Annotated in this window: 50 protein-coding genes and 1 pseudogene; 15 read left to right on the top strand and 36 right to left on the bottom strand. The window is 71.6% G+C overall.

The annotated features are described in order from the left end of the window. Together ACFYQ6_RS33890 and ACFYQ6_RS33885 are read right to left on the bottom strand one after the other, a co-directional pair. Window positions 1-407: carboxyl transferase domain-containing protein (locus tag ACFYQ6_RS33890; protein ID WP_388766683.1), on the bottom strand; the 407-nt coding region annotated here is incomplete at its 3' end. Window positions 408-433: 26 nt separating this feature from the next. After that, window positions 434-1,483, bottom strand: coding sequence for a polyprenyl synthetase family protein (locus ACFYQ6_RS33885; RefSeq protein WP_361578741.1), 1,050 nt, complete (start codon window positions 1,481-1,483; stop codon window positions 434-436). Between the two features lie 360 nt (window positions 1,484-1,843). Here ACFYQ6_RS33885 and ACFYQ6_RS33880 point away from each other — a divergent pair, with 360 nt between their 5' ends. Next, entirely contained in the window at window positions 1,844-2,077 is a 234-nt protein-coding gene (locus ACFYQ6_RS33880) for a hypothetical protein (protein WP_361578744.1), read from the top strand. A 17-nt stretch (window positions 2,078-2,094) separates the two neighbouring features. Here the strand turns inward: ACFYQ6_RS33880 and ACFYQ6_RS33875 are convergent, their stop codons facing one another. From ACFYQ6_RS33875 to ACFYQ6_RS33860, 4 genes are all read right to left on the bottom strand, one after another. Further along, the gene (locus ACFYQ6_RS33875; RefSeq protein ID WP_361578747.1) at window positions 2,095-4,041 is read right to left on the bottom strand and encodes a BTAD domain-containing putative transcriptional regulator; all 1,947 of its coding nucleotides are present in this window, start codon (window positions 4,039-4,041) and stop codon (window positions 2,095-2,097) included. Between the two features lie 62 nt (window positions 4,042-4,103). Beyond that, a complete protein-coding gene (locus ACFYQ6_RS33870) occupies window positions 4,104-4,844 on the bottom strand; it encodes an IclR family transcriptional regulator (RefSeq protein ID WP_361578750.1) in 741 nt (246 codons plus the stop codon). Between the two features lie 457 nt (window positions 4,845-5,301). Then, window positions 5,302-6,201, bottom strand: a complete 900-nt coding sequence (locus ACFYQ6_RS33865; RefSeq protein WP_361578753.1) for a LuxR family transcriptional regulator — start codon at window positions 6,199-6,201, stop codon at window positions 5,302-5,304. A gap of 55 nt (window positions 6,202-6,256) precedes the next feature. Then, window positions 6,257-6,994 (bottom strand): hypothetical protein, encoded by a 738-nt coding sequence (locus ACFYQ6_RS33860; RefSeq protein WP_356744922.1) that lies wholly within the window; start codon window positions 6,992-6,994, stop codon window positions 6,257-6,259. A gap of 1,372 nt (window positions 6,995-8,366) precedes the next feature. Here ACFYQ6_RS33860 and ACFYQ6_RS33855 point away from each other — a divergent pair. Next, window positions 8,367-10,322: a serine/threonine-protein kinase gene (locus ACFYQ6_RS33855; RefSeq protein ID WP_388766679.1), complete on the top strand. Its 1,956-nt coding sequence runs from the start codon at window positions 8,367-8,369 to the stop codon at window positions 10,320-10,322. A 5-nt stretch (window positions 10,323-10,327) separates the two neighbouring features. Here ACFYQ6_RS33855 and ACFYQ6_RS33850 read toward each other — a convergent pair whose 3' ends face one another. Beyond that, window positions 10,328-11,785, bottom strand: a complete 1,458-nt coding sequence (locus tag ACFYQ6_RS33850) for a helix-turn-helix domain-containing protein (RefSeq protein ID WP_361579198.1) — start codon at window positions 11,783-11,785, stop codon at window positions 10,328-10,330. A gap of 369 nt (window positions 11,786-12,154) precedes the next feature. Between ACFYQ6_RS33850 and ACFYQ6_RS33845 the strand changes: the two are divergent. Beyond that, window positions 12,155-12,362: pseudogene (locus ACFYQ6_RS33845) on the top strand (DNA polymerase III subunit beta); the annotation flags it as partial. A gap of 205 nt (window positions 12,363-12,567) precedes the next feature. Here ACFYQ6_RS33845 and ACFYQ6_RS33840 read toward each other — a convergent pair. Together ACFYQ6_RS33840 and ACFYQ6_RS33835 are read right to left on the bottom strand one after the other, a co-directional pair. After that, window positions 12,568-13,056 (bottom strand): hypothetical protein, encoded by a 489-nt coding sequence (locus ACFYQ6_RS33840; protein ID WP_361578762.1) that lies wholly within the window; start codon window positions 13,054-13,056, stop codon window positions 12,568-12,570. A gap of 94 nt (window positions 13,057-13,150) precedes the next feature. Beyond that, a complete protein-coding gene (locus tag ACFYQ6_RS33835) occupies window positions 13,151-14,044 on the bottom strand; it encodes a glycoside hydrolase family 19 protein (RefSeq protein WP_361578765.1) in 894 nt (297 codons plus the stop codon). A 265-nt stretch (window positions 14,045-14,309) separates the two neighbouring features. On the opposite strand from ACFYQ6_RS33835, the gene ACFYQ6_RS33830 reads away from it, so the two are divergent. Continuing rightward, window positions 14,310-15,839 carry a substrate-binding domain-containing protein gene (locus ACFYQ6_RS33830; protein WP_388766676.1) on the top strand — a complete coding sequence of 510 codons (1,530 nt, stop codon included), beginning with the start codon at window positions 14,310-14,312 and terminating at the stop codon, window positions 15,837-15,839. Between the two features lie 184 nt (window positions 15,840-16,023). On the opposite strand, the gene ACFYQ6_RS33825 is transcribed toward ACFYQ6_RS33830, so the two are convergent. Then, the gene (locus ACFYQ6_RS33825) at window positions 16,024-17,307 is read right to left on the bottom strand and encodes an adenylosuccinate synthase (RefSeq protein ID WP_361578771.1); all 1,284 of its coding nucleotides are present in this window, start codon (window positions 17,305-17,307) and stop codon (window positions 16,024-16,026) included. 186 nt (window positions 17,308-17,493) lie between these two features. On the opposite strand from ACFYQ6_RS33825, the gene ACFYQ6_RS33820 reads away from it, so the two are divergent. Next, the gene (locus tag ACFYQ6_RS33820; protein ID WP_361578774.1) at window positions 17,494-18,330 is read left to right on the top strand and encodes a diacylglycerol kinase; all 837 of its coding nucleotides are present in this window, start codon (window positions 17,494-17,496) and stop codon (window positions 18,328-18,330) included. A gap of 59 nt (window positions 18,331-18,389) precedes the next feature. On the opposite strand, the gene ACFYQ6_RS33815 is transcribed toward ACFYQ6_RS33820, so the two are convergent. Next, window positions 18,390-18,902 (bottom strand): GbsR/MarR family transcriptional regulator, encoded by a 513-nt coding sequence (locus ACFYQ6_RS33815; RefSeq protein ID WP_388766685.1) that lies wholly within the window; start codon window positions 18,900-18,902, stop codon window positions 18,390-18,392. Window positions 18,903-18,994: 92 nt separating this feature from the next. Here ACFYQ6_RS33815 and ACFYQ6_RS33810 point away from each other — a divergent pair, with 92 nt between their 5' ends. Genes ACFYQ6_RS33810 through ACFYQ6_RS33795 form a run of 4 tightly spaced genes read left to right on the top strand, consistent with a single transcriptional unit; the run spans window position 18,995 to window position 22,024 of the window. Continuing rightward, a complete protein-coding gene (locus ACFYQ6_RS33810; RefSeq protein ID WP_361578777.1) occupies window positions 18,995-19,948 on the top strand; it encodes an ABC transporter ATP-binding protein in 954 nt (317 codons plus the stop codon). Then, complete coding sequence (locus tag ACFYQ6_RS33805) at window positions 19,945-21,603, top strand: ABC transporter permease (RefSeq protein ID WP_388766673.1); 1,659 nt, start codon at window positions 19,945-19,947, stop codon at window positions 21,601-21,603. The genes ACFYQ6_RS33810 and ACFYQ6_RS33805 overlap by 4 nt, the downstream gene beginning before the upstream one ends. Before the next feature lie 50 nt (window positions 21,604-21,653). After that, the gene (locus tag ACFYQ6_RS33800) at window positions 21,654-21,827 is read left to right on the top strand and encodes a hypothetical protein (protein ID WP_388766671.1); all 174 of its coding nucleotides are present in this window, start codon (window positions 21,654-21,656) and stop codon (window positions 21,825-21,827) included. After that, a complete protein-coding gene (locus ACFYQ6_RS33795) occupies window positions 21,788-22,024 on the top strand; it encodes a hypothetical protein (protein WP_388766670.1) in 237 nt (78 codons plus the stop codon). The genes ACFYQ6_RS33800 and ACFYQ6_RS33795 overlap by 40 nt, the downstream gene beginning before the upstream one ends. Here ACFYQ6_RS33795 and ACFYQ6_RS33790 read toward each other — a convergent pair. The 16 genes from ACFYQ6_RS33790 to ACFYQ6_RS33715 form a co-directional block, all read right to left on the bottom strand. Then, complete coding sequence (locus ACFYQ6_RS33790; RefSeq protein WP_361578786.1) at window positions 22,007-23,212, bottom strand: cytochrome P450; 1,206 nt, start codon at window positions 23,210-23,212, stop codon at window positions 22,007-22,009. The genes ACFYQ6_RS33795 and ACFYQ6_RS33790 overlap by 18 nt on opposite strands. A gap of 26 nt (window positions 23,213-23,238) precedes the next feature. Further along, window positions 23,239-23,904, bottom strand: coding sequence for a response regulator transcription factor (locus ACFYQ6_RS33785; RefSeq protein ID WP_361578789.1), 666 nt, complete (start codon window positions 23,902-23,904; stop codon window positions 23,239-23,241). After that, window positions 23,901-25,226: a histidine kinase gene (locus tag ACFYQ6_RS33780; RefSeq protein WP_388766667.1), complete on the bottom strand. Its 1,326-nt coding sequence runs from the start codon at window positions 25,224-25,226 to the stop codon at window positions 23,901-23,903. The genes ACFYQ6_RS33785 and ACFYQ6_RS33780 overlap by 4 nt, the downstream gene beginning before the upstream one ends. Before the next feature lie 68 nt (window positions 25,227-25,294). Further along, entirely contained in the window at window positions 25,295-26,170 is an 876-nt protein-coding gene (locus ACFYQ6_RS33775; RefSeq protein WP_361578795.1) for an alpha/beta hydrolase, read from the bottom strand. A 115-nt stretch (window positions 26,171-26,285) separates the two neighbouring features. Further along, entirely contained in the window at window positions 26,286-27,482 is a 1,197-nt protein-coding gene (kynU, locus tag ACFYQ6_RS33770) for a kynureninase (RefSeq protein ID WP_361578798.1), read from the bottom strand. Beyond that, window positions 27,475-28,323, bottom strand: a complete 849-nt coding sequence (locus tag ACFYQ6_RS33765) for a tryptophan 2,3-dioxygenase family protein (protein WP_356744954.1) — start codon at window positions 28,321-28,323, stop codon at window positions 27,475-27,477. Before ACFYQ6_RS33765 ends, kynU begins: the two co-directional genes overlap by 8 nt. 155 nt (window positions 28,324-28,478) lie before the next feature. After that, window positions 28,479-28,892, bottom strand: a complete 414-nt coding sequence (locus tag ACFYQ6_RS33760; RefSeq protein WP_361578802.1) for a DUF3151 domain-containing protein — start codon at window positions 28,890-28,892, stop codon at window positions 28,479-28,481. Window positions 28,893-28,895: 3 nt separating this feature from the next. Beyond that, window positions 28,896-30,386, bottom strand: coding sequence for an MFS transporter (locus ACFYQ6_RS33755; RefSeq protein ID WP_361578805.1), 1,491 nt, complete (start codon window positions 30,384-30,386; stop codon window positions 28,896-28,898). Window positions 30,387-30,422: 36 nt separating this feature from the next. Further along, complete coding sequence (locus tag ACFYQ6_RS33750; RefSeq protein ID WP_388766662.1) at window positions 30,423-31,625, bottom strand: MalY/PatB family protein; 1,203 nt, start codon at window positions 31,623-31,625, stop codon at window positions 30,423-30,425. A 131-nt stretch (window positions 31,626-31,756) separates the two neighbouring features. After that, window positions 31,757-32,788: a class II fructose-bisphosphate aldolase gene (gene fbaA / locus ACFYQ6_RS33745; RefSeq protein ID WP_361578811.1), complete on the bottom strand. Its 1,032-nt coding sequence runs from the start codon at window positions 32,786-32,788 to the stop codon at window positions 31,757-31,759. Window positions 32,789-32,954: 166 nt separating this feature from the next. Next, window positions 32,955-33,494 (bottom strand): orotate phosphoribosyltransferase, encoded by a 540-nt coding sequence (gene pyrE / locus ACFYQ6_RS33740; RefSeq protein ID WP_361578814.1) that lies wholly within the window; start codon window positions 33,492-33,494, stop codon window positions 32,955-32,957. Window positions 33,495-33,524: 30 nt separating this feature from the next. Further along, window positions 33,525-34,319 (bottom strand): aldose 1-epimerase, encoded by a 795-nt coding sequence (locus ACFYQ6_RS33735; RefSeq protein WP_361578817.1) that lies wholly within the window; start codon window positions 34,317-34,319, stop codon window positions 33,525-33,527. Between the two features lie 29 nt (window positions 34,320-34,348). After that, window positions 34,349-35,404, bottom strand: a complete 1,056-nt coding sequence (locus tag ACFYQ6_RS33730; RefSeq protein WP_388766658.1) for a carbon monoxide dehydrogenase — start codon at window positions 35,402-35,404, stop codon at window positions 34,349-34,351. 93 nt (window positions 35,405-35,497) lie between these two features. Further along, complete coding sequence (locus ACFYQ6_RS33725) at window positions 35,498-37,096, bottom strand: polyamine aminopropyltransferase (protein WP_388766656.1); 1,599 nt, start codon at window positions 37,094-37,096, stop codon at window positions 35,498-35,500. 98 nt (window positions 37,097-37,194) lie between these two features. Beyond that, on the bottom strand, window positions 37,195-37,716 hold the full coding sequence (locus ACFYQ6_RS33720; RefSeq protein ID WP_388766654.1) for a DUF2617 family protein: 522 nt from the start codon (window positions 37,714-37,716) through the stop codon (window positions 37,195-37,197). Window positions 37,717-38,026: 310 nt separating this feature from the next. Beyond that, a complete protein-coding gene (locus tag ACFYQ6_RS33715) occupies window positions 38,027-38,266 on the bottom strand; it encodes a hypothetical protein (protein ID WP_361578829.1) in 240 nt (79 codons plus the stop codon). 126 nt (window positions 38,267-38,392) lie between these two features. On the opposite strand from ACFYQ6_RS33715, the gene ACFYQ6_RS33710 reads away from it, so the two are divergent. Continuing rightward, on the top strand, window positions 38,393-39,571 hold the full coding sequence (locus tag ACFYQ6_RS33710; protein WP_388766652.1) for a pyridoxal phosphate-dependent aminotransferase: 1,179 nt from the start codon (window positions 38,393-38,395) through the stop codon (window positions 39,569-39,571). Window positions 39,572-39,853: 282 nt separating this feature from the next. On the opposite strand, the gene ACFYQ6_RS33705 is transcribed toward ACFYQ6_RS33710, so the two are convergent. From ACFYQ6_RS33705 to clpB, 3 genes are all read right to left on the bottom strand, one after another. After that, the gene (locus ACFYQ6_RS33705; protein WP_356744976.1) at window positions 39,854-40,399 is read right to left on the bottom strand and encodes a YbjN domain-containing protein; all 546 of its coding nucleotides are present in this window, start codon (window positions 40,397-40,399) and stop codon (window positions 39,854-39,856) included. Between the two features lie 82 nt (window positions 40,400-40,481). Further along, a complete protein-coding gene (locus ACFYQ6_RS33700) occupies window positions 40,482-41,750 on the bottom strand; it encodes an MFS transporter (protein ID WP_388766650.1) in 1,269 nt (422 codons plus the stop codon). A gap of 342 nt (window positions 41,751-42,092) precedes the next feature. After that, entirely contained in the window at window positions 42,093-44,693 is a 2,601-nt protein-coding gene (gene clpB / locus ACFYQ6_RS33695) for an ATP-dependent chaperone ClpB (protein WP_361578839.1), read from the bottom strand. 138 nt (window positions 44,694-44,831) lie between these two features. Between clpB and ACFYQ6_RS33690 the strand changes: the two genes are divergently transcribed. Further along, entirely contained in the window at window positions 44,832-45,233 is a 402-nt protein-coding gene (locus ACFYQ6_RS33690) for a TIGR03618 family F420-dependent PPOX class oxidoreductase (RefSeq protein ID WP_361578842.1), read from the top strand. A gap of 133 nt (window positions 45,234-45,366) precedes the next feature. On the opposite strand, the gene ACFYQ6_RS33685 is transcribed toward ACFYQ6_RS33690, so the two are convergent. Together ACFYQ6_RS33685 and ACFYQ6_RS33680 are read right to left on the bottom strand one after the other, a co-directional pair. Then, window positions 45,367-45,687 carry a hypothetical protein gene (locus ACFYQ6_RS33685; protein WP_014155382.1) on the bottom strand — a complete coding sequence of 107 codons (321 nt, stop codon included), beginning with the start codon at window positions 45,685-45,687 and terminating at the stop codon, window positions 45,367-45,369. Continuing rightward, entirely contained in the window at window positions 45,684-45,911 is a 228-nt protein-coding gene (locus ACFYQ6_RS33680) for a 5'-nucleotidase (protein WP_361578845.1), read from the bottom strand. Before ACFYQ6_RS33680 ends, ACFYQ6_RS33685 begins: the two co-directional genes overlap by 4 nt. Before the next feature lie 287 nt (window positions 45,912-46,198). On the opposite strand from ACFYQ6_RS33680, the gene ACFYQ6_RS33675 reads away from it, so the two are divergent. After that, on the top strand, window positions 46,199-47,044 hold the full coding sequence (locus tag ACFYQ6_RS33675; protein WP_356745190.1) for a helix-turn-helix transcriptional regulator: 846 nt from the start codon (window positions 46,199-46,201) through the stop codon (window positions 47,042-47,044). A 159-nt stretch (window positions 47,045-47,203) separates the two neighbouring features. Next, a complete protein-coding gene (locus ACFYQ6_RS33670) occupies window positions 47,204-48,211 on the top strand; it encodes a LuxR C-terminal-related transcriptional regulator (RefSeq protein WP_388766647.1) in 1,008 nt (335 codons plus the stop codon). A gap of 28 nt (window positions 48,212-48,239) precedes the next feature. On the opposite strand, the gene ACFYQ6_RS33665 is transcribed toward ACFYQ6_RS33670, so the two are convergent. From ACFYQ6_RS33665 to dnaK, 4 genes are all read right to left on the bottom strand, one after another. Continuing rightward, complete coding sequence (locus tag ACFYQ6_RS33665; RefSeq protein ID WP_361578851.1) at window positions 48,240-48,686, bottom strand: heat shock protein transcriptional repressor HspR; 447 nt, start codon at window positions 48,684-48,686, stop codon at window positions 48,240-48,242. 1 nt (window position 48,687) lies between these two features. Then, window positions 48,688-49,878: a molecular chaperone DnaJ gene (dnaJ, locus tag ACFYQ6_RS33660; RefSeq protein ID WP_388766645.1), complete on the bottom strand. Its 1,191-nt coding sequence runs from the start codon at window positions 49,876-49,878 to the stop codon at window positions 48,688-48,690. Window positions 49,879-49,971: 93 nt separating this feature from the next. Next, window positions 49,972-50,622 carry a nucleotide exchange factor GrpE gene (gene grpE, locus ACFYQ6_RS33655; protein WP_361578857.1) on the bottom strand — a complete coding sequence of 217 codons (651 nt, stop codon included), beginning with the start codon at window positions 50,620-50,622 and terminating at the stop codon, window positions 49,972-49,974. Continuing rightward, complete coding sequence (dnaK, locus tag ACFYQ6_RS33650) at window positions 50,619-52,475, bottom strand: molecular chaperone DnaK (RefSeq protein WP_145812962.1); 1,857 nt, start codon at window positions 52,473-52,475, stop codon at window positions 50,619-50,621. Before dnaK ends, grpE begins: the two co-directional genes overlap by 4 nt. A gap of 306 nt (window positions 52,476-52,781) precedes the next feature. On the opposite strand from dnaK, the gene ACFYQ6_RS33645 reads away from it, so the two are divergent. Both ACFYQ6_RS33645 and ACFYQ6_RS33640 read left to right on the top strand, forming a co-directional pair. After that, window positions 52,782-53,447, top strand: a complete 666-nt coding sequence (locus ACFYQ6_RS33645; protein ID WP_388766642.1) for a sugar transferase — start codon at window positions 52,782-52,784, stop codon at window positions 53,445-53,447. 92 nt (window positions 53,448-53,539) lie between these two features. Then, complete coding sequence (locus ACFYQ6_RS33640) at window positions 53,540-55,807, top strand: (Fe-S)-binding protein (RefSeq protein WP_361578864.1); 2,268 nt, start codon at window positions 53,540-53,542, stop codon at window positions 55,805-55,807. Window positions 55,808-55,998: the final 191 nt, after the last annotated feature.

Below are 55,998 nucleotides of genomic sequence, written 5' to 3'. Positions count from 1 at the left end.
TCCTGGATACGCGCACCCGCGCCGTCGTTCAGCGACACCAGCGGCGCACCCGCCGAGATGGCCATGTCCATGATCTTGTGGATCTTCGTGGCATGGGCCTCACCCAGCGCCCCGCCGAAGATCCGGAAGTCGTGCGCGTAGACGAAGACCGTCCGGCCCTCCACCGTGCCCCACCCGGTGATCACACCATCGGTGTACGGCTTCTTCGCCTCCAGACCGAACCCGGTCGCCCGGTGCCGGCGCAGCTGCTCGACCTCCTTGAACGAACCCGGATCCAGCAGCAGCCCGATACGCTCCCGCGCCGTCAGCTTGCCCTTCGCATGCTGCGCCTCGGTCGCCCGGTCACTCGGCCCGCGCAGTGCTTCGGCGCGGATGACCGCCAGTTCGTCCGTCGCTTCCCGTGCCATGTCCAACCCCTTGTCGTGTCCGCTCGTCACGTCAGTGCCCCCGCGCACACCGCGGGGGTCACACGCGTGACGACGTAGTCGCACAGGGCGTGCAGCGCCCGGTGCGCCGGCCCCGGTGGCAGTGCGTCCAGGGCGGTCCGGGCCAGGCGGAGCCGCCGGCGCAGATGCGCCTCGGCGGCTGCCGGGGCGGGCGACGCCGCGAAGAGCTCCAGCGCGCGGCGCCGGTCGTCCGGGTCGGCCAGCGGTCCGGCCGCCAGCAGCTCCCGCAACTCGGCGCCCGCGGGCCGCCGGTCGGCGAGGGCCAGCAGCACCGGCAGGCTGGGGACCCCGGCGGCCAGGTCCTTGCCCTGTTCCTTGCCGGTGGACGAGGCGGGCGCGAGGAGGTCGAGGAGGTCGTCCGATATCTGGAAGGCGATGCCCAGCTGGCGGCCGTACGCGTCGAGGGCGCGTCCGTACGAGGCCGGGGCGCCCGCCCGGAGGGCGCCGGCCCCCAGCGCCATGGCGAGCAGCGCCGCGGTCTTGCCCGAGGTGACCTGGAAGAAGTGGGCCACGGGATCCTCGCCCTCGGCGGGCCCCGTCATCTCGCGCAGCTGCCCCACCACGAGCTCGCTCGCCACGTCCGCCTGGAACCGCACCATGTCCGGGCCCAGTTCGGCGGCGAGCCGGGCGGCGCGGGCCAGCAGCCAGTTGCCGCCCGCCACGGCGAGCCGGGCGCCCCAGAGGGCGTTGGCGCTGGGCACTCCGTGCCTCAGCTCCGCCCCGTCCATCACGTCGTCGTGGTAGAGCGAGGAGATGTGGACGAGTTCGGCGATCACGGCCGCCTCGACGACGCCCTCCCGCCACGACTCCCCGAACTCCGCGCCGAGCAGCACCAGAAGCGGGCGGAGCCTCTTGCCGCCCGCCGTCGCGATGTGGCCCGTGAGCTCGGCCACCCGTGGGTCCCCGGATTCCGCCGCGCAGTCCAGGAGGCGCTTCTCGACGGCGATCAGGGATTCCGCCGTCCGCTCGCGGAAAGACGGGTCGTGCGCAGCCATGTGGGCAAGCAGTTCGGAACCGGGCAGGGCCGTGGCAGTCATGTCCTCGTCCTTTTCTCAGCGGGCTCGCGACGTCGTGCGAGGGCACGCCGGGCACGACACGCTCCGACCCGACGGTCCGGTCCCACGACGGAACCGGACCCCCGGCGTCCCGGCAGTACGAAGGGGGGGAATCGCCTGCCGGACAGGCGGGCTCCGCAAGAGGGGCGAGCACGGCGCCTGACCCGTCCATGGAACTGCGAGCCCGTCGCGCCCGGCAAGAGCCGCTTCAGGAAGCTGCCAGCCCGCAGGGCACACGGCATCCGGTGTGCATGCAAAAGGGCCGGAGTATAGAAGAGGCATAGGTATGTGCCCAACTCTGGAGGGACCGCCCGGCAGGGGTGGTTCGAGGAGGAGGGACACATGAGCATGGGCGCCGCACCGGATCCGGCCGAGCTGCCGGAGACCCCGACGGGGACCGGGGGGCAGTGGCCGGAGGAAGCCGCGGACGGCGTACCCGGCGAGGACGGTCCGCACGAGAGCGGATACCTGGACGAGGACTCGGTCGCGGACGACCAAGGACTGCGCTGGGCCGCGTTGCTGGCGGCGTTCATCAACGACGTACAGCCCCCGCCGGCGACGCCGCCGGCCGACTGACCCGCCGCGTCCGCCGGTCAGGCACCCTCCGTGACGCACTCCGCCTCACGGACCACCAGCCTGACCAGCGGCGTGCACCGGTAGCGCTCCTGTGCCGTGAACGCGGCGGACGGGCCGCCCGGCGGGAGCGGAAGGGCTCCGCCCGGAGCCCTGTCCGCCGCGCCCCCGGCCGCCGCGCTCCCATGGGCAGTGCCCACCATCTCCAGCAGCCCGCCCTCCACCAGCGCGTCCAGAGCTCCCCGGGCCCGGTCCTCCGAGCAGTTGAGCCGTTGCGCCGCCCCGGCCGGCGAGAAGACCCCTGGTTCCGTCCGGGCCAGCGTGCGCAGGACCGGACGCAGCGGCGGCTCCAGCCGCATGACGCCCGCTCTGAGCACGCTCCACAGCTCGTGTCCCCCCTCACCCCACTCGTCCGGCCGCACCTCTCCCCTCTCCAGCCGGTCCACCAGCCTGCCCACCGGCCACAGCGGGCGGGTCACCAGCCGGGTCGCGCAGAACCGCAGGGCCAGCGGCAGCCCTTCGCACAGCGCCAGCAGCCGTGCGGTGGCCTCGGGTTCGGCGTCCAGACGCGCCTGGCCGACACGGGAGGAGAGCAGCTCCCACGCCTCCGTCTCGTCGAGACGGCCGACCGGCACCACCCTCACGCCCTCCATCGAGGCGAACTGCCGGCCGCCGCTGATCAGCACCCGGCACCCCGGGCCGCTCGCCAGCAGCGGGCTCACCTGCCGCTCGTCCAGGGCATTGTCGAGCACCACGAGGATCCGGCGGCGGGACAGCGCGCTGCGGTACAGCTGCACCCGCTCGTCCAGCGTCGGGGGCAGGTCCTCGCTCCGTACGTGCGTCAGCGCGCGCAGGAAGCTGCCGAGCACGTCCCTCGGGTCCTTGGCGCGCCCGCCCTCGTCGCGCAGATCGATGTAGAGCTGCCCGTGCCGGAACTCGTCCCGGCAGGCGTGCCCGGCGCGCACGGCCAGCGCCGAGGTGCCCACCCCGGCCGCACCGGTCAGGACGGCTCCGCGGTACGGGCCCTCCTGCCCCCTCAACACCGCCAGCACGACGGGGAGTTCGGCACGGCGCCCGACGAATCCCGCCGCGTCCACCGGAAGCATCGCGGGGACGATGCCCTCCCACGGACTGTGCGCGGCGCGCCCGGGCACTCCGGCCGGGGCGTCAGGCCCCGGCGCGGGGGGGCCCGCGCGCCGCCCGGTCAGGATCAGGGGTTCGGCTGCGACCGGCCCGGGGAGCTGCTCCAGCAGCACCGCGCGGTGCAGCGCGCGCAGCGCTGCTCCCGGGGCCACCCCCAGCTCCGCCTGGAGGACCCGGCGGCCCTGTTCGTACACCCGCAGCGCGTCCATCTGCCGGTCACAGCGGTACAGGGCTGTCATCAAGTGGCCGCGGAACGACTCCCGGGCGGGATTCTCCGCCACCAGCCTGGTGAGTTCCGGCAGGGCGGCGTCGTGCCTGCCGAGAGCCAGGACCGCCTGCATCCGCTGGTCGATCGCCCGGAGCCGCGCCTCCTCCAGCAGGGGGAGTTCGGTCCGGGCGAGGAACTCCGTGACGTCCGCCAGCGCGGGTCCTCTCCACAGCCGCAGTGCCGCTTCGAGGCCGGCGGCGGCCTCCGCGTAGCGGCGCTGCACCAGGTACTGCCGCCCCTGCTCGGCGAGTTGCTGGAAGGTCTTCCAGTCGAGCCGGGCCGATCCCAGGACCAGGCCGTAGCCACGGTGCCGGCGCACGAGCCGTACTCCGGGCTCGCAGCTGCGCCGCAGCCGGGATATGTAGGTGTAGAGCTGTGCGGACTTGGTGGCGGGCGGCTCCGGCCCCCAGAGCAGTTCGCCGAGCCACAGGTCGGAGACGAACCGTCCCGGGGAGATGAGGAGGGCCGCGAGTACGGTGCGCTGCTTGGCGGCGGTGAGCGGGACCCGGGCCCCCCGGTCCCAGATCTCCGTGGGGCCGAGGATCCTGAACTCCATCGGCGCGCCCGGCTCCTGCCGTCCCGGCGGCCCGGGCCGCCACCCGCCCTGGTGCGGGGGAGTCATCCGGCAGACGCTTCGCCCAGTCGCAGCGCCGCGTCGATCACGGCACCGCCGAACTCACGCGAGGGCTCCCTGGTCAGCACCGAGGCCGGGCCCGAGAGGGAGAGCGCCGCGACCACCCGGCCCCCCGGCCCCCGCACGGGAGCGGCCAGTGTCACCACGTCCGTGTCCCAGGTGCCGAAGCTCTGGGCCCAGCCGCGCCTGCGTACCTGGGTCAGCGCGGCCGCGGTGAAACGGGCGCGGGTGACGCCCGCGTAGAGCACCTCGGGTTCCTCCCAGGCGAGCAGCACCTGCGCCACCGCTCCGGATCGCAGGGTGAAGGCGGTACCCACCGGCACCGCGTCCTTCCCCGCCGTGGTGGTCTCCGCACCGGCCACGCACAGCTGCACGTCCTCCCGGCGCCGGTACAGCCGGGCGCCGGCCCCGGTCCGGTCGCGCAGGTCCGCCAGGACGGACCCGGCCAGGGCCAGCATGCGGTCACCGTGCACGACCACCGCCATCTCCCCGAGCCTGGGCCCGAGCTGGAACCGGCCCTTCGCGTCACGGGTCACCAGCCGGAGCCTCTCCATCGCCTGGGCCAGGCGGTGGGCGGTGGGCCGTGTCAGCCCGGTGACCACGACGATCCTGGACAACGATGCGGGGCCCTCCTCCAGCACGCTCAGCAGCAGGGAGGCCTTGTTCAGCACGCCGACCCCGCTGTCGTGAGGGAGAGGGAGGTCCGTGCAGGACAAGGTGGTCATCGAACACCCTCCAGTGACTCGGCCCGCGCACCGGCCGGTTCGGCGGCCCGCACGATCAGGTGGAAGTGGCCGCCGGCGGAGGCCGGTCCGGCGGGGCCTGCTTGAGGCGGCGTTCCCGGCCGCGCTCCGGGCGAGGCCGCCTGGTGCGGCGGCTCCGGCCACGCGCCGGGAAGGGCCGTGCGAGGCGGCGTGGCCGGCGGCTCTCCGGGACGGGCCGCGTGGGACGGCGACCGCGGCGGCCTTCCGCTGACGGCCCCCGGGCTGTGGCGGCGGAACCGTCCGCCGCCCGTGCCGGCCTTCATTCTGTTCGCACCTCGCGTCGGCGGTACTTCATGGCGGTACTGCGACGGGGCGCGCGGGCGGGCCCCGGTCGACGCAGCCAGTTGTAGTCGTCCGCCTCGCGGCCCGACAACGGCAACTACAGGAAGCTGCCAGCCCGGGGCCGCCCCACGGCACGTCAGGTGCCGTCCGACGGGGGCTTGGTCGCCTGCGGTGGACTCTCCATGCCGCCCAGCAGCCCGAGTTCGGCGGCCCGCACGCCCGCCTGGAAGCGGGAGGTCGCCTCCAGCAGCGTCATGATCTCCGCGACGTAACGCCGGTAGGTGCGTACGGACACGATGAGTTCGCGCGCCGCCACCTCGTCGGTGACCCCGGCGCGCAGCGCTCCGAGTATCTGCCGGGCGAGGTCCGTACGGCAGTGGTCGCCGAAGGTGATGCGCGCGTACGCCGGCACGGCGTTGCGCCACACCCCCTCGTAGAGCGTGCGGAGCGTGCTGATGACGTCGGGGACCCTGATGAGCGACGCCCGGCGGCCGGTCGAGGACTCGGCCGACACGAGCGCCACCGCTCCGTCCACGATCACGCCCTGCAGGGGTGGCACACGAGCAACCCGGATCTCGATGGGCGAGCCCAGTGCGAGCTGCTCGCGGACGAAGTCCTCGTCGATCATGGCCGGCGAACACAGCAGCCGGAGACGCACGGTCTCGGGCACCACGTAGGTCAGCTCCCGCAAGGGCCCCTTGGCGTCCGTGCCACAGCTCGGGCCGGAGGCAAGCACCACGTCGATGGTCGACCGGGCCTGCAGCACCAGCTTGCGCGCCTCGCCCAGCAGCTCCTCCCTCCTGCCGTCCACGGCGACGATCTGACGGTCCCAGGAGACCCTGTTGCGATGCCTCTCCACCGTCGACTCGATGAGGGCCCGGACCTGGAGCAGGGTCCGCTCTATGGCGTCCTGCCCCTCTTCCGGCCCCTCCGGCCCCCCGCCCGGCGGCCCGGGCGGTTCCTCGGCTCCCCTGCCGGGTCTGCGCCCTTCGCCGCCCGCTTCACTCGGGTCCGGCCCTGGTGTGGTTCTGCTCATCTTCCTGTTGCCCCCGTTGATCCCCTGTGGGGGTGTCACTGCACGGCCCGACAGCTCAGCCCCGCTCCAGCAACCCCAGCTCCACCGCGCGAACTCCCGCCTGAAATCGCGAGTTCGCCCCGAGTACGCGCATGATCGCGGCGACATGGCGCCGGTAGGTACGCAGTGACACGTCGATCTCCCGCGCGGCCACGTCGTCGGTGCGCCCCGCACGCAGCTGCTCGAGGATCTGCCGCGCCAGCTCGCCCCGCAGACTGCGGTCCAGCCGGAGCTCGTCGGCGACGGGGCGGGCGACGGCCCAGGCCCCGGCGAAGAGCAGATCGAGCGCTCCCACCGCCGCGGGGTCGGTGACCACCGCCGCGTGCCTGCCCCCGGAGCCGTCACCGGACTGGACCAGGGCGGTCCTGCCGTCGACGATCAGCGCCTCCCTCAACTCACCCCTGGTCATGCGCACTTCCAGGGACGTCTCGGCGAAGTGCCGGCGGCTGTCGGCGGACAGTTCGAGTGCCCGGCCCGCCGCGAGCAGCCGCACGGCCAGCTGGCCCCGCCTTCTCGGGGTCGCGGGAGGCGCCACAGCAGCGGCCACCGCCCTGATCACCACGGCCGAATGCTTCCAATTGCCGGTGACCGCGAGATGCGCCGAATACTTCGCACCCGCCATGACGCGCTTCACGGCCCTGTCCACCGAGCCGTCGTCCGCCCGGACCAGCAGCGACGCGCCACCAGGCCGGCTGCGGTGCATCGACACCGAGGACTCGATCAGCGCCCTCGCCTCAAGGAGAGCGCGCTCCACGGAGTCCGCCCCGCATACACCCTCCGGCGCATCCGTCACCCCCGAACCCATTCCGCTCCTTCGTCACTGATTCAACCAACCGGTAAACAATCACCAGCGCTGGATTGTCTCGCCCAAAGGGCTCCAGGCGCCTAATGAGACCGACCGGTAAATCGTTTACTTATCCGGGGGACACTTACGCGCCATCGCCCTACTTTCTCAGACATTAGATCTCGGGCGTGAACCAGTCAACGGCCCACGGGCACAACCGGACGGACGCGATCCGCGATTTCGCCTTGGGCCGACCCGGGCCCGGTACCGGGGCGCGCAAATGTCATCAAGCTGCATCCGGGCCCGCTATTCAGGCCCTCCACATTCCGCTTACCCTGCGGTATGTGATCATGTAACTACACAACGGAGCCGATGCTGTCCGGTAATGGCCATCCACCCCTGGAACGGGACGGGCCCACACGCCCTCCACCCCGGCGCCAGGGCCCAGGCTCCAGGGCCCACGTCTGGGCCCAGCGTGGGCCCAGACGTGGGCCCCGCACTCCCGGCCGCCGCGTCCGGCGCCGATCCGCACGCAACCCCTCCGGCCCACCCGGAAGACGCGGCCGGGGTGCCGACGGCGACAGCACGACCACCCGCCCCACCAGGGCGCCAATGGCCTGGACCACCGACGGCGTCCACTCCCGCTGCCCATTCGGGATCATCCCTTTCACCTGGCCTGTCGGCCCCGGCCGGAGCCGCTCGGGGCAGGCGTCCCGCCCCGAGCGGCTCCGCGACTCCGGACGCGGAAGGGGCCGCGCGCACGGCGTCCCCGCCCGCCCCGCCTTCGGTCCGCGGAGCGCCGGGGTCCGTCCGGCCCGCACCGGGGCGGCGAGGGGCGCGCACCGGGCCACTCCGGGCAGCCGGGCCACACGTGACGCGTCCGCCCGCGCACCGGGCTGCAACCGCAGCGCGGTCACACAGCGTCTCCATAGGTGTGAACGCTCTTCATCGAGACTGACCGCGCGAGCGAATTCAGGCAGCACCCGTCCGATATTCCGCAGTACGTCCCCCTGCCCGCAATGCTGCGTTCTACACCCGGCCAACAACCCGCCACTCCACCGGATCGTTTTATTACCTGTGGGTAGCGAAATCAACTCGCGGATAATCACCGCGAGACTTCAGCCTGCGCAAAAATCCGGCGGCGCTCGGAGAATGCGCGCGGGGCACCTCATGTTTCCTCCGAGGCAAATAACGAATCGCCCGCCCGGGGGCTCCCGCGGACGCCCGTCCGTAGCCGGCCGCACCCGGGAAGGTGGCCTCCGGACGCCCTCGGTCCGGTCTGCCGGGGCCGCCGCTATCCTCGACCACGGTCCGCCACGACCGTACGGGGGAGGAAGCGCACATGGAGAAGCTGGGCTCCGGCGATCCGCAACGCATCGGCACGTACCGCCTGTTGGGACGGCTCGGCGCCGGTGGCATGGGGCAGGTGTTCCTGGCCCGCTCGGACCGGGGCCGTACCGTCGCCATCAAGCTGGTCCGGCCCGAACTCGCGGAGCAGCAGCACTTCCGCGACCGCTTCCGCGCGGAGGTGCAGGCCGCTCGGCAGGTCGGCGGCGCCTGGACCGCACCGGTGCTGGACGCCGGGGTGGACGACGCGGTGCCCTGGGTGGCCACGGGATATGTCGCCGGCCCCTCGCTGCACCTCGTCGTCTCCGGACGCCGGGGCCTCCCCCCGGCCGAATCGGGGGCGTACGGTCCGCTCCCGGAGCGCTCCGTCCGCGCGCTGGGTGCCGGGCTGGCGGGGGCCCTCCAGGACATCCACCGCGCCGGGCTGATCCACCGTGACCTGAAGCCGTCCAACATCCTGCTGACGATCGACGGCCCCCGGGTCATCGACTTCGGTATCGCGCGCGCCCTGGACACCGTCACCGACGGCGGCCTCACGCGTACGGGAGCGGTGATCGGCTCACCCGGCTTCATGTCCCCCGAGCAGATGCGGGGCGAGCGCGTGACGACGGCGTGCGACGTCTTCTGTCTCGGCTCCGTGCTCACGTACGCGGCGACCGGCCGGCTGCCGTTCGGCGCTGCGGACAGCGCGATCCACGCGCTGATGTTCCGCATCGCGCAGGAGGACCCGGACCTCACCGGCGTACCCGTGGACCTCGTCGAGCTGATCCGGGACTGCCTGGCCAAGGACCCGGCCGCGCGGCCGTCGACCGACGCCGTCCTGGAGCGCCTCGGCGACGCGGACACGAAGGAGCCGTGGCTGCCCGGCGCGCTGATCGCCCAGCTCGGGCGGCACGCGGTGGAGCTCCTGGACTCGGAGGATCCGGAGGAGGGCGGCCCGGCACGGCCCCCGTCGGCCCAGGCCGGCCCGCCGACGCCCGCGCAGACCGCCCCGGCGGACGTCGCCCCGCCCGTACCGGTATCCCCCGCAGCCCCCGCGCCCGCCCGGGCAACCCCGCCCGTACCGGCACAGCCCGCGCCCGCCCGGGCAGCCCCGCCCGTACCCGCGCATCCCGCGCCCCCCGCGCCCGCCCGGACGGCCCCGCCCGTGGGGCCCGCGCACCCGGCCTACGGTCCGCCGTCCGCCGCACCCGTCTCCGCGGGCCCACCCGGTGGCGCGTACGGGCCACCCACGCTGATCGGGCCGCCCGGCGGCGCTCCGCAGCCGTCGTACGGCTACCCGCAACAGCCCGCCCCCGGTTACGGATTCGGCCCCACTCCGCCGTACGGCCCGCAGCCCGGCCACCTCACCGCGCCCGTGCCCGTGCGCCGTCGCGGTGCGGGGACCATGTTCGCGCTGTTCGCGGTCGCGGTGCTGGTCGCGGTCGGCGCGGCCTGGGGGGTCTACGCCCTCATGACGAAGGGCGACGGCGACACGACGGCCTCGCCCACCACGGCTGCCCCGTCGCGCGACACCTCTGACGGTTCGTCCGGTGACGCCACCGGCTCGCCCACGCAGGACGGAACGGCCCCTGACCCCAAGAGCGCGGACGGGCCCGTCCCTTCCGGCTATCTGGGTACCTGGACGGGGACCATCGGCGGTGGCGCCGGCGCGTCCACCCGGCGACTCGTGATCCAGCAGGGTGAGGTCGGCGACACCGTGCTGTCCCTCACCGCCGAGGGCCCGCTCGGCTCCGGCGGCTCCTACCGCTGCGTCTTCCAGGCCGATCTGGAGACCTCGCCCGGCTCCGGCGCCTCCGTCCGTATCGGGCCCTCCCGGGTCACGTCCGGTGAGCCCATGTCCTCGTGCACCCCGGGCAGGCCCACCGTCCTGACGCTGCTGCCCGACGGCAGCCTGCGCCGCGAGATCACGGCCACCGGCGAGAGCCTGACGTACACCAAGGAGGGCTGAGCGGCTCAGGCCGCGAGGTCCACGGCGCGGAACGCGAGCCACAGGTCGTACCGCGCGCTCGGTGTCCGGAGCAGCGACCGGCGCAGCAGTGCCTCCAGCCGGGTGAGCCGCTTGCGCGCACCGGGCACGGAGATGCCGAGCCGGTCGGCGGCCGGGCTCAGCTGGGCCTCGCAGGCCAGCCATGTCCGCAGGGTCTCCTCGCCCGTGGGGCCTGCCCGGGCGAGCAGGCCGAGCTGGTGGACGGCCCATTCCTGGAAGCCGGGGGCCCGCAGGACCGTGTCGAGGTCCTCGGACGCCCGGGCGCCCCGCGGGTGCGGGTGGTGCAGCGCGGGTGTGGCCCTGATGCGCAGGGCCAGGTCGACGGCCGCCTGGTCCGCGACCCGGTTCAGGTCCAGGCCGAGGAGCTCCTCCACGAGCCGGAGACGGGCGGCCAGGGTGTTGCGGTGGATCTTCAGGTGCTGGGTGGCGTGGGAGGAGAAGGCCAGCCAGGACGCGACGGTCGCCGCGAGTTCCTGACTGCCGGGGTCCTGCGCGCGGCGCGGCCGATGAGCGAGCAGCGGGGCGAGGAGGGCGTCGGCCCACCGGGCTCCGGCGGCCCCGGCGACCAGCGCGGGTTCCGGCGCGGCGCCGAACCTGGAGTGGCGCCCGGGGAGTCCACGGGCGACGGCGAGGGCGTGGAAGGCCTGCTGGTAGGCGGTCGCGGTGTCGGGCAGCCGCACCTCCTCGCTGACCCCCACCACACAGTCGTCCACGAGGCCCGCGACGGTCAGGTCGAGCGTACGGCCGCCGTCCGGCCGCTCCGCTCCGGCTTCCTCGTCCGCCGGCATGATCAGGATCAGATGGCGGGCGTACACCGGGCAGCGCACGATCCAGGTGCGCCCGCCCGAGGCGTCGGCGCAGATCCGGGCCACCTCGTCGCGCTGTCCGCCGGAGCACTCGACGACGCAGACGCGTACCGGATCGGGGAGCTTCGGCCGTAGGGCGCCCGCCACCTGACGGGCGATGGAGAGCTGACCTGTCATCAGCAGGTGCAGCACGGCTTCGCGGCCACGGGATTCGGCGAGATCCACGCGCCGCCGCTTGCGTTCGACGCTCTCCGTCGCCCAGGACAGGGCCAGCGGCATCACCGCGTCCGCCGCCAGGGTGGCGAGCCCGGCGGGCAGCGGTCCGCGGGCGACGAGCGCGAGGACGGGGCCGCCGTCGTCCGGTGCCTGGTGGAGGGGCAGCAGCAGCGCCGCGCAGTCGTCGTCCTCCAGGGAGTACGACCCGGCGCCGCGGGCCGCGAGTTCCCGCACCGCGCGGGAGGCGAACGTCGCCGCCTCGTGCCCCGGCCACCTGGTGTTCCCGGCCACGGCCTGGAGCACCGTGCCGTCCCGGTCGACCATCCCGGCCCACCCGTCCGCCCTCCGGGCCAGTCTGCGCAGCAGCTCCGGCGATCCACCGGTCCGTGCCAGCCGGTACATGAGCAGTACGTCGTCGGCCCGGTCCCGCCCGTTCACGCGTCCCCCGCTCCTGCCCGAAAACCGGAGTGCAGAGTACCGGTACGGCTGTGCGGTTCGATACCCGTCGCACGTCACACGGTGCGAATTGAATCTCCCGGCCCACCGCCCGGCCGCCCTAGAGTCCCGAGCGTGCTCCGGAGCGTTCGGAGGGCGTCGGGGGACGCCGGAACGGCCCGGAGCCGGAGCAGGACGAGGATGTCGGGGGACGTCCTCGAGGCGCGGCGGCAGCGGCTCACGGGGGTGGTCGCTGTCGTCGGCGCCGCTGACTGTCAGTGATGCCGCCCAGCGTGGATCTCGACCGTGCCGTACTCCGGACGAGAGGCCCCTGACGTGGAGTTCCGCATCGACCGAGGCGCACTGACCCTACGTGTCCCGTGCGGCCCGGGTGCTGCCCGCGCGTTGCCCCGTCCCCGTCCTGGGCGGCCTCCTCCTGGTCGTGGGCGCCTCCGGCCGGCTCCGGTTCTCCGGGCTGGACTTCGAGGCCTCCGCCCGTGTCGAGACCCGGGTGCGCGCGGTGCGGGCCGGGAAGGTGGTGCTGCCCGCCCTCCTGTGACCCGCCGCGGAGGAAAGCTCACGCGCAGGGCCCTCGCGTGCGGGCCCTCGTTGGGAAGACTTCGCGGGGGCGACTGCACGAGGGGGGGAAGGCCTCGCAAGGGCGACTTCGCGAGGGAAGGCCTCGCAAGGGCGACTTCGCGAGGGAAGGCTTCGCGGGGGAAGGCCCGCTCCGGCGCCCCGCCCCGTGCTCACGCCGGGAGCGTCGCCTTCTCCCCGACGGCGGCGAGCAGCCAGATGGGGAACTCCGGATCGGCCTGGCCCACGGCGAGACCGGTCCACCGCGTGCTCCCCGGTACACGCCACACCTGCATGCTCCCCGCGAGATTGCAGAGCTGCCCCATGGGCTCCGGGGGAGCGTCGGAGCCTTCCCCGCCCTCCAGGTAGGGCCAGAGGTCGACGGTCTCCGGCTCGCCCCATCTCTCGCTCAGCGCGGAGGCCAGCACGCTGAATTCGGCTTCGATCTCCTGCTCCGCCGGCTCGATGAACTCGGGGGACCGGTCGTCCCAGAAGTCCTGGCTCGCCCGCAGGATCACCAGGTGATGTCCGGGGCCGCTGCTGCGGACGCCGCTGTCCTCGCTCTCCTCCCCCGCGGGGTACGGCAGGCCGAGGACGGAGTCGATCAGGGCGAGGCGCGCCTCGGTCGTCGTGGGCGGTGTGCTGTTGCTGTCCGTGTTCATGGTGCGTGATCCTGCCAACCGCCCCTGCGGCCACGCGCATCGGGGCGCGCCCGGCCGCTGCCGGACGCGCCCCGTTCCCCGGGGTGGGGAGGGTTCAGCAGCTCAGGTTCGAGCCGGGCGTCGTGCCGAGGATCTGCACGAACGCCTGGTACTTGTTGATGCGGCTCTGGACCTGGGCGGGGTTGCCGCCGTTGCACTCGATGCTGCCGTTGATCGAGCGGATGGTCTCACCGAAGCCGGCGCCGTTGACCATGGCGTTGTGGGGCGTCATGGTGCCGGGGCCGGACTGGGTGTTCCAGTACCAGAGACCGGTCTTCCAGGCCACGGAGGCGTTCTGCTCCACCTGCCAGGGGTTGCCGAGGAGGTCGATGCCGAGTGCGTCACCGGCCGCCTTGTAGTTGAAGTTCCAGCTGAGCTGGATCGGGCCACGCCCGTAGTAGGCGGCCTGGCCTGCCGGGCAGCCGTAGGACTGGCTGGTGTCGCAGTAGTGCGGGTAGTTGGCGGTGTTCTGCTCCACGATGTGCACCAGCCCGCCCGTCTCGTGGCTGACGTTGGCGAGGAAGGCGGCGGCCTCCTGCTTCTTCACCGTGTCGCTGCCGGTGTTGGCGAAGCCGGGGTAGGCACTCAGCGCCGCGGTGAGGCCGCTGTAGGTGTAGAAGGAGTTCCGGCTCGGGAACATCTGGTTGAACTGGGCCTCGCTGACCACGAAGCCCGAGGGGTTGGGGGTGCCGGGGTCCGTGCCGCCGCCGGTCCCGCAGGTGCCCTGGTCGGCCCAGACGTCGGCCGTTCCGGGCCGCTCGTTCTGGGTCCACCACTTGGCGGACCAGTTGTGTCCGTTGTACGAGGCGGAGCCGCCGCCCCAGTAGACGGCGGAGGCGCTCCAGGCGGGTGCGCAGGTGGCGGCCGACGCCGTGGAGGCGGGGAGGAAGACGAACGTCGCGACGACCGCGCCCAGCGCGGCGATCAGGCTCATGACACGTTTGATCACGCGATCACTCCTTCGGCGCGGCGCCGCGTTGAGCGTGCGCCGCCATGGGGGGGTAGAGCCACTCAAGCGTCGATGGTCTGGACCTGTCAAGGTCTAGACCAGAACTCGACCCTCACGGAGCAGCGCCCAACTCGCGCTCCCCGAACCCTTGTTGAACACAAGACGAACTTCGACGGAAGGATCCCGGCGGCTCTCCCGCGGCGCGCGACCGAGTCGTACGGTGACGCCGACCGGCACATCGCACCCACGAGGGAGCGCCAGAACCATGGAGTGGTTCAGCCCCGAGAACGTCGTCGCGGTCCTCACCGCGGTCCTGGGCGTACTCACCTCGGCAGGCGTCCTCTGGTACGAGCGCCGGGTCCCCCGCCGCAAGCGCATCGGCTACCGCGTCCAGATGGACACCCCGATAGGCAGCGAGGTGAGCCAGGGGCGGGCCAACGTGCGGCTCGGCCTCTTCGACGAGACGCCGGACATGGCCGACGCCACCCTCGTCCTGCTGCGCATCGAGAACGACGGCTCCCAGTCGATCGCCGACGAGGACTACACCGGGCGCGGCGACCTCCACGGCCTCACCGCCGAGTTCACCGGCCGCACGGTCCGGGGTATCGCGGTCACCCACTCACCGGGCGCCGATCACCTCATGGACCACTTCACCTCCGCCGCCGTGCGCCACAACGGCTCCCTGATCCAGCTGCCCCGCGTCCCGCTCAACCGCAACGAGCACTTCAAGCTCCTCGTCCTGCTGACCGGTTCGCAGGTGGGCGGTCCCATCAAGGTCACCGGCGGCATCCGCGACGGGGTGGTGGCCCCGAACACCGCCGCACGCCCCGACGAGAAGCCTCCGATGTTCGGCCGGGCCGCGAGGATCATCACCGTGGCCCTCACGGTCTGCGTGCTCGCGCTCGCCGGCATCATCGTCGTCCGGGACGACACCCCGCCCCCGCTGGACTGCGCCACGGGCACCCTCACCCTCACCGGCTCCACCGCCTTCCGCCCGGTCCTGGTGGAGCTGGAGAAGAAGTACGAGAAGGAGTGCGAGGGGTCCAGCATCGTCGTGGACACCCACGGCAGCAACGCCGGCGTGCGGGAACTCGACGCCAGGGGCGCCAGGAGCGGATCGTCCGGCTCGCCGTCGCTGATCGCACTGTCCGACGGCCCGAAGCCCTCCGGCCTCGCCAAGCTGCGCGAGAAGCCGGTCGCGGTCTCGCTCTTCTCCCTCGTCGTCAACGACAGCGTCCCGGTGCGCGACCTCTCGCTCGACGAGATCAGACGGATCCACCGCGGCGAGATCCGCAACTGGAACCAGATCGAGGGCGGACCCGACCTGGAGATCCTGCTGGTCAGCCGTGACGCCAACTCCGGTACCCGCGAGGTGTTCCAGCGCCGCGTACTCGACGGCAACGAGCTCGCCGCGTCCTCGCGCGACTGCACCACCAAGGACGACCCCCGGGCCCCGGTCGTCCGCTGCGAACTCGACGGCACGGACCAGGTGTTGCCCAAGGTCGCCGAGCTCGACGGCGCCATCGGCTACACCGAACTGCGCGCCGGTGCGGTTCCCGACGGCGCGCACCGGGTGACGATCGACGGCATCACGCCCTCGGTCGAGACGATCGACACCAGCGGCTATCCGTACCAGGAGATCGAGTACGCCTACACCTACGGCTCCCCGCCCGCGAACAGCCTGGTCTCCAGCTTCCTGAACTACCTCGACAACTACGGCGAGGAGGTCATGCGCGCCAACGGCCACCTGCCGTGCGCGACGCCGAAGGGCATGCGCATCTGCGGCGCGGGCTGACGGCCCCCTACCGGGGTAGGGGGCCAGGACAGCACCCTCCCCCGCACGGACGACGGCACCCTCCCCGCACACGCCCCCGCCCCGCACACGGACGACGGCGGCCTCCCGCACACGCGCCCGCCCCGCACGGACGACGGCGGCCGGCCCTTCCGCGAGGAAGGACCGGCCGCCGTCGTGTCGTCTCCTAGAGGAAGGAGTTGATCTCGATCGTCTCGGTACGGCCGGGGCCGACACCGATCGCGGAGATCGGGGCGCCGGACATCTCCTCCAGCGCCTTCACGTACGCCTGCGCGTTCTTCGGCAGGTCGGAGAAGGTCTTGGCCTTCGTGATGTCCTCGGACCAGCCCGGCAGCGTCTCATAGATCGGCTTCGCGTGGTGGAAGTCGGTCTGGCTGTACGGGAGTTCCTCGACGCGCTTGCCGTCGATCTCGTACGCCACGCACACCGGGATCTGCTCCCAGCCGGTCAGCACGTCCAGCTTGGTGAGGAAGAAGTCGGTGAGGCCGTTGACCCGGGTCGCGTACCGCGCGATCGGGGCGTCGAACCACCCGCAGCGGCGGTCACGGCCGGTGGTGACACCGCGCTCGCCACCGATCCTGCGCAGCGCCTCGCCGTCCTCGTCGAGAAGTTCGGTCGGGAAGGGTCCCGCACCGACGCGCGTGGTGTAGGCCTTGAGGATGCCGATGACCCGGCTGATCTTCGTCGGGCCCACGCCGGCTCCGGTGCAGGCGCCGCCCGCGGTCGGGTTCGACGAGGTGACGAAGGGATACGTGCCGTGGTCGACGTCCAGCAGCGTGCCCTGGCCGCCCTCGAAGAGGACGACCTTGCCCTCGTCGATGGCGTCGTTCAGGATCAGCGTCGTGTCGGCGACGTACGGCTTGATCTGCTCCGCGTACTGGAGCATCTCCTCGACGATCTTCCCGGCGTCGATCGCGCGGCGGTTGAAGACCTTGGCCAGGAGCTGGTTCTTCTGCTCCAGCGCCGCTTCGACCTTCTGCTCCAGGATGGACTCGTCGTAGAGGTCCTGGACGCGGATGCCCACGCGGTTGATCTTGTCGGCGTAGGTCGGGCCGATACCGCGCCCGGTCGTGCCGATCTTGCGCTTGCCGAGGAAGCGTTCGGTCACCTTGTCGACGGTGACGTTGTACGGAGTGATCAAATGAGCGTTGCCGCTGATCAGGAGCTTGGACGTGTCGACGCCTCGCTCGTTCAGACCGCTCAGCTCGGAGAGCAGGACCGCCGGGTCGACGACGACACCGTTACCGATGACCGGAGTACACCCCGGCGACAGGATTCCGGAGGGGAGGAGATGCAGTGCGTACTTCTGGTCGCCTACGACAACCGTGTGGCCGGCATTGTTGCCGCCCTGATAGCGCACCACATAGTCAACGGACCCACCGAGCAGGTCGGTGGCCTTCCCCTTGCCCTCGTCACCCCACTGAGCACCGAGCAGCACAAGTGCGGGCACAGGCGTACACCCCTTCCGGGCGGGGCATGTCCAAGGTCAGGGGGCGTACGTAAAGGTCGTACCTGCCGTACGACGATGTACGGCAAAGCCTGAGCCGTCGAACCGGGTGCCCCGGAATAGACGAAGCCCCTGGCGCAATAGCGCAAGGGGCTCTTGCACCAAGATGCTACCCGAGGAAGGACCGAGGTGTCGGCTGCAGAGCCCCCCGGCGACGGCGACCACCAGCTACTCGTGCTCATCGACCCCCTTGCCCGCCGCTACGACGGCGAGTCCGTGCGCATCGCGAAGGACGTGCTGAGCGCCGGTGCGCACGCCAAGATCTGCCTCCCGGACAGCCCCGACGAGTTCGCCAGGGCCCTGTCGCGGCGGGGTGCCAGACGTCCGGTGGTCGTCGGTGACGACCACGCGCTGCTGCGCGCCGTGTCCCAGCTCCACCGGGAGCGGGAGCTCTCCGAGGGCGCGCTGTCCCTGATCCCGGTCGGCGCCGCGCACTCCCTGGAGCTCGCGCACGCGCTGGGCGTGCCCAGGGGAGCGGTCGCCGCGGCCCGCACGGTGCTCGACGGGGCCGCCCGCCGGCTGGACCTGCTGGTCGACGACAGCGACGGGGTCGTCCTGGGCGAACTCCGCATCCCCGCGGCGAGCACCCGGCCCGGCCCGCCCCACACGGTCTGGGACACCTGCCGCAGCCTCATAACGTCCCTGGTCCGCCCCGCGCCGCCCTCACCTTCGGGTCCGTCCCGGACGCACCGCCTGCGGGTCGAGGCGGACGGGGTCCTGCTGAACGACCTGGACCGTCCGGTCGAGGGCGTCTCGGTGACCGCCCAGGGAGACGGAGGACTGGCGGACGTGGTGATCCACACGACCTCGGGCGAGACCCTCGCGTCGGAGGCAAAGGCGGTCACGGTCGCGGGTCCGGACTTCCGCTATCGCGCGGACATACAGGTGGCGGGCCCGGTCAGGAGCCGTACGTGGACGGTCCGGGCGGGAGCGTGGCAGCTGATACTCCCGGCGGCGGACGGCTGACCGCACCGAGGCCGGAGGCCGGGCCCGGGAGGGCGGGAAGGCAAGAGGCCGGAACGCCCTCAGCCCTGTGGTTTCCGGCTCTCCCGCCACCGGTCCAGGACACCGGCCAGTTCGGTCTGCATGAACTCGAAGAACTCGGCCGTCTCCTTGAGCCGCGCGCCGGCCGGGGTGTCCTCGCCGAGGGAGCGTGCGCCGTCCCTCAGGGTGCGCTCCCACCGGGTCAGCACCTGGTCGCGGTTGGCGAAGGTGGCGTACCAGATCTCGTCGTGCAGGCGGTAGCGGTCCCGGCGTGAACCGGGGTCCCGTTCACGGCCGACCATGCTGACCTGGGTGAGATAGCTGATCGCGCCCGACACCGCCGCCGGGCTGATCTGCAGCTGCCGGCCGAGGTCCGCCGAGGTCATGGAGGCGTCGTCGTCCGCGAGGAGGGCCGCGAAGACGCGCGCGGCCATCCGCTGCATCCCCGCCTCGGCCATCTCGGCCGCGAAGCGCTCGACGAACCGCGCGGCGGCCTCCTCGTCGCGCCCGCCGGCCGCTCCTCCCGCGTCCGCGCCCTCGGTCCCGCTGGTCATATCCCCCGCCGTCTCCGCCGCCCAGGTCATGGCCCAACTTTATACGGTTCCTTAACTTCACAAATTTATGAAGCCCGCGTACGTTCAAAAGTATGTCGAAGGCAATCAGCGTCGCCGGACTGCACAAGTCGTTCGGCCGGACGCGCGCGCTGGACGGGCTCGACCTCGCCGTCGAGGCCGGCGAGGTCCACGGCTTCCTCGGACCCAACGGTGCCGGGAAATCCACCACGATCCGCGTCCTCCTGGGGCTGCTGCGCGCCGATTCGGGCGCGTCCCAGCTGCTCGGTAAGGACCCGTGGCACGACGCCGTCGAGCTGCACCGGCGCCTCGCCTACGTCCCCGGCGACGTGGAGCTCTGGCCGGGTCTCACCGGCGGGGAGGCCATCGATCTGCTCTCGCGTCTGCGGGGCGGGGCCGACAAGCGGCGCCGTGACGAGCTGATCGAGCGCTTCGGACTCGATCCGACGAAGAAGGGCAGGGCCTACTCCAAGGGCAACCGCCAGAAGGTGGCCATCGTCGCGGCCCTGGCGTCCGACGCGGAACTGCTGCTCCTGGACGAACCGACGGCCGGACTCGACCCCCTCATGGAGACGGTCTTCCAGGACGTGATCCTCCAGGCGAAGGAGGCGGGCAGGACGGTGCTGCTCTCCAGCCACGTCCTGGCCCAGGTCGAGAAGCTGGCCGACCGGATCAGCATCGTCCGGCTCGGCAGGACCGTGCAGTCCGGGTCGCTGAGCGAGATGCGGCATCTGACGCGTACGACGGTCGAGGCCGAGACGGTGCGGCCCGCGGAGGGTCTCGGCCTGCTTCCCGGCGTGCACTCCGTGGAGGTGGTCGCCGAGGGGAGCGGGACCCGGGTGCGGTTCGCCGTGGACGGCGGCCATCTGGACGGCGCCGTGAGCAGGCTCGCCTCGTTCGGCGTACGCAGCCTGATCAGCCATCCGCCGACCCTGGAGGAGTTGATGCTGCGCCACTACGGCGACGAGCTCGCCGCCGTCGGGCACGGCTCCGCCGAGGGAGATCTCGCCGCGGGAAGCACGCGATGAGCGCCGCGACCGTCACCGGGACACCGGCACCCCCACCGACCCTCATGACCCCCGGCGCGCTGGCGGGCACCCGCACCCTGGTCGGGTTCAACCTCCGCAGGGACCGCGTCCGGCTCCCCGTCTGGATCCTCGCGCTGTTCCTCGGCACCCTGGCCACCGCCGACAAGTACGCGACGCTCTACGCCGATCCGGAGGCCCGGGCCTCCGCGCTCGCCACCATGGGCAGCCCGGCCGCGCTCGCGATGACCGGGCCCGGGCACTATCTGGACGACTACACCTTCGGCGCGATGACCGGCCATCAGATGCTGGGATTCAGCGCCGTCCTGATCGGTCTCATGAACGTCCTGACCGTCACCCGCCACACCCGGTACGAGGAGGAGACCAACCGCGCCGAACTGGTCCGTTCCACCGTCGTGGGGCGGCACGCGCACCTGGCCGCCGCGCTCTGCGTGGCGGTGTTCGCCGACCTGGCGCTCGCCGTCCTGCTCGCCGCCGGACTCGGCGCCATGGACCTCGCGCCCGCCGGAGCCACCGGCTCACTCCTCTACGGCCTCGCGCTGGCGTGCGCCGGCCTCGTCTTCGCCTCCGTCGCCGCCGTCACCGCGCAGATCAGCGCCCACACCCGGGGCGCGTCCGGCTCCGCGCTGGCCGTCATCGGTCTCGCCTACGTCCTGCGGGCCGCCGGGGACGCGGGCGGGAACGACGTGCTGTCCTGGCTCTCCCCGATCGGCTGGGTGCAGCGCAGCTACCCGTACGTGGACGACGACTGGTGGCCCCTGCTGCTCTGCCTCGTGTCCGCCGCCCTCTGCGCCGGCGTGGGCTTCGCCCTGTCCACCAGGCGCGACGTGGGTGCGGGGCTCCGCGCCACCCGGCCCGGCAGCGCGACGGCGTCCGGCGCGCTGCTCGGCCCGCTGGGCTTCGCCCTGCGGCTGCACCGCTCCGTGCTGGCCGGATTCGGCGCCGGGCTGTTCCTGATGGGCGCCATGTACGGGTCGATCCTCGGCCAGGCCGACGACATGCTGGGGAGCATCGAGCAGATGGAGGAGGCGCTCTCGAAGACCGGCGGGGCCACGACGGCGGAGTCGTTCGCCTCGATGATCATCGTGGTCCTCGCGGTGGTGGCCTCCGTCCACGTCGTGACGGCCACGCTGCGGCCACGGGCCGAGGAGAACGCGGGCCGCGCCGAAGCCCTCCTGGCCACCGGGCTGTCCCGTGTCCGCTGGGCGGGCAGCCACCTGGCGGTCGCCCTCGCGGGCGGCACCGTGGTCCTGCTGCTGGCAGGGCTCGGCATCGGTGTCGCGGGGGCGGCCTCGACCGGCGACTCGGGGCTGGTGCTCTCCCTGACCGGCGCGACCCTCGCGTACGCACCGGCGCTGTGGGTGACCGCGGGCGTGGCCGTCGTCCTGTACGGCTGGCTCCCCCGGGCCGTCCAGGCCGCGTGGGCGGTCCCGGTGTACGCCTTCGTCACCGGCTACCTGGGTCAGCTGCTGCGGTTCCCGGACCGGATGAACGACCTGTCCCCCTTCGGGCATGTCCCGCCGCTGCCGGCCGCCGCGCTGGACTGGACGCCCCTGGTCGTCCTCACCCTGGTCGCGGCGGCCCTGATCCTGTTCGGCCTGGAGGGTTTCCGCCGCCGGGACCTGCGGACCAGGTGAGGAACCGGCCACGGCGGCCGGACGTCCTCACCCTCATGGAGCAGCGGGACGTGGCAGGCTACGGCGGGTGCGCGACGGCACTGCTCGGCGCGGTGACGGCCGTGTACGTCTGGGGCTCCTCCCGGCGGACCGGCCTGCACATGGGCACCGGACTGGAGGGACACGGGCGGGACCTCTCCGTCCTGTGGACGGAGCTGCCCTCGTCCTGCTCGCCTGCGCCCTGACACCCCCGCTGACCTGGCTGCTGACCCTGCGTCTGCTCCGCGGACGCGCGCCCCTGAGGGGCCGGGCCCTGGTCGCGGCGCTCTGCACGGCCGGCGTGTTCGCCGTGGCCACGTGGGGCCTGCACAGCTGGGCGAATCCGTACGACCCGGATCGCGTACGGCTGTCGGGCACCCTCGTCTCAGATCTCGACCAGTAGCTCCCGCAGCCCCCGGATCACGTAGCCGGGGTTCCACTCCGGCTCCGCCAGCAGCCGCATGCCGGGCGCCTTGCGCAGCAACTCGCCGAACACGGCCCCCATCTCGACCCGGGCCAGAGGTGCGCCCAGGCAGTAATGGATGCCCGCCCCGAACGAGATGTGCGGGTTGTCCTGGCGGGAGAGGTCCAGCGTCTCCGCGTCGGCGAAGCGCGCCGGATCACGGTTGGCCGACGCGAAGAGCAACGCGACCTGCGCACCACGGGGGATGACGGTTCCGTCGACCTCGATGTCGTCCAGGACCCATCGGGAGAACATGGGCACCGGGGTGTCGTAGCGCAGCAGTTCCTCCACGGCCGTGGGCAGCAGGCTGTGGTCGGCGCGCAGGGCCGCCAGCTGCTCCGGATGCCGGAAGAGCATCCACCAGCCGTTGACGGTGGCGTTGACGGTCGCCTCGTGGCCCGCGTTGAGCAGCAGCACACAGGTGGAGATGATCTCCTGCTCGGTCAGCCGGTCCTCGTCGTCGTGCGCGGCGATGAGCCCGGAGATCAGGTCCGCCCCGGGGTCCCCGCGGCGTGCGGTGATCAGCTCCCGCAGATACGCGGAGAACTCGACCGACGCGCGGACGGCCGCCCGCGCCGTCTCCTCCGGCGGATTCAGCTCGAACATCCCGCAGATCGCGGCCGACCAGGGCCGCAGCAGCCTCCGGTCGGCCTCCGGCACGCCGAGCATCTCCCCGATGACGGCCACCGGCAGCGGCTCGGCCACCGCCCCCAGCAGATCGCCGCCGCCCGCCGAGACGAAGTCGTCGACGAGCGCGGCGGCCAGCCGCTCCACCGTCGGGGCGAGCGCCTCGACCCTCCGGGGGGTGAACGCCTTGGCGACCAGCCGCCGGATCCGGGTGTGGTCGGGCGCCTCCAGATCGAGGATCCCGTGGCCGTTGAGCGTGTGGAACGGCTCGTGCGCCTCGGGCGGGGCGGCGACCCCGAACTCGTCATGGCTGAAGCGGTGCAGATACGTCCGCCCCAGCCGCCGGTCACGCAGCAGCCCCGAGACGTCGGAGTAGTGCGGGACGAGCCACTGCCGCGTCGGCTCGAAGTAGTGCGCCCGGCCGGTGGCGCGCAGCGCGGCGTAGGCGGGGTACGGGTCGGCGACGAACGCCGGGGACCAGGGGTCGAAGGACACGTGCATGGGCCGACGCTATCCGGGGGGTGACGCTATCCGGGGGTGACCAGCCGCGCCTCGTACGCGAACACGGCCGCCTGGGTCCGGTCCCGCAGCCCCAGCTTCACCAGGATGCGGCTGACGTGCGTCTTGATCGTCGACTCGGCGACCACCAGGTGCGAGGCGATCTCGAGGTTGGACAGCCCCTGCGCGATGAGCACCAGGACCTCCGTCTCCCGCTCCGTGAGGTCCCCGATCCGGGCCATGGCGGGCGGCCTGGGCGCCTCGGCGATCTTCGAGAACTCGGTGATCAACCGCTTGGTGACGGTCGGTGCGAGCAACGCCTCGCCGGAGGCCACCACCCGCACGCCGTCCGCCAGTTGCCGTGCCGAGGCGTCCTTCAGCAAGAAGCCCGAGGCGCCCGCGCGCAGCGCCTGGTAGACGTACTCGTCGAGATCGAACGTGGTCAGGACGAGCACCTTGGCGTCCGCGTCGGCGGCGACGATCTCGCGCGTCGCATCGATGCCGTTGAGCTCCGGCATCCGGATGTCCATCAGCACCACGTCGGGCCGCAGGGCGGCGACCTGCGAGACGGCCTCCCGCCCGTCGACGGCCTCGCCGACGACCTCGATGCCGGGCATCGCGTTGAGCAGCACGGAGAAACCCTCGCGGACCATCATCTGGTCGTCGACGATCAGGACCCGGATGGTGTCGTTCATGCCGTCCCGCCCTTCGTGGTCGCGGTCTCGGCCGCCGGCACGGGAAGGAACACGGCGACCTCGTAGCCGCCGTCCTCCGTCGCCCCGGCCGTCATCTCCCCGTTCAGCATCGCGACCCGTTCCCGCATCCCCGTGATCCCGTGCCCGGCACCGGGCGAGGGCTTGACCAGCCCCCTGGGGGGACCGTTGACGACGCGAAGCCCCAGCCCGCCGAGCACATAGCCGATCTCCACCTTGGCGGTGGCGCCCGGCGCGTGCCGGAGGGTGTTGCTCAGCGCCTCCTGGACGATCCGGTACGCCGACAGCTCGACGCCCTGTGGAAGCTCGCGTACCGCGCCGGTGACCGTCTTCTCCGTCTCCAGACCCGTCTCGCGGACATTGTCCAGCAGCCGGCCGATCTCGGCGAGGGTGGGCTGCGGGGCGTCCGGCGCCTCGTAGTCCTCCGCCCGTACGACACCGAGGACGCGGCGCAGCTCGGTGAGCGCGGCGACGGCGTTCTCCCGGATGGTGACGAAGGCCTGCTCCAGCTCGGGCGGCGGGTTCTCCACCCGGTACGGGGCGGCCTCGGCCTGGATCGCGACGACGGACATGTGGTGGGCGACGACGTCGTGCAGCTCACGGGCGATGGTGGTGCGCTCCTCCAGGAGCGTCCGCCGGTCACGTTCGACGGCGGTGACGGTGCGCTGCACCGTCACCTCGCGCTGGGCCTCTCGACGGGTCTGCACGACCGTCACGACGAGCAGGGCCAACGCCGACGTGAAGGCCATGCCGCCGGCGCTCGAGGAGGGGTTGTAGGGGCCCAGGGCGGCCGAGAGGAAGCCGGGGACCAGGGTGATCACCCACATCCAGGCCGCCGTACGCGGCCTGGTCCGCGCCGCGACGACGATCAGGACGCCCAGGTGGCACACGAAGGTGTGCGGCGACCACGGCCAGTCCCCGCTGCCCACGACGGCCGTCACCGGGACCAGAGCGATCGACGCCCAGAAGGCCAGGACGGGGCGGAGCAGCGTCATCAGCAGAACGGCGGCCGGCAGGAACGCGGTGATGAGTGTCGCGATGCCGAACGGGGAGTAGGTGTTCGCCGAGAAGACGCCTCCCAGCAGCGCGATCAGCGCGACCGACGCCACCACCGCGTGCGGGAACCAGACGGCCCGCCTCCGGACCGCCTTCGGGAGCCGTCGGATCACCGGGCCGTCGGTGCCCAGCGGCCCCAACGGGCGGTAGTCGAGCACATGGTGGAAGAGGTCCTGCCGCAGGCCGACTATCGCCCCTGCGGCCAGCCGGAATTCCGGGCTTCTGGTCTTCGTCTCGGTCACGCTCACACGGTAGGCGCCGCCCCGTGCCCCGGTCGTCAGCAGTGATGCGGATCCTTGGCCGTCCGTCGCAAGTACTACCAGGCCAGCTGGGCGATCTCCTCGGCCACCACGGCACAGGCGTCCGCCGACGGATCGATCAGCGGAAAGTGCCCCACCCCGTCCAGCAGCGTGAGCCCCACCATCTCCCCGGCCTTCGCCGCCGCGTCGACGAACGCGTCCGTGACGGCCTGCGGCACGGTGATGTCGTCCACGCCCTGCACGACGGCCGTCGCGATCCCGGTCGGCAGCAGCAGGGCCGGATCGACGTGCGCGGCCCGCGCCTCGAAGTCCGACTCGCCGCCCAGGAGTTGGTGCAGCGCTCCGGAGCAGACATCCAGCTCGACGGCGCTCGCGAAATCACCGATCGGCGCCAGCGCGACAACTCCGCGCAGCGGCGGCGCGGCAGGCAGCCGCCACGGCGAGCCCTCCGGGAGCACGTGCCGGGCGGCCGCCCACAGGGCGAGCTGCCCGCCGGCCGAGTGCCCGGTGACGACGGTCTTGCGTACGTCAGCCGCCGGGAGCCCTTCGGCCACCAGCGCCGGCAGGGCGTCCATCGCCGCCGCGACGTCGTCGAACGTCTCGGGCCAGCGCCCGGCGACCGGCCCCGCCCCGCCCTGCTGCGGGATCTCGCCGCCGCGCCGGTACTCGACACTGGCCACGGCGAAACCACGCCGCGCCAGGAAATCCGCGAACGGCGACACGTGCTGCCGGTCGTACGGGGCGCGCCAGGCCCCGCCGTGCAGCAGCACCACGAGGGGCGCCCCGTCACGGCCGTCCCTCGGCGCGAAGAAGTCGATCACCTGGTCGGGGTGGCTCCCGTAGGCCGCCGACCCGTCGGGCGCGACCACCGGATGCGCGAACGCCGACTCGGTCTCGGCGGCGTCCCGATCACGCGCGGCAGAATCCGACATGCTGCTCCAACCGTCCTACGCCTGTGCCCAACTGGACTGACCTGCGGGGACGGTACCAGTACGGCGGACCGCCGCCGTACGGGCCCGGAGAGCGGACGCGTACGGCGGCGGACGCTCAGACCCCCAGCACCTCGGCCAGGATCCGCGCCGCCCGCTCGGCGTCGGCGAACCCCACGTACAGCGGGGTGAAACCGAACCGCAGCACGTCGGGGCGCCTGAGGTCGCCGACCACGCCGCGCTCGACGAGCGCGCGCATCACCGGCTCGGTCTCCTCGGGCACCTCGCAGCGCAGCGAGACCTGGCTGCCGCGCTCCGCGTGGGGGGCCGGGGTGACCGGGGTGACGCGGCCATCGGGGACGTAGGCGGCGACGCACTCGAGGAAGAAGTCCGTCAGGGCGAGGGACTTGGCCCGTACGGCGTCCACCGACACGCCGTCCCACACGTCGAGCGAGGCCTCCAGCGCCAGCATGGAGAGGATGTCGGGCGTGCCGACCCGGCCCCGTACGGAACCGTCCGCCGGGACGTAGCCGGGAGTCATCCCGAACGGGTCCGCGTGCGAGGTCCACCCCGGCAGGGGTGAGTCGAAGGCCTCCTGGTGGCGCTCGGCGACGTACAGGTACGCGGGCGAACCGGGGCCGCCGTTGAGGTACTTGTACGTGCAGCCGACGGCCAGGTCCACCCGGTGGGCGTCGAGACCGACGGGCAGCGCGCCCGCGCTGTGGCACAGGTCCCAGACGGCGAGGGCGCCCGCCGCGTGGACGGCGGCGGTGAGACCGGGCAGATCGTGCAGCCGGCCCGAGCGGTAGTCCACGTGGTTCAGGAGGACGGCCGCCGTGCGGGGGCCGAGCGCGGCCGGCACGTCGGCCGGGGCGACCGGCACGACGCGGTGACCCGTCATCCGGGCCGCCGATGCGGCGATGTACCCGTCCGTCGGGAACGTCGTCGCGTCGACGAGGATCTCGTCCCGGCCCTCGCCCGCCAGGCGGGTCGCGGCGACGACGGCCTTGAAGACGTTCACGCTGGTGGAGTCGCCCACCACGATCTGCCCCGCGGCGGCTCCCACGAGTGGGGCGATCCGGTCGCCGATCCGCTCGGGCGCGGTCCACCAGCCGCTCTCGTCCCAGGAGCGGATGCGCAGCGAGCCCCATTCGCGGGTGATGACGTCCTGCATGCGCGCGGGCACGTGGCGGGGCAGCGCTCCGAGCGAGTTGCCGTCGAGGTAGACGGTGTCGTCGAGGGTGAACAGCTCGCGCAGTGCGGCTAGGGGGTCGGCGGAGTCGAGCGCCGTCGCGCGCTCACGGAGATCAGACATGACTGCGCGCCGTCCACAGCTCGGGGAACACACTCTTGGTGGCCCGCTTCTCCAGCCAGGCGACCCCGGCCGATCCGCCGGTGCCCGTCTTCGAACCCATCGCTCGCCGGGTGGCGGTCAGGTGGTCGTTGCGCCAGCGCCACACCAGCTCGCCGACGTCGGTCAGCACCTCGCCGAGCCGTACGAGCTCGGCGTTCTGGTCCGGGTCGGCGTAGATCTCCGCCCAGACGGCCTCGACCGCGGGTGAGGGCTCGTACTTCTGCGACAGGTCGCGTTCCAGCACCGACTGCGGTACGGCGTATCCACGCCGGGCGAGCAGCGCGAGCGTCTCGTCGTAGAGGCCGGGCTCGTGGAGCGCCTTCTCCAGCTCCGCGTGGACACGGGGAGCGCCCCGGTGCGGCACCAGCATGGAGGCGGACTTGTCGCCCAGCAGGAATTCCATCCGCCGGTACATCGCCGACTGGAATCCCGATCCTTCGCCGAGCGAGCCCCGGTAGGAGTTGAACTGGGCGGGCGTGAGACCGGCGAGCGGCTTCCAGGAGGCGTTCAGCGCCTCCAGCTCCCGCAGCGAGCGCTTCAGGGCGTCGCGGGCGACCGGTATGCGGTCCTCGCGCAGGGCGTGCGCCGCCGTCTCCCACTCATGGACGATGACGGTGAACCACAGCTCCATGACCTGGGTGGTGACCAGGAAGACCATCTCGCCGGGATCGTCCGAGCGCAGGTGCTGGAGGTGGGTCAGGACATCCGCCTGGACATAGTCCTCGTACGGAGTCGTGCCCGCGAAGTCCAGGTGCGGGGTGTCCGCACCGGTGGCTTCGGGGTCGGGGTGGATGGCCGACATTTCTGTCTCCTCGACACGAGCTTCCGGGTAGCGGTCCGCCCCTTCCTCTGAGGTGGTGGAGCTCCGGTCCCCTGCTCGGCATCCTAACGGCAGTCCGGGGAACGCGTCGGGCCCCGCGGGGCGGCTGCCCGCGGGGCCCGTGGGGCGAGGGAGGCTCAGCCCAGGATGTCGGCGGCGGTCTGGGAGGAGTCACGCAGGAAGGTGGAGCAGCGCTCGTACTCCTCCTGCTCGCCGATCGCCTGCGCGGCGCGTGCCAGGGCGTGCAGCGCGCGCAGGAAGCCGCGGTTGGGCTCGTGCTCGAACGGGACGGGGCCGTGGCCCTTCCAGCCCGCGCGGCGCAGGGCGTCGAGACCGCGGTGGTAGCCGGTGCGCGCGTAGGCGTACGACTCGATGACCCGGCCGCCCTCGTACGCCTCGTCGGCGAGCTGCGCCCAGGCCAGCGAGGAGGTGGGGTACTTCGCCGCGACATCGGCGGGCGCCGTGCCTGCGGCGAGCAGCTCACGCGGCTCCGGGTCGTCGGGCAGGTGGGTCGGGGCGGGGCCCCCGAGCAGGTTCTCGTGGATGGACATGGTTCAAGTGTGCCTGGGCCCGCGCTCCGGCTCCAAGGGCGGGGCCGTGACGCCGCAGTGCATCGTGCACTCGGGCCGCGCCTCCTGACGGGCCTCCCGCGGCTTCCGTACGGTCCACCAGGCGATCACCGAACCGGCCACCAGCAGACCGGCGCACATGGGCATCGCCCGGCGGAACGTGGAGGCGAACTCCCCCGCGTCCCGGTAGGCCTCCGGGCCCATCCCGGCCAGCAGCGGCAGCGCGGCCACCGCGAGCAGCCCGGCGGCCCGCGCCGCGGCGTTGTTGATCCCGCTGGCGAGCCCGGCCCTGCCGGTGTCCACGGCGGCCAGCACGGTCGCGGTGAGGGGCGCCACGAGGGTGACCATGCCGAGTCCCAGCACCAGCACGGCCGGCAGGACGTCGGCGACGTACGAGGCGTTCTCCCCGACGCGCAGCATCAGCAGCATTCCTGCTGCCGCCAGCAGCGGGCCCACGGTGAGCGGGACGCGGGGCCCGATCCGCCGTCCGAGATCGCCCGCCGACGCGGAGAAGAGCAGCATGAGAACCGTCGTGGGCAGGAGCGCGGTGCCCGCTCCGAGCGCGGAGTAGCCGGCGACCACCTGGAGCTGGATCGCGGACAGGAAGAAGAACCCGCCGAGGGCGGCGTACACGCAGAACGTCACGATGTTGACGGCCGTGAACTGCCGGGAGGCGAAGATCGACGGCGGGACCATGGGCTCGGCCCTGCGCCGCTCCACGGTCACGAAGGCCACGCCCAGCACCACACCACCGATCGCCGAGCCGACGACCACGAGGGACGCGCCCTGCTCCGGCACCTCGATCAGGGCGTAGGTGACGAGGGCGAGCGCGAGCGCGGCGAGCGCGGCCCCCAGCACGTCGAACCGTCCGTGGGCGTCCGGGTCCCGCGACTCCGGCACGTGCCGCAGGGCGACGGGCACGCAGATGGCGGCGAGCGGGAGGTTCAGCAGGAAGACCCACCGCCAGCCCGGCCCGTCCACGAGCCACCCCCCGAGGAACGGCCCGACGGCCGCACCGACCCCGCCGAGCCCGGACCAGAGCCCCACGGCGCGGGCCCGGTCGTCGGGGTGGAAGCTCGCCTGGATGATCGCCAGTGATCCGGGCGTGAGCAGAGCGCCCCCGACCCCCTGGAGCGCCCGCGCCGCGATCAGCACCTCCGCGTTCGGCGCGATCCCGCACAGCAGCGAGGCCACGGCGAACCAGACGACCCCCAGGACGAACACCCGGCGCCGCCCGAACCGGTCCCCGAGCGCACCCCCGAGCAGGATCAGGCCGGCCAGGGTGAGCATGTAGGCGTTGACGGTCCACTGGAGGGCGGCCAGATCGGTGCCGAGGTCCTGGCCGATGCGGGGCAGTGCCACGTTGATGACGGTGGAGTCGAGCAGGGCCATGCTCGACCCGAGCACGGTGGTGAGGACGACCCACCGTCCGACGGGCGAGGCAACCCGGATCCCGTCACTGTCCGCATCAGTCATACGAGCAGCATCACCGCTCGCCGCCCGCGAGGCCATTCATGTGCGGGGCGCGTCGTCCCGTACGGCCCTCAGGGCGCGCACCAGCGCGGACACCCCGGCGTCGGCCTTGCTTCGCGCGCACCCCACGTTCAGCCGCACGAACCCCGGGGCCCCGTACACCGACCCCGGCATGATCGCGACCTTCTCGCGCTCGATCAGCACCCGCTGGAGCGCCTCGTCGTCCACACCCAGTGGACGCAGGTCGATCCACGCCAGGTAGCCGGCCTGCGGTGGTTCCCAGGCCTGCTCGGGGAAGGCCGTGTTCAGCCGCTCCGCCACCAGCGCCAGGTTCTCCGCGACATACGCGCGCACCGCGTCCAGCCAGGCCGCACCCGATCGGTACGCCGCGATGTGGGCGGTCAGCGAGAGCACCGCCGGCGAGGCGAGCCCTTCCGCCGTCTCCATGCGGCGCAGATACTCCGCCCGGTCGTCCGGGTCCCCGATGATCCCGTACGACCCGGTCAGCGCCGGAAAATTGAAGGCCTTCGACGCGGACGTGATGACGGCCCAGCGCCCGGGACCGCCCTGCGCCTCCGCTTCCGCCTCCGCGATCCGCACGTACGGGACGTGCGTGTATCCGTCCCGCACGAAGTCCGCGTGGATCTCGTCGCAGACCACCGCCACCCCGTGCCTGCGGGCGAGCGCCGCCGTCTCCCGCAGCTCGGCTTCCGTCCACACCCGCCCCGTCGGGTTGTGCGGCGAGCAAAGCACCAGGACCTTCGCGTCCGCCCGCGCCAGCTCCCGTTCCAGGGCAGCCGCGTCCCCCAGCGGCACGCCCCGGAGTTCCCGCCCGAGCCCGGTGACCGCCTTGCGGAAGCCGTCGTACGTCGGGGTGTGGACGACCACGCCCTCGCCCTCGGCCGTCCACATCTGCAGCAGCTGGGAGAGCTGGCTGAGCACGGACGGCCCGTAGACCACCTGGCGGGTGTCGAGGGCGGTGCCGTACCGGGTCGCGTACCAGTGCGCGATCGCCGACAGGAAGTCCTCGTGCTGCCAGCCGGTGTAGCCGAGCACCCCGTGTTCGAGGCGGGCGCGCAGCGCGGTCAGCACCTCCGGCGCGGTCTCGAAGTCCATGTCGGAGATGGTGAACGGCAGCAGCCCGTCCACCCCGAAGCGCTCGGCGACCCCGTCCCACTGCACGCACCAGGTCCCCCGGCGGTCGATGACGGTGTCGAAGTCGTAGCGCGCAGGCGTGCTCACAGCGTTCTCCTCGATTCCCCGGGATCCCGGTCACCGGCCGCGGACGTGGAGCGGGCCCGGCCCCCCGCGAGGGAGACCGGGCCCGTCCTGCGTCCGTGGACGTCCGCGACGTCCGCGACGTCCGTGCGTACTTACTTCAGCTTGGTGCCGGCGGACCGCAGGTTGGCGCAGGCCTCCGTGACGCGCACGGCCATGCCCGCCTCGGCGGACTTGCCCCAGCTGCGCGGGTCGTAGACCTTCTTGTTGCCGACCTCGCCGTCGACCTTCAGCACGCCGTCGTAGTTGCGGAACATGTGGTCCACGATCGGGCGGGTGAAGGCGTACTGGGTGTCGGTGTCGAGGTTCATCTTCACGACGCCGTTCTCCAGCGCGGTGGCGATCTCCTCGGCCGTGGAGCCCGAGCCGCCGTGGAAGACGAAGTCGAACGGCTGACTGCCGGCCGGCTTGCCGTACTTGGAGGAGACACCCTCCTGCAGGTCCTTGAGGAGCTCGGGACGCAGGACGACGTTGCCCGGCTTGTAGACGCCGTGGACGTTGCCGAAGGACGCGGCCAGCAGGTAGCGGCCCTTCTCGCCCAGCCCGAGGGCCTCGGCCGTACGCAGCGCGTCGTCGACGGTCGTGTACAGCTCGTCGTTGATCTCGTGCGTGACGCCGTCCTCCTCGCCACCGGTCGGGGTGATCTCGACCTCAAGGATGATCTTGGCGGCGGCGGCCTTGGCCAGCAGCTCCTGGCCGATGGCCAGGTTGTCGGCCAGGGTCTCGGCCGAGCCGTCCCACATGTGCGACTGGAACAGCGGGTTCAGGCCCTTGGCGACGCGCTCGGCGGAGACGTCGAGCAGCGGGCGGACATAGCCGTCCAGCTTGTCCTTGGGGCAGTGGTCGGTGTGCAGCGCGACCGTGATGTCGTACTTGGCGGCGACGATGTGCGCGAACTCGGCGAGGGCTACGGCGCCCGTCACCATGTCCTTGTTGTACTGGCCGCCCAGGAATTCGGCACCACCGGTGGAGATCTGGACGATGCCGTCGCTCTCCGCCTCCGCGAAGCCGCGCAGTGCAGCGTGCAGGGTCTGGGTCGACGTCACATTGATGGCCGGGTAGGCGAACTTGCCTGCCTTCGCCCGGTCGAGCATCTCGGCGTAGACCTCGGGGGTTGCGATGGGCATCTGTCCGCTCCTTGGGATGTGCGGGTGTTCAGGCTGGGTCCCTGACCTGGGGGCGACGTCATCGTCGCCCTTATCTTCCCAGACTCTCGCTCCGGCTCCACGCTGCCTGTCGGCCAAGGCGCCCTGTTTCACGTGAAACAGGGCGCCTCACGAGAGAACCACCAGGTCAGGCCAGGTCGAGGTCAGCCACGGAGAAGACGTGGAGGTAGGGCAGACCGGCCTCGGCGATCGCCGGAGCCGCACCGCGCTCCACGATCACCGCGACGGCGACGACCTCGCCGCCGGCCTCGCGCACCGCCTCGACGGCGGTCAGCGGCGAGCCACCGGTCGTCGAGGTGTCCTCGACGACGAGGCAGCGGCGGCCCTTGACGTCCGTGCCCTCGATGCGGCGCTGCATCCCGTGGGCCTTCTGCGCCTTGCGGACGACGAACGCGTCGAGGCTCTTCCCCCGTGCGGCCGAGGCGTGCAGCATCGAGGTGGCGACCGGGTCGGCACCCAGCGTCAGACCGCCGACGCAGTCGTAGTCCAGCTCGGCGGTGGCGTCGAGCATGACCTGGCCGACCAGCGGCGCGGCCTTGCCGTCCAGCGTGATCCGGCGCAGGTCGATGTACCAGTCGGCTTCCAGACCCGAGGAGAGGGTCACCTTGCCGTGCACCACGGCCTTGTCCTTGATCTGCTGGAGCAGCTCAGCGCGTACGTCAGTCATGTCAACGAGGGTAAGCGCTGCCGCGGAGGCTCAGAGCCGCACCCAGTTCCAGGTCGTGGCGATCTCCAGGGGTTCGATCGGGGTGACGAGCCGGGGGGTGGTGTTCAGCCCGTTCGGCGGACCGGACTGCGGCTCCACGCAGACCGCCTCCGCCTGCTCGTCGTAGATCACCACCCATTCGTCCCGGCTCCTGACCGTCAGCTCCAGCTGCCCGGGCCAGGTGAGCTTCACGTCCACACCGGCGGGCATGCCGAAGCAGTCGTCCCACGGGCCGGGCAGGGGGTCGATCCGGCGGCCGGTCGGCAGGTGGTTCTCGCCGCGCTCCTCCTGCCAGTCCGCGTCGAAGCCGATCCGCACGTCCTCACCGCCGAGGTTCCTCAGGAACCAGGGGTGCCACCCACCCTGTGCCGGGAAGGAGTCGCCGTACGTCTCGATGCCGAGGCTCAGCGTCAGCGAGTCCTCGGTCAGCTCGAAGGTCTGCGTCACCCGCCCCTCGTACGGCCACGGATCGGCCAGGTCGTAGAAGAACGCCGCTTCGGCCTCGTCCTGCCGGGCGAGCTTCCAGGCGGTGTCGCGGCCGGTGCCGTGGATGGCGTGCGGCGGAGAGTTCAGCGGCAGCCGGTGCAGCTCGTCACCGTTGCGGAACAGGCCGTTCTCGGTGCGTCCGCACCACGGCACCATCGGGAAGCAGCCGTACCGCTCGCCTTGGCGCAGCAGTTCGGTGCCTCCGATCCGCAGGCTGCCGATGCGGCAGCCATGGACGGGGTCGACGGTCAACTCGGCATCGCCGGCGGTCAGCCGGACGTTCTTCCCAACATCGCTCACCCCACGACACTACTGGCGCGGGGTGCCTCTCATGGCCTCCTACGGCGCAGAGCCCTGCCCACGACCACGGCGGAGGCGATCGCGAGGGCCGCGGCCGGGGCGGCCCAGCGCAGGGTGATACCCGCGGCCCCGGCTTCGGGTGAGGGGACGGGGGCGTACCGGCCGCGCGGCGGAGCGTGGTCGACCTCCTCCGTGCTGCGGCCGATCATGGTGCGGCGGGCATGCGCGGCCTCGGCGGGCGGCTCGTCGGGCACGGTGAACTCCAGTTCCGCTGACGGGTCGAGCGACGAATCCGGCACGGGGGTGTCGAACACGGAATCCCGGTCCGAGGGGGTCTTCCCGGCGGGGGTGCCAGGAGCCTGCCCAGGGGCCACGTCGGGCGTCTTCCCGGCCGGCGCGTCCGGGGTCTTCCCGGTCGGTGCGTCCGGGGTCTTCCCGGCGGGGGTGCCAGGAGCCTGCCCAGGGGGCACGTCGGGCGTCTTCCCGGCCGGTACGTCCGGGGTCTTCCCGGTCGGCGCGTCCGGGGTCTTCGCCGTAGGCACGTCGGGCGTCTCACCCGCCGGTGCGGCGGGAGCGGAAGGCTCCGTGGCCTCCTCCGCCTCCCGCGCGGACGTGTCCTCCCCCGTCGACGAGTCCTCCCGCGTCGCCAGGGTCTCCGTCACCAGCTGCTGCGTGAAGCGGTCCAGCAGCCGTTGCGCGGAGGCGAGGGCCGTCGCCTCGTCCAGATCCACGACCCGGCCGTCACCGCTCGCCGTGCCCGTGAACCGGATCGTCGTCCCGCCGTCCGTCTCCGCGAGTCCGATGGTCAGGGCCAGCTTCGCCGAACCGGTGCCCCTGGCCTCCACGCCCTCGCCCGTCACGGAGAAGGCACCGGGCTCGCCCTCGTCCGACGGCCGCAGGGTCAGCGCCCCGCGATACGTGATCGTGTGACCGTCGGCACGGAACTTCAGCCGGCCTGCCAACGGGCCCGCCGACGCGTCGGCGTCCCGCTGGAGGCCGGGCACGCATCGCGCGACACGGGCGGGATCACCCAGCGTCCGCCGAAGGGACGTGACCGGAACCGGAACGAACACCTCATGCTCCATACCGCCCGAGCCTACTCAGCCCCGGCCGTCCCGTCAGCGCTTCCGTGCCCCGTGACCCGCGTACACCACGGCCGCCGCACCGCCTCGCCGCGCTCACGGCGCCTCCCGGTAGCGCGGATGGACCAGCGTCGACGGCGGCACCCCCCGCTGCCGTACCCGCTCCGCCTCGTGGCGGGCGGCCCGCAGCTCCCGCTCCGCCAGCGTCCTCAGCACCGGCGCCCCGGGGTCGAGACCGAGCGGGCCCGCCTCGTGCCGGGCGGCCAGCACGAACCCCCAGTCCCGGGGTGCCTCACCGGTCCCAGGGCCGGGGGCGGGGCCGGCCGCGAATCCGGTGAGGCGCCCCGCCACGCGGTACGGCCGGGTCCTCAGGCCGCTCGTCCGCACCGACGCCTCCACCGTCCAGAACGTCTCAGGGCTGCCGGCCAGCGGCCCCGCGTGCACCACCAGCCGCCCGCCGGGCTCCAGGACGTCGGCGACCAGCCCGTAGAACTCGGCGGCGTAGAGCTTCGAGCCGGCCGTGATCCCGGGGTCGGGCAGGTCCGAGATGACCACGTCGAAGCGGTCCCGCGCGGCCCTCAGCCAGGTGAAGGCGTCCGCGGTGGCCGTCCTCAGCCGGGGGTCGTCGTACGCGTGCCCGTTCAGCCGGGAGAGCGCGGGGTCCGTGCGGGCCAGGCGGGTGACGGCCGGATCGAGCTCCACCACGACGACGGCCGTGACGTCCGGGTAGCGCAGCACCTCCCGGGCGGCCAGTCCGTCACCGCCCCCCAGGATCAGCACCCGCCGGTGGGCTCCCTTCATCGCCGGGTGCACGAGCGCTTCGTGGAAGCGGTACTCGTCGCGGGAACTGACCCGCAGCCGCCCGTCCAGATAGAGGTCCAGCGAGCCGCGCCCCGTCCCGGTGAGGACGACCTCCTGCACCCCGGTCCGCACGGCGACCCGCACCTCGTCCCCGTACACCGCACGCCGCGCCGCCCGCTCGAAGTCGTCGACCAGCACCGTGGCGGTGGCCAGCAGCGCGATGACGACGGCGTTGACGACGATCAGCAGCCGGCGCTCCCGGGAGCCGAGATCGCGCCGGAACACCCACAGCACCAGCGCCCCGCCCGCCACCGCGTTGACGCCGCCGGTGAACAGCGCCCCGGTGAGCTGGCCCATCATCGGCAACAGCAGGAACGGAAAGGCGAGCCCGCCCACCAGCGCGCCCACGTAGTCGGCGGCGAAGAGATCCGCGACCGCACCGCCCGCGTCCTGCCGGTCGACCCGCTGGATCATCGTCATCAGCAGCGGGATCTCCGCGCCGATCAGGATGCCGATGGCGAGCGAGAAGCACACCAGCGCGTGACGCGACTCGCCCAGCCACGCGAAGGACGCGTGGAGCACGAGCGCCGAAGTACCGCCCGTGAGCGCGAGTGCGGCCTCGATCAGCCCGAAGCCCACGGCGGCACGGCAGCGTAAACGTTTCGCGAGAAGGGAGCCGATGCCCATCGCGAACACCATCACGGAGAGCACCACGGACGCCTGCGTGACCGAATCACCGATCAGGTACGAGGCCAGCGCGACCAGTTCCAGCTCGTACACCAGACCGCACGCGGCACAGACGAACACGACGGCAAGCACCAGGAACCGGCCGGTCCTCGGCCGTACGGGAAGGCGCGCCGCGGCCCGTCGCACCGGCGTCTGCTGGTCGATCATGAAGCGAACGCTACGTGACGGAAACCTTGCCGTTTGTCACCCACACGGGTGCAAGTGGCGCACGGGGGAGTCACGTCGGGCGACCCCGCACGCGCCCCTCAGGAAGCCCGCGCCCTGGTCCGCACCCCCACCCGCGTCCGGGTCACCACAAGCTGCCCCTCCTGCGGATAGGCGTGCCAGGTGCGCCACCGGACCTGGCCCTCCGTACGCTGCGCCAGCATCGCCGTGAAGGCGTAAGGGCTGCCGGGGAACGTCCCCGCGAGGCCGTGCGGATGATCGGTCACCAGTGCAAGCAACTCCTGTGCGCGTCCCGCGAAGGACCCCTCGGAGAGCGTCTCGACGCGCGCCGCGAACTCGTACTCCCAGTCACCCACACGCTCGGCGACACCGAGGGGCAGGGGGGTACTGCTGCCCGGAAGGCAGGCGACGGTCTCCGAGCACGTCCCCCGCTCCTCTTCCATCAGGACCTGATGGGAGGCGCCGAGGAGCCTCATCTGCACCTTCGCACCGGCCAGTTCGAGATCGAGCACGGCGAGAGCCGGCAACGGCTCGCAGCCGAGCGCCCACGCCAGGTCGGCGGCGCGGGTGTCGGAATAGGAGGTCTGGAGGGTCGTGAGCATGGATCGGCTCCGCAGGACACACAGGGACACATGGACAGGAGGTGCCCCGGTGCGGACACGCAGGGGCGGGCAAGCCCGATCCGGCCCAACTGGGCTCCGAGGGCTGAATGTTCTCTACATCGATGCAATCACGAAGTACGCGGCACTCACAGCGTTTTTACCCAACTTGCCGTGGTTTCCATCCGTCAGAGGGCAGCCCGGTTCAGGTGTTCCCGGAGCCCCAACCAAAAGATGCCCGGCGGGAGTTCGCTCCCGCCGGACACCTCACACGCACACCCCCGGCCCGTGCCGCAGGGCCGGCCGGGCCGGCTCAGTCGCCGCCACCACCACCGCAGCCGCCTCCGCCGCCGCACGAGTGGCCGCCGCCGCTGTCACCGCCACCCCACCAGCTGCCCCCGTCGGAACCTCCGCCGCCGCTGTCCGAGCTCCGGCGCCCGCCTCGCCCGGCGCGTCCCCCGAGCGGCTTCTTCCGGCCGCCCGACCCCGAGGCGAGCGCGACGATCCCGACCACCACGATCCCCAGGAACACGATGAAGACGAACAACTCCATCGACCTCACATCCTTCTGTCCCCCGAAGCGAGGTCCCCGCTTCTCACGTGCCCGTTGGATTCCCACGCCCCGCCCGGGCGAAAGCAGACTTGAGCAACTCCAGAGCTTCGGCCCAGGATGGGCGCCATGACACAGGGACGACCGCTGCTCAACCGCCGCCTCACCGACTTCGGCACGACGATCTTCGCGGAGATGTCGGCGCTGGCCGTGCGGACCGGATCGATCAACCTGGGCCAGGGATTCCCCGACACCGACGGCCCGGAGGCGATCCGCGAGGCCGCGGTCCGCGCCGTACGCACCGGCCACGGCAACCAGTACCCGCCCGGCCCCGGCGTCCCCGAACTGCGTGCCGCGGTGTCGGAGCACCAGCAGCGCCACTACGGGCTGGCGTACGACCCCGATACCGAGGTCCTCGTCACCACGGGCGCGACCGAGGCGGTCGCCGCCTCCCTGCTGGCGCTCCTGGAACCCGGCGACGAGGTCATCGCCCTGGAGCCCTACTACGACTCGTACGCAGCCTGCATCGCCATGGCGGGCGGCACCCGTGTGCCCGTCACCCTCCGGCCCCACGAGGGCGCCTTCCGGCTCGACCTCGACGAGCTCAGGGCCGCCGTCACCCCCCGCACCCGGCTCATCCTGCTGAACACCCCGCACAACCCGACGGGGACCGTGCTGACCCGGGACGAACTGGCCGCGATCGCCGCGCTGGCCTGCGAGCGGGACCTGCTCGTCATCACCGACGAGGTCTACGAGCACCTCGTCTTCGAGGGTGAGCACATCCCCCTCGCGTCCTTCCCGGGCATGCGCGAGCGGGTGGTCACGATCAGCAGCGCCGGCAAGACGTTCTCGCTGACCGGCTGGAAGATCGGCTGGATCACCGCGAGCCCGGAACTGGTCACCGCGGTGCGCTCCGCCAAGCAGTTCCTCACGTACGTCTCCGGCGGCCCCTTCCAGTACGCCGTCGCGGACGCCCTGCGGCTGCCCGGCGGCTACTTCGACGAACTGCGCGCGGACCTGCGCGCCAAGCGGGACCTGCTGAGCGAGGGCCTCGCCGAGGCCGGCTTCGACGTGTACCGGCCCGCCGGGACGTACTTCGTCACCGTCGACATCCGCCCGCTCGGGACCGAGGACGGCTTCGCCTTCTGCCGGGCGCTGCCCGAGCGGTGCGGGGTGGTCGCCGTCCCGAACGCCGTCTTCTACGACCACCGTGCGCAGGGCGCGCCCTTCGTGCGCTTCGCGTTCTGCAAGCGCACCGACGTGCTCACCGAGGCGGTCACCCGGCTGAAGAGCCTCCAGGGAGCCTGACCCCGGCAGCCCCCGGCGGCCTGGTGCAGAACCTCCGAGGGCCTGTCCCCGCCGTGCGGAGGCCCCCGTCCCCGCCGTGGAGCGCAGGTCCCTGTCCCCGCCGTGGAGCGCAGGTCCCTGTCCCCGCCGTGCGGAGCAGAGGCCCTGTCCCCGCCGTGCGGGGCAGAGGCCCCCGTCCCCGCCGTGCGGAGGCCCGGACAGTGCTCCGGCACGGCGAAGGCCCGGCCCGGGGCCGTGGTCCTGTGACCACCGCCCCGTCCGGGCCTTCGCCGTTCGGCCGGATCAGGCCTCGCCGGGCTCCTCGCCCTCCGCCTTCTTCTCGGCGGGCTCCAGGCCCAGGCGCTCCACGAGCCACTTGTCGAACTCGATCGAGGCCCTCACCCAGCTGACCGTCGAGGAGACGAAGTGCTCCAGGCTGACGCCGGTACCGATGAGCATCTGCGCCTCACCGATCAGCCGCACGGAGGCCGCGGCGCCCTCCTCGCCCTCGTGGGAGTGCGTGTAGACCTTGGGCCACAGGGTGCGGCGGTTCCAGTCGTCGATCGCGTCGAGGAGGACCGGGCGCTGGTCCACGGCGTGGGGGCGGTCGTAGAACGTCCGCACCGAGAAGACCTGCTGCTCCTCCTCGCCGCGGAACATGAAGTACGTGCGGAACTCTTCCCACGGCGCGGCGAGGTCACCCTCGTCGTCGACGACGTACTTGAGCTCCATCTGCTCGAGAAGCTGCTTGACGAGGTCCTGGTCAGGGACCACGGGGCCCTCGGGTCCTGCGGCCTGCGGTTCGGGCTGTCCCCCGAAGTTAGGGATCGAGGACGGGTCGATAGACATCGCTGGGTACTCCTGTGGATCGCACGTGGTTTCCTGGCTTCGACCCTAGCCGCGATGGCGGCCGGTAGTCCCGCCCGCCGTCCTACGCGCTGAGGGGAATCGTCCCGGCGCTCGTTCCCCGGGCCCGTGACCAGGAAACCCCGACCAGGACCGCGCACAGCGTCCCGACGAGTCCGGCCCCGCCGATGGTCTGCGCCGACGAGCCGGACAGCTGCGCCGCGAGCCCGCCCGCGGCCACCCCGATGCCCTGCATGGCGGTCAGCCCGGACCTGGCCAGCCCCAGGGCCTGACCGCGCTGGCCGGCCGGGGTGAGCAGGACGAAGGTCGCCCCGGCGGTGATCTGGTAGACGGAGAAGACGCCCGACACCAGCAGCACCAGGAGAGCCACCCCCACCCCGGGGCCGGCCCAGTAGACGACCAGCGGAAGATTCGCGCCCACCGCCATCGGCCCGAGCAGCCGGCGCCGCCGCTCGACGTCGAAGCCGGCCCGCCCGAGCAGCGCGGCCCCCAGGACCATTCCGGCGGGATGCGCGGCGAGCAGCAGCCCCACCGATGCGGCGCTCCCGCCTGCCTCTTCCGCGAACGGGGCGGCCAGGCCCTCCGGAAGCACGATGAACCCCGCCAGCCAGCCGAGCGCGACCAGCGAGCGCAGCCGGGGGTCGGACCAGATCAGCGCTGCCGCGCTCCGTACCTGGGTGTGCATCCGCTTCGGCCGCGCGCCGTCCGCCTCCTCCACCGGCCGCGCCTTCACGCCCAGCCTGATCAGGGCCGCGGAGATCAGGAACGTCACCGCGTTCAGCCCGAGGGAGACGTGGCTGCCGAGCCACACGACCAGCACCCCGCCGACGGCGAAGCCGATCAGCTGTCCGGCCTGATGCGTGATCATCATGACCCGCTGCCCCTGCTCGTACAGACGCTCCCCGAGGACGGCCGGCATCAGGGCGCCCTGGGACGCCCCGAACGGGGCCTCCGCGAGCTGCGCCAGGACAAGGAGCCCCGCCAGCAGCGGCAGGGGCGTGCCCGGCAGCGCCATCAGGCCGACGAGGACCGCGCGCGCCAGGTCGCAGCCGATCATGACCGTACGCCGGGGAAAACGGTCGGCGAGTCCGGTGAGGAGCACGCCGGACAGCAGGGCGGGCAGGCTCGTCAGCGCGTAGGTCGCCGCGGTCCAGCCGGCCGACTCGGTGCGTTCGAAGACCAGGAGCGACAGGGCGACCCGCGCGAGCTGGTCACCCAGCACCGACTGGGCAAAAGCCGCCCACAGCGTCCGAAATTCGCTGTGGCGAATCAGGGTGTCACTTCTGCGATCCTTCGAATCCGCACCCGGGTCGCCAGATATCCGCTCCGTCATGCGCGTACCTTACCGGCTTCCGAATTCGACAGAGCCTCCCCGGTCGCAATGGAAAAAGGACCCGGAGTGTCCCGGTATCGAGGGTTCGCCGATCGCGCGCAGCACCATTGCCACAGCTCCCGCCCAGGGTGACGATATGTATCGTCGCGATACAAAGAGCGGCGCCGGAACGCTCCGCGCCCACCGGTCGGCCAAGGAATGTAAATTTTCGGCTCAATTTCGTGGGCGATATCCGCCGCTGATGCATGCCGGATGCACTCATCAAAACGAACGGCACCGCACACACAGGCGTCCCCGGCCGCGACGCGAGGTCTGCCGGCCGGGGACGCCGAGGGACGGGTCCTACAGGGTCTTCGCCGCCGTCGCGGTCCCGACGATCAGTCCGTCGCCCGCACGGTCCACCCGGACCGTGTCGCCGTCCTTGACCTCGCCCGCGAGGATCTCCTTCGCGAGCCGGTCCCCGATCGCGGTCTGGATGAGCCGGCGCAGCGGCCGGGCGCCGTACGCCGGGTCGTTGCCCTCCACCGCCAGCCAGGCCAGCGCCTCGGGGGTGACGTCGAGCTGGATCCGGCGGTCGGCCAGTCGCTGCGCGAGGCGGTCCACCTGAAGACCCGCGATGTGCGCCAGCTCGTCCCCGGACAGGGCGGAGAAGACGACCAGGTCGTCGAGGCGGTTGAGGAACTCCGGCTTGAAGGAGCTCCGTACGACCTCCAGGACCTGCTCCTTCTTCACCTCGGGCTCGGTCAGGGGATCGATCAGGAACTGGCTGCCCAGGTTCGAGGTGAGGATCAGGATGGTGTTGCGGAAGTCCACCGTCCTGCCCTGCCCGTCGGTGAGCCGGCCGTCGTCGAGCACCTGGAGCAGGATGTCGAAGACCTCGGGGTGCGCCTTCTCGACCTCGTCCAGCAGCACGACGCTGTACGGACGGCGGCGGACCGCCTCCGTGAGCTGACCGCCCTCCTCGTAGCCGACGTATCCGGGCGGAGCCCCGACGAGCCTGGCGACGCTGTGCTTCTCGCTGTACTCGCTCATGTCGATGCGGATCATGGCGCGCTCGTCGTCGAACAGGAAGTCCGCGAGAGCCTTGGCCAGCTCCGTCTTGCCGACCCCGGTCGGGCCGAGGAAGAGGAACGAGCCGGTGGGCCGGTCGGGGTCGGCGATCCCCGCCCGCGTGCGGCGTACGGCGTCCGAGACGGACCGCACGGCCTCGGACTGGCCGATCAGCCGCCTGCCCAGCTCTGACTCCATCCGCAGCAGCTTCTGGGTCTCGCCCTCCAGGAGACGTCCGGCCGGGATGCCGGTCCACGCGCCGACGACGTCGGCGATGTCGTCCGGGCCGACCTCCTCCTTGACCATGGTGTCGACGGCGGCCTCCTGCTCGGCCTCGTCCGCCTCGGCCAGCTCGCGCTCCAGACCAGGGATCTCCCCGTAGAGCAGCTTGGACGCGGTGTCGAAGTCGCCGTCGCGCTGGGCCCTCTCCGCCTGGCCGCGCAGCTCGTCGAGGCGCTCCTTGAGCTCACCGACGCGGTTCAGGCCCTCCTTCTCCTTCTCCCAGCGGGCGGTGAGACCGCGCAGCTCCTCCTCCTTGTCGGCGAGGTCGCGGCGGATCTTCTCCAGTCGCTGCTTGGAGCCCTGGTCGGTCTCGTTCTTGAGCGCCAGCTCCTCCATGTGCAGTCGGTCCACGGAACGCTGGAGCTCGTCGATCTCCAGGGGCGAGGAGTCGATCTCCATGCGGAGCCGGGAGGCCGCCTCGTCGACGAGGTCGATGGCCTTGTCGGGCAGGAAGCGGGAGGTGATGTAGCGGTCCGACAGGGTCGCGGCGGCCACCAGGGAGGAGTCTGCGATCTGCACCTTGTGGTGCGCCTCGTAGCGGCCCTTGAGGCCACGCAGGATCGCGATGGTGTCCTCGACGGACGGCTCGGCGACCAGGACCTGCTGGAAGCGGCGCTCCAGGGCCGGGTCCTTCTCGATGCGCTCGCGGTACTCGTCCAGCGTGGTGGCGCCGACCATGCGGAGCTCACCGCGGGCGAGCATCGGCTTGAGCATGTTCCCGGCGTCCATCGCGGAGTCGCCGCCCGCACCCGCGCCGACGACGGTGTGCAGCTCGTCGATGAAGGTGATGATCTGCCCGTCGCTCTCCTTGATCTCGGAGAGGACGGTCTTGAGGCGTTCCTCGAACTCACCGCGGTACTTGGCGCCCGCGACCATCGCGCCGAGGTCCAGGGAGACGAGCCGCTTGTTCCGCAGGGACTCGGGGACGTCACCCTTGACGATGCGCTGGGCGAGGCCCTCGACGACGGCTGTCTTGCCGACGCCGGGCTCGCCGATGAGCACGGGGTTGTTCTTCGTGCGGCGCGACAGCACCTGCACGACGCGGCGGATCTCCTGGTCACGGCCGATGACCGGGTCGAGCTTGCCCTCACGCGCGGCGGCCGTGAAGTCCGTTCCGAACTTCTCCAGCGCCTTGTACTGGCCCTCGGGGTCGGGAGTGGTCACCCGGCGCCCTCCCCTGCTCTTCTCGAATGCGTCCAGGAGCTTCTTCGCACCGGCTCCCTGCCCGTCGAGGATCTCACCGGCGCGGCCGCCCTTCGCGGCGACCGCGATCAGCAGGTGCTCGGTGGAGAGGTAGTCGTCGCCGAGCTCCTTGGCGCGCCGGTCGGCGTCCGCGAGGACGGCGAGCAGATCGCGGCTCGGCTGCGGCGGGGCGACCGTGGACCCTGTGACGCTGGGCAGCGCGCCGAGGAGCCGCTCGGTCTCCTCGCGCACGGTCACCTGATCGGCCTCGACGGAGGCCAGCAGGTCGGTGATGTTGGCGTTGTCCTCGCCCGCGAGCAGTGCAAGCAGCAGATGCCCGGGGGTCAGGTCCGGATGTCCGTCCTTCACGGCCCGGCTGGTGGCCGCGTTGAGGGCGTCCCGGCTCTTGTTGGTCAGCTCGGCGTCCACGGGCGCTGTCTCCTCCTCGTACGGGTGCTTCCACGGAACTATGACTGCAACAACGGGTACAAAGTTGAGTCTATTCCACTCAAGGCTGTGCCGGGGCCTCCGGGGGGCCCGGATGTCCCCTGTATCTAGGCTGACCCCATGCCTGACGTGAGCAACCCCGGCCCCGAGTACCTCGCCTTCTGGCGGGAGCGCCATGTGTGCACCCTGACCACGCTCCGCCCGGACGGCACACCGCACGTGGTGCCCGTGGGGGTGACCTACGACCCCGAGACGCGGCTCGCCCGCGTCATCACCGGCAGGAACACCAGGAAGGCCGCACACGTCCTGGCGGCGGGCCCGGAGGGGGCACGGGTCGCGGTCTGCCAGATGCAGGGGCGCCGCTGGGCGACCCTGGAGGGCCGCGCGGTGGTCCGCACGGAGCCCGATGAGATCGAGGACGCCGTACGCCGCTACGCGGAGCGCTACGAGCGCACCCCCCGGCCCAACCCGGAGCGGATCGTCATCGAGATCGCCGTCGACAGGGCGCTCGGAAATGCCTGAACAATAAAGTGCAGGGCCACCGGAAAGGCCTTGAGAACATCCGGACAGCACAACGGCGCCACCGTGTTCAGGTCACGATGGCGCCGTTGTGTGGGGGAAGTGCCCGAACGACATGGAACGACGGGGGAATCGTTCAGGCACTGCGGGGGGTGGCGGAAATGGTTTCTGGTTCGAACAGCTCATGATCACGCTGGTCGAGATTTACGAAAATCATGCCGTACCGCACGGCACATCGAACAGGCTGCGGCGCTCCGCGCGGCCGGCGGAGACAGCGATAGGCGCGGATGTCGTCATCCGTTTCCATCACGACGACGATCGGCTCTCCGAACAGGGTGACCATCAACGAATCGCCCTGGCGGGTGAGAGCCGTGAGCAGATCGATGAAATGCCACCCTGAGCGATACGCCGTGGCCATCTCCCGCCGGAAGGTGCGGTCGTCCGGTGGGGTGGTCATGCCGCGGTGCCGGTCGGAGCCGAACCCCACGTGATGTCGCTCGGAGCGGCACCCCAGGTGATGTCACCCGATGCCGCACCCCACGTGATGTCGGCCGGGGCCGCTCCCCAGGTGATGTCACCGGACACTGCTGTCGCCTGCTCGGCCGGCGCAACCCCCCAGGTGATGTCCCCGACACCCAACGCACCGTAGGCCAGGGCCCCCACGAAAGCTGTGGCAAGCACCGAGCGAAGCATTCGCTTAGACATTTCGGCTTCGTCCTCACTTGATGGATTCATCTCCCCCGCTCTCAAGACGATGTCTCACGCGGACACGCAAGCACCACTGGATCGATGCATCATGTTCTTGCACGTTCAGGAACATGGGGGGTGGAGATATGGATACATGCGACTCAAATGGGGCGCATCGGCACGGGATCACCCAACTATGCGATGCGGGGCAGCGTCTCTACGCGAGCGCGCTGCGCTCCGGCCGCATACCGCGTTCGGAGGTGGAGCCCGCTCCGTGCCTGATGGACTTCGCCCTGCTCCATCCCGACCCGGACGACGCCGACTGGCTACGTCCGGTTCCGCCGTCCGCGGCCCTCGCCCAGCGGCTGCACCCCATCGAGAGGGAGATCCAGGAGCGCCGACGCCACTCCCTGGAACTCACCGAGTCCTTCGAACCTTTCATGGACATCAGCGCGCAGGATCCGCCCACGACGCACGCAATCACCGTGCTCGAAGGCGGGACGCGCATCAACGCGGCCATCGACGTGGCCACGGCGGAGTGCCGCAGCGAAGTGCTCACCGTGCAGCCCGGGGGGGCGCGCAGCGAGGACATCCTGAGCAAGGGGCTGGAGCGCGGCACGGCCGTGGTGGACCGCGGCGTCAGCATCCGCACCCTCTACCAGCACACGGTGCGCCACCACCACGGGACGTTCGCGTACGCCGAGCGCCTCGCCGAGGGCGTCGAGATCCGCACGCTGGAGGAGCTCGTGCAGCGCATGCTCATCTTCGACCGCGCCGTCGCCTTCATCCCCGCTCAGGACGACCTGACGGTCGCGCTGGAACTCCGGCACCCGGGTCTCGTCTCCTACCTGATCAACGTCTTCGAGCAGCTCTGGCAACGCGCCACTCCCCTGCTGGAGGACGTGTCGTACACCCCGACTCCCGCCGGGATCAGCGGAGTGCAGCGCTCCATCGCCCAACTGCTCGTCGAGGGGCATGTGGACGACTCCATCGCCAGGAGGCTGGGCATGAACGTACGCACGTGCCGGGCGCACATAGCCAAGCTCAACGCCGCCCTCGGCAGCGGCAGTCGCGCGCAGCTCGGCTACCTCATCTCGCAGTCGGGAATCCTGGACCGGAAGAGCTGACGGCCGGCGCTCCGCAGAGCGGTGCGCCGCCGCCCGGCGACGCGTGGAACGGCGCGCTCCGGGACGGGCCTCCTGGCCAGGAAGCCCCCAGACTCCACCAGGCCACTAGGCTTGCACCACCGGCAACTTGTTGCAGTGCACAAAGCGGGGGGCTCCCAGATGGGAACAGAACCGGTGCAACCGCCGCACCGTCACGGACCTGGAGAACTCTGCGCTCCCGCACTCGAGCTGTACGAGCGGGCGCTGCGCCAGGGCCGGATCACCCGTCAGGAGCTCGGGGCGGCACCCTGTCTCACCGCCGGCGCGCTGGTCCAGGCCGATCCCTGGGACGAGCACTGGCTGCGTCCCGTACCGCCGTCCGCGGCCCTGTCCCGGCTGTTGCAGCCCCTCACCCGCGAGATCGGCGAGCGGATAGAGCAGACGCTCCGGCTGACCCGCTCGCTGGCGCCCCTGGCAGCCATCGCCGACGGTGACCCCCATCTGGCCATCACCATGCTGGAGGGGCCCGAGGCGATACGGACAGCCATCCGGGAGGCCACCTCCCAGGCCGCCGACGAGGTCCTGACGGCGCAGCCGGGGAGCACCAGGCCGCAGGCGACGCTGCGGACGGCCCTGGACAACGCCACGACCGCCATCGCCCGGGGCGCCGGGCTCCGCCACATCTACCAGCACCCGGCGCGCTACAGCACACAGGTGAGGGACTACCTGCGTCAGGTCCCCGCGGAGTCCCTCCAGGTGCGCACCACCGAGCTGACCGTGGAGCGGCTGCTCATCTTCGACCGGACGGTGGCGTTCATCCCCGCCACCGCCGACCGCAGCGCGGCGCTGCGGATCAGCCACCCCGCACTCGTCCGCTATCTGGTCCAGGTCTACGAGGTCCTCTGGGCGCAGGCCACCCCGCTCACCGAGCAGGTGCCCGGCCCGGGGCCGGGGGTCCAGGTCACGGCCGTGCAGCAGAGCATCGCCCGGCTCCTCAGCGAGGGCCACGTCGACGACGTGGTCGCCCGCAAGCTGGGGATCAGTGTCCGCACCTGCCGCTCCCACATCGCCAGGCTCACGCAGGCCCTCGGCGCGACCAGCCGGACCCATCTCGGCGTCCTGCTCGTGCGGTCCGGCATCGTGGACACCTCCGCGACCATGCGGAAGGGGCCCGTACCGGAGTCGTGAACTCCGCTACGGGCCCCTTCCGGACCACTCAGTCCCTCGGCCTCTTCGGCCGCCAGACCACCAGCGCGCTGGTCTGCTGCACATCCTGGTACGGCACGAGGTCCCGCCGGTAGGAGGCGTGGACCTGGGCCTCCCGCTGCTGCATCGCGACCGCCGCGCCGTCCACCGCCGCCGAGAGCTCGGCGACGCGCTGCTGGAGCGCGGCGACCTGGTTCTCCAGCTCGATGATGCGCTTGATGCCCGCGAGGTTGATGCCCTCGTCCTGCGACAGCTGCTGGACCGTGCGCAGCAGTTCGATGTCGCGGGCCGAGTAGCGCCGGCCGCGCCCGGCCGTGCGGTCGGGCGAGACCAGGCCGAGACGGTCGTACTGGCGCAGTGTCTGCGGGTGCAGGCCCGAGAGCTGGGCCGCGATCGAGATCACGTACACCGGTGATTCGTCGGTCAGCTGGTACGGATTGCGTCGACGGCCGTCCATCTCAAGCTCCCTTCGCAGCCTGGAACAGCTCCGCCCGCGGGTCCTCCCCCGCGGTCGCCTTCCGGTAGGACTCCAGCGCGTCCTGGGCGTCGGCGCCGAGGTCCGTCGGCACGGACACCTCGACGGTGACCAGGAGGTCGCCCCGGGTGCCGTCCTTGCGTACGGCGCCCTTGCCCCGGGCCCGCATCGTACGTCCGTTGGGCGTGCCGGCCGGGAGTTTCAGGGTGACCGGGGGCCCGCCGAGCGTGGGGACCTTCACCTCGCCGCCGAGCGCCGCCTCCGGGAAGGTGACGGGCACGGTGACCGTGAGGTTGTCGCCCTTGCGGCCGAAGACCGGATGGGCGCCGACGTGGACGACGACGTACAGGTCGCCGGCCGGGCCGCCGCGCTCGCCCGGGCTGCCCTTGCCGCGCAGCCGGATCCGCTGGTTGTCCAGGACCCCGGCGGGGATCCTGACCTGCATCGTGCGGGCCGACTTCGCCCGGCCGCTGCCCTTGCAGACGTCGCAGGGGTCCTGGGCGATGAGGCCCCGGCCCTTGCAGTCCACGCAGGGGTCGGTGAGCGAGAAGCCGCCACCGGTGCCGCGGGAGACCTGTCCGGTGCCCACACACGTCGGGCAGACCCGCGGGGTGCCGTTCTTGTCGCCGGTGCCCGAACAGGCCTTGCAGGGTGCCTGGCTGGACATGCGCAGCGGGACCGTGGCCCCGTCGACCGCCTCGGTGAAGCTGAGCGTCACCTCGGACTCGATGTCCTGGCCGCGCCGCGGCTGGACACGTGTGCCGCCGCCGCCCCGGTTGAAGAGCCCGCCGAAGACGTCTCCCAGGCCACCGCCGCCGCCACCGCCGAAGCCGCCCGCGCCGCCCGGGGCACCGCCCGGGACGCCTCCGAAGAGGTCGCCCAGGTCGAAGTTGAAGTTGCCTCCGGCACCGCCGGGACCCGCCCGGAAGCCTCCGTTGCCGAAGAGGGCGCGCGCCTCGTCGTACTCCTTGCGCTTCTTGGGGTCACCGAGGACGTCGTTCGCCTCGGAGATCTCCTTGAAGCGTTCCTCCGCCTTGGCGTCACCCTTGTTGGCGTCCGGGTGGTACTCGCGGGCGAGCTTCCGGTACGCCTTCTTGACCTCGGCGTCGGTGGCGTCCTTGGGGACGCCGAGAACCTTGTAGTAGTCCTTCTCGACGAAGTCCTTCGTGCTCATCGACGTCCCTCCTTCCGGACGATCGGCCGTGCGGCCGGCCCTGTGGCCGGCCGCACGCCCCGTCGGTGTTCACCGCTGTGGTCGGACGGAATGTCAGACCTCTTCGGTGCCACCGCTCTCCTCGTCGTCTGCCTTCTCTTCCTTCGCGGCCGAGGGCGTGGCGCCCGGCTGCGGTTCGGCCACGGCCACCCGCGCGGGGCGGATGGTGCGCTCCCCGATGCGGTACCCAGGCTGCAGGATCGCCACGCAGGTCGTCTCGGTGACGTCCGGCGCGTACGAGTGCATCAGGGCCTCGTGGATCGTCGGGTCGAAGGGCTCGCCCTCCTTGCCGAACTGCTGGAGGCCGATCTTCGCGACGACCGTCTCCACCGATTCGGCCACCGCCTTGAAGCCGCCGACGAGCTCACCGTGCTCCCGCGCCCGGCCGATGTCGTCGAGCACGGGCAGGAGATCGGTCAGGAGACTCGCCGCAGCGACCTCCTTGACCGTGACCCGGTCACGCTCGACCCGGCGGCGGTAGTTCTGGTACTCGGCCTGGAGCCGCTGGAGGTCGCCCGTGCGCTCGTTGAGCGCGGTGCGGACCTGGTCCAGCTGAGCCGTCAGAGCCGCTGTCTGCTGTACGTCCCCGGCCGGGGCCGCCGCCTCCTCCTCGGAGGGGGTGGCGGCCTTCGGGTCGGCGTCGTCGGAGTTGGCGCCGGAGGGGACGTCAGGCTTCTCGTCGAAGCCCGGAGTCTCCTCGGTCACGCCGCACCGCCCTTCTGGTCCTTCTCGTCGTCCACGATCTCGGCGTCGACGACGTCGTCGTCGGCGGCCTTGGCCTGGCCGTCGCCCGGCGCCTCGGCACCCGGCGTCGCACCCTCGGCCTGGGTGTTGGCGTACATCGCCTGGCCCAGCTTCTGGGAGACGGCCGCGACCTTCTCGGTGGCGGTACGGATCTCGGCGGTGTCCTCGCCCTTGAGCTTCTCCTTCAGCTCGGTGAGCGCGGTCTCCACCTCCGTCTTCACGTCACCGGGGACCTTGTCCTCGTTGTCCTTGAGGAACTTCTCCGTCTGGTAGACGAGCTGCTCGCCCTGGTTGCGGGACTCGGCGGCCTCGCGACGGCGGTGGTCCTCGTCGGCGTACTGCTCGGCCTCTTCGCGCATCCGGTTGACCTCGTCCTTCGGGAGCGAGGAGCCGCCGGTGACGGTCATCTTCTGCTCCTTGCCGGTGCCGAGGTCCTTGGCGGCGACGTGCATGATGCCGTTGGCGTCGATGTCGAAGGCGACCTCGATCTGCGGCACACCACGCGGGGCCGGCGGCAGACCGGTGAGCTCGAACATCCCGAGCTTCTTGTTGTACGCCGCGATCTCGCGCTCGCCCTGGTAGACCTGGATCTGCACGGACGGCTGGTTGTCCTCGGCCGTCGTGAAGATCTCGGAACGCTTGGTCGGGATCGTGGTGTTGCGCTCGATGAGCTTCGTCATGATCCCTCCCTTGGTCTCGATGCCGAGGGACAGCGGGGTCACGTCGAGGAGCAGGACGTCCTTGACCTCGCCCTTGAGGACACCGGCCTGGAGCGAGGCGCCGATGGCGACGACCTCGTCCGGGTTCACACCCTTGTTGGCGTCCTGGCCGCCCGTGAGCTCCTTGACGAGCTCGGCGACGGCCGGCATACGGGTGGAGCCACCGACGAGAACGACGTGGTCGATCTCGGAGAGCTGGATGCCCGCGTCCTTGATGACGTTGTGGAACGGGTTCTTGCAGCGGTCCAGGAGGTCCGCGGTCAGCTGCTGGAACTGCGAGCGCGTGAGCTTCTCGTCCAGGTGCAGCGGGCCCTCGGCGGACGCCGTGATGTAGGGCAGGTTGATCGTGGTCTCGGTCGAGGACGAGAGCTCGATCTTCGCCTTCTCCGCGGCCTCGCGGAGACGCTGGAGAGCCATCTTGTCCTTGGACAGGTCCACGCCGTGCCCGTTGGCGAACTGCTTCACCAGGTAGTCGACGACGCGCTGGTCCCAGTCGTCACCACCGAGGTGGTTGTCACCGTTGGTGGCCTTCACCTCGACGACGCCGTCGCCGATCTCCAGGAGGGACACGTCGAAGGTGCCGCCACCGAGGTCGAAGACGAGGATCGTCTGGTCGTCCTTGTCGAGGCCGTAGGCCAGCGCCGCGGCGGTCGGCTCGTTGACGATGCGCAGGACGTTCAGGCCCGCGATCTCGCCGGCCTCCTTGGTCGCCTGGCGCTCCGAGTCGTTGAAGTACGCCGGGACGGTGATCACCGCGTCGGTGACCTTCTCGCCCAGGTACGCCTCGGCGTCACGCTTCAGCTTCTGCAGGATGAAGGCGCTCATCTGCTGCGGGTTGAAGTTCTTGCCGTCGAGCTCGATCTTCCAGTCGGTGCCCATGTGGCGCTTGACCGAACGGATCGTCCTGTCGACGTTGGTGACCGCCTGGCGCTTGGCGACCTCGCCGACGAGCACCTCGCCGTTCTTCGCGAAGGCGACGACGGACGGCGTGGTCCTGGCGCCTTCGGCGTTGGTGATGACGGTGGGCTCGCCGCCTTCGAGAACGCTGACGACGGAGTTAGTCGTGCCCAGGTCGATGCCGACCGCACGTGCCATTTCAATTCCTCCAACTGACTACTTGAGTGGATCTGACTCAAGGATGCATGACACCCACCCCGGAGTCAAAGGACCTGAGCCACTTACGCTCAACTTATGTGCTCGCATACGCCCTCACCAGGCGTTTTCCGGATTCTGATGGTTGCGCGACCCTCTGCGCGCCCTCCCGGGGCGACGCGGATCCGCGACACCCGGCACACGGGGCACGTGGCACACACCCCACCCACCCTCGCACCGTGGGATCGTTCTGTCACAAAATGCATCGAGACGGTCATACCGTCACCTCACCGACCCCGGGCAGGTGCAATGCGGAACGCGAGGCGGACTGCGACACGAAGGACACGGCACCCCGCCGTCTCCGTGACGGCCGGGGTCGCGAGGGCGACGGCCGGGCGCCTGGCGAAGGCGCTCGCGGCCCTGACCGTGAAGCGCGTCCTCGATCTGGCGCTCGGCTCGGCCCTCCTGGCCCTGACCGCCCCCGCGCTGGCACTCGCCGCCCTGACACTCACCGTGCGGGCCCGCGGGACCGCCGGCGCGCTGCGGCGCGAGATCCGGATCGGGCGCGGCGGGCACCCCTTCGAGCTGCGCTCGCTGGACACCCGGCGGCTCCGGCTCGACCTGCTGTCCCGGTTGCCCCACGTCGTGCGCGGGGAGCTCTCCCTCGTCGGCCCGGTCCCCCTCGGCCCCGAGGAGGCCGCAGCGCTCGGGCCCTCAGGGCACTGGCGGCACCGGCTCCGGCCCGGCCTGACCGGCCTGGCCCAGGTGCGCGCCCGCTCGGGAATGCCCTGGGACGAACCCGCCCTCCTGGACGCGCACTACGCAGAGCATCATGGAACGCGGCTGGACCTGGCGATCCTGGCGCAATCCGCACGCATCTTCCTGCATGGGGCACTGCGCCGGGTGCGGCGCCCGGGGAAGGCTCACCTGAGCGACACAGATCACCGCCTGCCCAACTTCAGCGTGGCGGAATAAGTGGATAGTGTCAGCACAGACTGATTAAGTTACTGCTTAGTAATCGCTTGTACGTGCTGGATCCCACCCTCGCAGGCCCGAGGAGCCCCCAAATGCAACTCGCCGCGATCATCGTGTCGCTGGTGCTGACGGTTGTCGGCGTTGCGCTCATCGCCCGAGCCGTCGCGCAGATCTACCGGTTCGTCCGCATCGGACAGCCGGTACCGGCAGGCAGCCGCACCGACGACCCCAAGCAGCGCACGATCACCCTGGTCAAGGAGTTCCTCGGCCACACCCGGATGAACCGGTGGGGGATCGTGGGCTTCGCCCACTGGTTCGTCGCGATCGGCTTCCTGACCCTGCCTCCGACGCTGCTCCAGGCGTACGGACAGCTCTTCCAGGCCGACTGGGTGCTGCCGATCGTCGGCGGCTGGCTGCCGTTCGAGATGTACATCGAGTTCATCGGCATCATGACCGTGCTCGGCATCGTCACGCTGATGGCCATCCGCCTGCTGAACCTGCCCTCGCGCGCCGGACGCAAGTCCCGCTTCGCCGGCTCCAAGGCCTGGCAGGCGTACTTCGTCGAGTACGTCATCCTCGTCATCGGCCTGGCGATCCTGGCCCTGCGCGGCCTGGAAGGCGCGATCCACCACGTCGAGGGCTACGAGGCCGCGTACTTCGTCTCGTATCCGCTGGTGCTCGCCTTCAAGGGCCTGGCGCTCGGCACGCTGCAGAACCTCATCTACTTCACCGCGATGATCAAGATCGGCACCTCGCTGATCTGGATGATCACGGTCTCGCTGAACACCAACATGGGTGTCGCCTGGCACCGCTTCCTCGGCTTCCCGAACATCTGGTTCAAGCGGAACGCCGACGGCGAGGTCGCGCTCGGCGCGCTGCAGCCCATGACCAGTGGCGGCAAGGAGATCGACTGGGAGGACCCGGGCGAGGACGACACCTTCGGCGTCTCCCAGGTCGAGCAGTTCTCCTGGAAGGGCATCCTCGACTTCTCGACCTGCACCGAGTGCGGTCGCTGCCAGTCGCAGTGCCCCGCATGGAACACCGGCAAGCCGCTCTCCCCGAAGCTCCTGATCATGTCCCTGCGCGACCACGCGCACGCCAAGGCGCCGTACCTGCTGGCCGGCGGCGGCAAGGACATGGAGGGCAACGAGAAGGCCTCCGAGGAGCAGCTCAAGGACGTACCCGCCGCCGCGCTCGCGGAGGCCGAGCGCCCCCTCATCGGCACCGCCGAGGAGAACGGCGTCATCGACCCGGACGTGCTGTGGTCCTGCACCACCTGCGGTGCCTGCGTCGAGCAGTGCCCGGTCGACATCGAGCACATCGACCACATCGTCGACATGCGCCGCTACCAGGTGATGATCGAGTCCGCGTTCCCGTCCGAGGCGGGCACGATGCTCAAGAACCTGGAGAAGAAGGGCAACCCCTGGGGCCTCGCCAAGAAGCAGCGCGTGGAGTGGACCAAGGAGGTCGACTTCGAGGTCCCGATCGTCGGCAAGGACGTCGAGGACCTCAGCGAGATCGACTACCTCTACTGGGTCGGCTGCGCGGGCGCTCTCGAGGACCGTGCCAAGAAGACGACGAAGGCCTTCGCGGAGCTCCTCCACATCGCGGGCGTCAAGTTCGCGATCATGGGCGGTGACGAGAAGTGCACCGGTGACTCCGCCCGCCGCCTCGGCAACGAACCGCTGTTCCAGCAGCTCGGCCAGGAGAACGTCGCAATGCTGAACATGGCGTTCGGCGAGGACGACGAGGACGACTCCACCAAGAAGGCGAAGTCGGCGAAGAAGATCGTCGCGACCTGCCCGCACTGCTTCAACACCATCGCGAACGAGTACCCGCAGCTGGGCGGCGAGTACGAGGTCATCCACCACACGCAGCTGCTCCAGCACCTGGTGGACGAGGGCAAGCTGATCCCGGTGACGCCGGTCGAGGGTCTGATCACGTACCACGACCCCTGCTACCTGGGCCGCCACAACAAGATCTACACGCCCCCGCGCGAGATCATCGCGAAGGTGCCGGGCCTGCGGAACGAGGAGATGCACCGCCACAAGGAGCGCGGCTTCTGCTGCGGCGCCGGTGGTGCCCGGATGTGGATGGAGGAGCGGATCGGCAAGCGCATCAACAACGAGCGCGTCGACGAAGCCCTCTCGCTCAACCCGGACATCGTCTCGACCGCCTGCCCGTTCTGCCTGGTCATGCTGACCGACTCGGTCAACGGCAAGAAGAACGACGGCAAGGCGAAGGAGTCGGTCCAGGTGGTCGACGTCTCGCAGCTGCTGCTGGAGTCGGTGAAGACGCCCGCCGACCCGGCCGGCGACCCGGAGACGGCCGACCAGCCGGAGCCGGAGCCCGTCCAGTAGCTCTGCCCCGCCGCGGGGGGGGGGGGGGGGGGGGGGGGGGGGGGGGGGGGGCGGGGGGGGGGGGCGGGGGGGGGGGGGGGGGGGGGGGGGGGGGGGGGTTCAGACGGACGGGAGGTGCGGGCGGCCGTGCGGCACGGCGCCGGTCACGGACTCACGGAGGTGACTCAAGGAGGTGATGTCCGGACGGCCGT

It is taken from the genome of Streptomyces sp. NPDC005494 (assembly GCF_042872025.1).
In the GTDB taxonomy this organism is placed as follows: Bacteria; Actinomycetota; Actinomycetes; order Streptomycetales; family Streptomycetaceae; genus Streptomyces.
The sequence above is the reverse complement of the archived record's forward strand: the minus strand, read 5'-3'. Positions and strand labels throughout refer to the sequence as shown.

Coding starts and splice junctions, on each gene's coding strand:
- ACFYQ6_RS33855 (WP_388766679.1), top strand. CDS start 8,367: ATGGAGAAGCTGGGCTCCGGCGATCCGCAACGCATCGGCACGTACCGC.
- ACFYQ6_RS33715 (WP_361578829.1), bottom strand. CDS start 38,266: ATGGAGTTGTTCGTCTTCATCGTGTTCCTGGGGATCGTGGTGGTCGGG.
- ACFYQ6_RS33785 (WP_361578789.1), bottom strand. CDS start 23,904: ATGAACGACACCATCCGGGTCCTGATCGTCGACGACCAGATGATGGTC.
- ACFYQ6_RS33880 (WP_361578744.1), top strand. CDS start 1,844: ATGAGCATGGGCGCCGCACCGGATCCGGCCGAGCTGCCGGAGACCCCG.
- ACFYQ6_RS33710 (WP_388766652.1), top strand. CDS start 38,393: ATGACACAGGGACGACCGCTGCTCAACCGCCGCCTCACCGACTTCGGC.
- ACFYQ6_RS33700 (WP_388766650.1), bottom strand. CDS start 41,750: ATGACGGAGCGGATATCTGGCGACCCGGGTGCGGATTCGAAGGATCGC.
- ACFYQ6_RS33730 (WP_388766658.1), bottom strand. CDS start 35,404: ATGGAGCATGAGGTGTTCGTTCCGGTTCCGGTCACGTCCCTTCGGCGG.
- ACFYQ6_RS33705 (WP_356744976.1), bottom strand. CDS start 40,399: ATGTCTATCGACCCGTCCTCGATCCCTAACTTCGGGGGACAGCCCGAA.
- ACFYQ6_RS33755 (WP_361578805.1), bottom strand. CDS start 30,386: ATGACTGATGCGGACAGTGACGGGATCCGGGTTGCCTCGCCCGTCGGA.
- ACFYQ6_RS33670 (WP_388766647.1), top strand. CDS start 47,204: ATGGGAACAGAACCGGTGCAACCGCCGCACCGTCACGGACCTGGAGAA.
- ACFYQ6_RS33640 (WP_361578864.1), top strand. CDS start 53,540: ATGCAACTCGCCGCGATCATCGTGTCGCTGGTGCTGACGGTTGTCGGC.
- ACFYQ6_RS33690 (WP_361578842.1), top strand. CDS start 44,832: ATGCCTGACGTGAGCAACCCCGGCCCCGAGTACCTCGCCTTCTGGCGG.
- ACFYQ6_RS33830 (WP_388766676.1), top strand. CDS start 14,310: ATGGAGTGGTTCAGCCCCGAGAACGTCGTCGCGGTCCTCACCGCGGTC.
- pyrE (WP_361578814.1), bottom strand. CDS start 33,494: ATGACTGACGTACGCGCTGAGCTGCTCCAGCAGATCAAGGACAAGGCC.
- ACFYQ6_RS33775 (WP_361578795.1), bottom strand. CDS start 26,170: ATGTCGGATTCTGCCGCGCGTGATCGGGACGCCGCCGAGACCGAGTCG.
- kynU (WP_361578798.1), bottom strand. CDS start 27,482: ATGTCTGATCTCCGTGAGCGCGCGACGGCGCTCGACTCCGCCGACCCC.
- ACFYQ6_RS33815 (WP_388766685.1), bottom strand. CDS start 18,902: ATGACCAGCGGGACCGAGGGCGCGGACGCGGGAGGAGCGGCCGGCGGG.
- ACFYQ6_RS33790 (WP_361578786.1), bottom strand. CDS start 23,212: ATGCACGTGTCCTTCGACCCCTGGTCCCCGGCGTTCGTCGCCGACCCG.
- ACFYQ6_RS33675 (WP_356745190.1), top strand. CDS start 46,199: ATGGACTTCGCCCTGCTCCATCCCGACCCGGACGACGCCGACTGGCTA.
- fbaA (WP_361578811.1), bottom strand. CDS start 32,788: ATGCCCATCGCAACCCCCGAGGTCTACGCCGAGATGCTCGACCGGGCG.
- ACFYQ6_RS33665 (WP_361578851.1), bottom strand. CDS start 48,686: ATGGACGGCCGTCGACGCAATCCGTACCAGCTGACCGACGAATCACCG.
- ACFYQ6_RS33765 (WP_356744954.1), bottom strand. CDS start 28,323: ATGTCGGCCATCCACCCCGACCCCGAAGCCACCGGTGCGGACACCCCG.
- ACFYQ6_RS33760 (WP_361578802.1), bottom strand. CDS start 28,892: ATGTCCATCCACGAGAACCTGCTCGGGGGCCCCGCCCCGACCCACCTG.
- ACFYQ6_RS33850 (WP_361579198.1), bottom strand. CDS start 11,785: ATGTACCGGCTGGCACGGACCGGTGGATCGCCGGAGCTGCTGCGCAGA.
- ACFYQ6_RS33720 (WP_388766654.1), bottom strand. CDS start 37,716: ATGCTCACGACCCTCCAGACCTCCTATTCCGACACCCGCGCCGCCGAC.
- ACFYQ6_RS33685 (WP_014155382.1), bottom strand. CDS start 45,687: ATGACCACCCCACCGGACGACCGCACCTTCCGGCGGGAGATGGCCACG.
- ACFYQ6_RS33725 (WP_388766656.1), bottom strand. CDS start 37,096: ATGATCGACCAGCAGACGCCGGTGCGACGGGCCGCGGCGCGCCTTCCC.
- ACFYQ6_RS33805 (WP_388766673.1), top strand. CDS start 19,945: ATGAGCGCCGCGACCGTCACCGGGACACCGGCACCCCCACCGACCCTC.
- ACFYQ6_RS33875 (WP_361578747.1), bottom strand. CDS start 4,041: ATGGAGTTCAGGATCCTCGGCCCCACGGAGATCTGGGACCGGGGGGCC.
- ACFYQ6_RS33840 (WP_361578762.1), bottom strand. CDS start 13,056: ATGAACACGGACAGCAACAGCACACCGCCCACGACGACCGAGGCGCGC.
- dnaJ (WP_388766645.1), bottom strand. CDS start 49,878: ATGAGCACGAAGGACTTCGTCGAGAAGGACTACTACAAGGTTCTCGGC.
- ACFYQ6_RS33885 (WP_361578741.1), bottom strand. CDS start 1,483: ATGACTGCCACGGCCCTGCCCGGTTCCGAACTGCTTGCCCACATGGCT.
- ACFYQ6_RS33870 (WP_361578750.1), bottom strand. CDS start 4,844: ATGACCACCTTGTCCTGCACGGACCTCCCTCTCCCTCACGACAGCGGG.
- ACFYQ6_RS33810 (WP_361578777.1), top strand. CDS start 18,995: ATGTCGAAGGCAATCAGCGTCGCCGGACTGCACAAGTCGTTCGGCCGG.
- ACFYQ6_RS33645 (WP_388766642.1), top strand. CDS start 52,782: ATGCGGAACGCGAGGCGGACTGCGACACGAAGGACACGGCACCCCGCC.
- dnaK (WP_145812962.1), bottom strand. CDS start 52,475: ATGGCACGTGCGGTCGGCATCGACCTGGGCACGACTAACTCCGTCGTC.
- ACFYQ6_RS33865 (WP_361578753.1), bottom strand. CDS start 6,201: ATGAGCAGAACCACACCAGGGCCGGACCCGAGTGAAGCGGGCGGCGAA.